Origin of the sequence: Paenibacillus gorillae (assembly GCF_000513275.1) — a bacterium.
In the GTDB taxonomy this organism is placed as follows: domain Bacteria; phylum Bacillota; class Bacilli; order Paenibacillales; family Paenibacillaceae; genus Pristimantibacillus; species Pristimantibacillus gorillae.
This window is the reverse complement of record NZ_CBVJ010000017.1, coordinates 57,672-115,342: the sequence shown is the minus strand read 5'-3', so window position 1 is coordinate 115,342 and position 57,671 is coordinate 57,672. Positions and strand designations below refer to the sequence as shown.

At 49.6% G+C, this 57,671-nt stretch carries 39 protein-coding genes, 1 pseudogene and 1 riboswitch (2 of these 41 cut by a window edge); of the genes and pseudogenes, 3 read left to right on the top strand and 37 right to left on the bottom strand.

Annotated features, from left to right (window positions below):
* The 8 genes from TY10_RS02605 to TY10_RS02570 form a co-directional block, all read right to left on the bottom strand.
* A protein-coding gene (locus TY10_RS02605) for a glycoside hydrolase family 31 protein (RefSeq protein ID WP_052350309.1) crosses the window boundary here: on the bottom strand, positions 1 to 2,278 show its 5' portion. It extends 71 nt beyond the left edge of the window; only the first 2,278 of its 2,349 coding nucleotides appear in the window; its start codon is at positions 2,276 to 2,278; its stop codon lies off the left edge, out of view.
* A gap of 9 nt (positions 2,279 to 2,287) precedes the next feature.
* Entirely contained in the window at positions 2,288 to 3,130 is an 843-nt protein-coding gene (locus tag TY10_RS02600) for a carbohydrate ABC transporter permease (RefSeq protein WP_155985661.1), read from the bottom strand.
* Positions 3,127 to 4,011, bottom strand: coding sequence for a carbohydrate ABC transporter permease (locus TY10_RS02595; RefSeq protein ID WP_042160255.1), 885 nt, complete (start codon positions 4,009 to 4,011; stop codon positions 3,127 to 3,129). Before TY10_RS02595 ends, TY10_RS02600 begins: the two co-directional genes overlap by 4 nt.
* 85 nt (positions 4,012 to 4,096) lie before the next feature.
* Positions 4,097 to 5,377 (bottom strand): sugar ABC transporter substrate-binding protein, encoded by a 1,281-nt coding sequence (locus tag TY10_RS02590; protein WP_202903135.1) that lies wholly within the window; start codon positions 5,375 to 5,377, stop codon positions 4,097 to 4,099.
* Positions 5,378 to 5,489: 112 nt separating this feature from the next.
* Positions 5,490 to 7,043 carry a response regulator gene (locus tag TY10_RS02585; protein ID WP_042160253.1) on the bottom strand — a complete coding sequence of 518 codons (1,554 nt, stop codon included), beginning with the start codon at positions 7,041 to 7,043 and terminating at the stop codon, positions 5,490 to 5,492.
* Positions 7,040 to 8,818 (bottom strand): sensor histidine kinase, encoded by a 1,779-nt coding sequence (locus TY10_RS28585; protein ID WP_052350308.1) that lies wholly within the window; start codon positions 8,816 to 8,818, stop codon positions 7,040 to 7,042. The genes TY10_RS02585 and TY10_RS28585 overlap by 4 nt, the downstream gene beginning before the upstream one ends.
* 231 nt (positions 8,819 to 9,049) lie before the next feature.
* Positions 9,050 to 10,006, bottom strand: a complete 957-nt coding sequence (locus TY10_RS02575; RefSeq protein WP_042160251.1) for a DMT family transporter — start codon at positions 10,004 to 10,006, stop codon at positions 9,050 to 9,052.
* Positions 10,007 to 10,168: 162 nt separating this feature from the next.
* Positions 10,169 to 10,318, bottom strand: a riboswitch (FMN riboswitch).
* Between the two features lie 1,113 nt (positions 10,319 to 11,431).
* Positions 11,432 to 15,343: a discoidin domain-containing protein gene (locus TY10_RS02570; protein ID WP_042160249.1), complete on the bottom strand. Its 3,912-nt coding sequence runs from the start codon at positions 15,341 to 15,343 to the stop codon at positions 11,432 to 11,434.
* Between the two features lie 903 nt (positions 15,344 to 16,246).
* On the opposite strand from TY10_RS02570, the gene TY10_RS02565 reads away from it, so the two are divergent.
* Positions 16,247 to 17,590 carry a lytic polysaccharide monooxygenase gene (locus tag TY10_RS02565; protein WP_042160247.1) on the top strand — a complete coding sequence of 448 codons (1,344 nt, stop codon included), beginning with the start codon at positions 16,247 to 16,249 and terminating at the stop codon, positions 17,588 to 17,590.
* A 68-nt stretch (positions 17,591 to 17,658) separates the two neighbouring features.
* Here the strand turns inward: TY10_RS02565 and TY10_RS02560 are convergent, their stop codons facing one another.
* From TY10_RS02560 to TY10_RS02515, 10 genes are all read right to left on the bottom strand, one after another.
* A complete protein-coding gene (locus tag TY10_RS02560; RefSeq protein WP_042160245.1) occupies positions 17,659 to 18,993 on the bottom strand; it encodes an ABC transporter substrate-binding protein in 1,335 nt (444 codons plus the stop codon).
* 243 nt (positions 18,994 to 19,236) lie between these two features.
* Positions 19,237 to 19,941: an HD domain-containing protein gene (locus TY10_RS02555; protein WP_052350307.1), complete on the bottom strand. Its 705-nt coding sequence runs from the start codon at positions 19,939 to 19,941 to the stop codon at positions 19,237 to 19,239.
* A 37-nt stretch (positions 19,942 to 19,978) separates the two neighbouring features.
* Positions 19,979 to 20,734: an MBL fold metallo-hydrolase gene (locus TY10_RS02550; protein ID WP_052350306.1), complete on the bottom strand. Its 756-nt coding sequence runs from the start codon at positions 20,732 to 20,734 to the stop codon at positions 19,979 to 19,981.
* The gene (locus TY10_RS02545) at positions 20,731 to 22,479 is read right to left on the bottom strand and encodes an ABC transporter ATP-binding protein (protein ID WP_042160244.1); all 1,749 of its coding nucleotides are present in this window, start codon (positions 22,477 to 22,479) and stop codon (positions 20,731 to 20,733) included. Before TY10_RS02545 ends, TY10_RS02550 begins: the two co-directional genes overlap by 4 nt.
* 17 nt (positions 22,480 to 22,496) lie before the next feature.
* A complete protein-coding gene (locus tag TY10_RS28580) occupies positions 22,497 to 23,276 on the bottom strand; it encodes an energy-coupling factor transporter transmembrane component T family protein (protein WP_052350305.1) in 780 nt (259 codons plus the stop codon).
* A 16-nt stretch (positions 23,277 to 23,292) separates the two neighbouring features.
* A complete protein-coding gene (locus tag TY10_RS02535) occupies positions 23,293 to 23,886 on the bottom strand; it encodes a hypothetical protein (RefSeq protein WP_042160242.1) in 594 nt (197 codons plus the stop codon).
* Between the two features lie 16 nt (positions 23,887 to 23,902).
* Positions 23,903 to 24,610 (bottom strand): Crp/Fnr family transcriptional regulator, encoded by a 708-nt coding sequence (locus tag TY10_RS02530; protein ID WP_042160240.1) that lies wholly within the window; start codon positions 24,608 to 24,610, stop codon positions 23,903 to 23,905.
* A gap of 69 nt (positions 24,611 to 24,679) precedes the next feature.
* A complete protein-coding gene (locus TY10_RS02525; RefSeq protein ID WP_052350304.1) occupies positions 24,680 to 25,156 on the bottom strand; it encodes an NUDIX hydrolase in 477 nt (158 codons plus the stop codon).
* Positions 25,157 to 25,353: 197 nt separating this feature from the next.
* A complete protein-coding gene (locus tag TY10_RS02520; protein ID WP_042160238.1) occupies positions 25,354 to 26,853 on the bottom strand; it encodes an IMP dehydrogenase in 1,500 nt (499 codons plus the stop codon).
* Between the two features lie 213 nt (positions 26,854 to 27,066).
* Positions 27,067 to 29,811 carry a glycoside hydrolase family 2 protein gene (locus tag TY10_RS02515; protein ID WP_238327413.1) on the bottom strand — a complete coding sequence of 915 codons (2,745 nt, stop codon included), beginning with the start codon at positions 29,809 to 29,811 and terminating at the stop codon, positions 27,067 to 27,069.
* A gap of 142 nt (positions 29,812 to 29,953) precedes the next feature.
* Here TY10_RS02515 and TY10_RS02510 point away from each other — a divergent pair, with 142 nt between their 5' ends.
* Positions 29,954 to 30,892, top strand: a complete 939-nt coding sequence (locus TY10_RS02510) for an ArsR/SmtB family transcription factor (RefSeq protein WP_042160234.1) — start codon at positions 29,954 to 29,956, stop codon at positions 30,890 to 30,892.
* Positions 30,893 to 30,969: 77 nt separating this feature from the next.
* Here TY10_RS02510 and TY10_RS02505 read toward each other — a convergent pair whose 3' ends face one another.
* From TY10_RS02505 to nagZ, 9 genes are all read right to left on the bottom strand, one after another.
* Positions 30,970 to 31,602, bottom strand: coding sequence for an SGNH/GDSL hydrolase family protein (locus TY10_RS02505; RefSeq protein ID WP_042160232.1), 633 nt, complete (start codon positions 31,600 to 31,602; stop codon positions 30,970 to 30,972).
* 220 nt (positions 31,603 to 31,822) lie between these two features.
* Positions 31,823 to 34,372 (bottom strand): carbohydrate-binding protein, encoded by a 2,550-nt coding sequence (locus TY10_RS31230; RefSeq protein ID WP_238327416.1) that lies wholly within the window; start codon positions 34,370 to 34,372, stop codon positions 31,823 to 31,825.
* Between the two features lie 179 nt (positions 34,373 to 34,551).
* Positions 34,552 to 35,628: a ribosome small subunit-dependent GTPase A gene (rsgA, locus tag TY10_RS02495; protein WP_042160230.1), complete on the bottom strand. Its 1,077-nt coding sequence runs from the start codon at positions 35,626 to 35,628 to the stop codon at positions 34,552 to 34,554.
* Between the two features lie 324 nt (positions 35,629 to 35,952).
* A complete protein-coding gene (locus TY10_RS02490) occupies positions 35,953 to 39,075 on the bottom strand; it encodes a carbohydrate-binding protein (RefSeq protein WP_042160229.1) in 3,123 nt (1,040 codons plus the stop codon).
* 617 nt (positions 39,076 to 39,692) lie between these two features.
* On the bottom strand, positions 39,693 to 40,511 hold the full coding sequence (locus tag TY10_RS02485) for an SDR family oxidoreductase (protein ID WP_042160227.1): 819 nt from the start codon (positions 40,509 to 40,511) through the stop codon (positions 39,693 to 39,695).
* Positions 40,512 to 40,750: 239 nt separating this feature from the next.
* Complete coding sequence (locus TY10_RS02480; protein ID WP_042160225.1) at positions 40,751 to 41,329, bottom strand: TetR/AcrR family transcriptional regulator; 579 nt, start codon at positions 41,327 to 41,329, stop codon at positions 40,751 to 40,753.
* A gap of 157 nt (positions 41,330 to 41,486) precedes the next feature.
* Positions 41,487 to 42,566, bottom strand: a complete 1,080-nt coding sequence (locus TY10_RS02475; protein WP_042160223.1) for an AI-2E family transporter — start codon at positions 42,564 to 42,566, stop codon at positions 41,487 to 41,489.
* 1,754 nt (positions 42,567 to 44,320) lie between these two features.
* Positions 44,321 to 45,709: an FAD-dependent oxidoreductase gene (locus tag TY10_RS02465; RefSeq protein ID WP_042160218.1), complete on the bottom strand. Its 1,389-nt coding sequence runs from the start codon at positions 45,707 to 45,709 to the stop codon at positions 44,321 to 44,323.
* 373 nt (positions 45,710 to 46,082) lie between these two features.
* Positions 46,083 to 47,330: a beta-N-acetylhexosaminidase gene (gene nagZ, locus TY10_RS02460; protein ID WP_155985660.1), complete on the bottom strand. Its 1,248-nt coding sequence runs from the start codon at positions 47,328 to 47,330 to the stop codon at positions 46,083 to 46,085.
* Positions 47,331 to 47,596: 266 nt separating this feature from the next.
* Between nagZ and TY10_RS02455 the strand changes: the two genes are divergently transcribed.
* Positions 47,597 to 48,532 carry an NAD(P)/FAD-dependent oxidoreductase gene (locus TY10_RS02455; protein ID WP_238327415.1) on the top strand — a complete coding sequence of 312 codons (936 nt, stop codon included), beginning with the start codon at positions 47,597 to 47,599 and terminating at the stop codon, positions 48,530 to 48,532.
* A 59-nt stretch (positions 48,533 to 48,591) separates the two neighbouring features.
* Here TY10_RS02455 and TY10_RS02450 read toward each other — a convergent pair whose 3' ends face one another.
* The 10 genes and pseudogenes from TY10_RS02450 to TY10_RS02405 form a co-directional block, all read right to left on the bottom strand.
* Positions 48,592 to 49,509 carry a DMT family transporter gene (locus tag TY10_RS02450; protein WP_042160214.1) on the bottom strand — a complete coding sequence of 306 codons (918 nt, stop codon included), beginning with the start codon at positions 49,507 to 49,509 and terminating at the stop codon, positions 48,592 to 48,594.
* A complete protein-coding gene (locus tag TY10_RS02445) occupies positions 49,503 to 51,035 on the bottom strand; it encodes an HAL/PAL/TAL family ammonia-lyase (protein WP_042160212.1) in 1,533 nt (510 codons plus the stop codon). Before TY10_RS02445 ends, TY10_RS02450 begins: the two co-directional genes overlap by 7 nt.
* Complete coding sequence (locus tag TY10_RS02440) at positions 51,028 to 52,146, bottom strand: DUF917 domain-containing protein (protein WP_202903134.1); 1,119 nt, start codon at positions 52,144 to 52,146, stop codon at positions 51,028 to 51,030. The genes TY10_RS02445 and TY10_RS02440 overlap by 8 nt, the downstream gene beginning before the upstream one ends.
* A 115-nt stretch (positions 52,147 to 52,261) precedes the next feature.
* The gene (locus TY10_RS02435) at positions 52,262 to 53,605 is read right to left on the bottom strand and encodes an LLM class flavin-dependent oxidoreductase (RefSeq protein ID WP_042160209.1); all 1,344 of its coding nucleotides are present in this window, start codon (positions 53,603 to 53,605) and stop codon (positions 52,262 to 52,264) included.
* Entirely contained in the window at positions 53,602 to 53,823 is a 222-nt protein-coding gene (locus tag TY10_RS02430) for a hypothetical protein (RefSeq protein WP_042160207.1), read from the bottom strand. The genes TY10_RS02435 and TY10_RS02430 overlap by 4 nt, the downstream gene beginning before the upstream one ends.
* A 13-nt stretch (positions 53,824 to 53,836) precedes the next feature.
* A complete protein-coding gene (locus TY10_RS02425; RefSeq protein WP_042160205.1) occupies positions 53,837 to 54,664 on the bottom strand; it encodes a DUF427 domain-containing protein in 828 nt (275 codons plus the stop codon).
* Positions 54,665 to 54,694: 30 nt separating this feature from the next.
* Complete coding sequence (locus tag TY10_RS02420; protein ID WP_042160203.1) at positions 54,695 to 55,624, bottom strand: ABC transporter substrate-binding protein; 930 nt, start codon at positions 55,622 to 55,624, stop codon at positions 54,695 to 54,697.
* Between the two features lie 30 nt (positions 55,625 to 55,654).
* A complete protein-coding gene (locus tag TY10_RS02415; protein WP_042160201.1) occupies positions 55,655 to 56,314 on the bottom strand; it encodes an ABC transporter permease in 660 nt (219 codons plus the stop codon).
* A 54-nt stretch (positions 56,315 to 56,368) separates the two neighbouring features.
* Positions 56,369 to 57,124, bottom strand: coding sequence for an ABC transporter ATP-binding protein (locus tag TY10_RS02410; protein WP_052350302.1), 756 nt, complete (start codon positions 57,122 to 57,124; stop codon positions 56,369 to 56,371).
* Between the two features lie 269 nt (positions 57,125 to 57,393).
* Positions 57,394 to 57,671 (bottom strand): annotated as a pseudogene (locus TY10_RS02405) (toxic anion resistance protein); it runs 863 nt beyond the window's last position.

Genomic DNA, 57,671 nt, shown 5'->3' with positions numbered 1-57,671 from the left:
CAGCACTTCCTTGTACTTCAACAGCATAAAGCTTCTGCTGGGATGGCTCGAACAGATAGCAGCGAAGCGGCTCCTGATTCGAACCATCTGATCCTGTATAAGCGTGAAACGCAACATGATCCCAATCCAGAAAAGCCGTCGACAACGCCGGCTCCAGCTGTGGAATGACCGAGCCTGCCCTGACCAGCAAAATAATCGGAATGCCGCCAGCCTCTATACGCTGCCAGCTGCCGCCAGTCCAACGCGCGCCAGTCTGAAAATCGATCCATTCACCCGGCGGCAAATAGACGCTGCGCCCCGTCTTCTCCTCAAAGATCGGAGCGATGAGCAAATCCGTACCAAACATATACTGATCTTCCACCAGCCAAGCTCCCGGATCACTAGGAAACTCAAAGAATAAGGCGCGAAGCAGCGGATGTCCGTTGTCAGCGCTTAGCTTGGCCTGAGTGTAAATGTAGGGCATTAGTGAATATTTCAGCTCGGTCACACGCCGGAAATAGGCGGTGAAATCCTCGCCGTACGCCCACGGCTCCGTAGGAGGCGCACCATGACAGCGGCTGTGAGAGGTCAACATGCCAAACGGAAGCCACCGGCGGTATAGCGCCTCGGGGCTGCTTTCGACGAAGCCGCCAATGTCATGACTCCAGAAGGTGAAGCCGCTCAATCCGAGTGATAAGCCGCCTCTCAGTGACGCGGCCATCGCGCTGTCGGTATTCTCGGCGTCACCGCCCCAGTGAATCGGATAGCGCTGGCTTCCCGCCCAAGCGCTGCGAGCCCAGATGATCGCTTCGCCATTCACTTCGCGGGTGATGTCCGCGACCGCGCGGTTATAGCGAAGCGGATATAAATTATGCTCCGCATATCCGTTTCTTCCGGAGGCATATGCGCCATTCAATGGAGCGGCCTCGCCGAAATCGACTTTAATGGCGCCTACGCCCAGCTTCAGCAAGCCGGCGATTTTCCCCTTGTACCATTGCTCGGCGTCCGGATTGCTAAAGTCGAGAATAGCATCGTCGGTTGGCAGATTGCCCTCGCCAGTCCATACCGCATAGCCCTTTTCAAGCAGCTCGCCATACAGCGGATTGGTTGGGGTGAAGTACGGCAGCTGCCACAGAGATACCCGCAGTCCCTGCTCTTTCAAATCGGCAATCATCCGAGCCGGATCGTCGAATCGCTCACTGGAAAACTCGTAGTTGCAGCGCCAGTCCTTATCGAACCATCCCGTATCCAAATGGATGACATCGGAGGGAATGCTATTGGCCCGAAGCTTTTCCGCAACCTCCCGCACTTCTTCTTCCGAGCTGTACGTAATCCGGCTCATCCATAGGCCAAACGACCAGAGCGGCGGCAGCGGACTTTTCCCCGTCAGATTCGTATACTCAGACAATACATCCTTCGGCTCACCGATGAACAGGAACAGATCCAGCTCCTCTTCCCCGGTATATAACGTTTGCGTATCATCATAAGCTGCGCCCAAATCAAAGGTCATCGGCGCCGTAGAGTGAACGAACAGGCCATAGCCCTGGCTGCTTAAGTAAAACGGAATCGGCTTGTACATACGCGGCGTTTGCGCGCTGAGCGCATCCGTCGTGAACAAATCGATTCGCTGACCGCGTTTATTCAGACGGGTGAACGATTCTCCCGTACCAAACAGCATTTCACCCGGCTGCAGAGAAAAGCTCGCCGCAAGCTGATTGCCCATATCGGCAGAGCTTCTGCGAAATGCAAACGGCAGCTGATTGGAATTGAGCAGCGATTTGGAATCCGACAGATGCCGCGTCTCGGTCAGAATATCGCCTTGCGAATTCCGAAGCGTTATTTTCCACGGATTAAAGCCAACCGTTATCGACCCGAAGCGGCTCTCGTAGACGACAGCCGAATCGCCTTCTCTCCGTGACTCCCACTGATGACGGTGATCCGCTGCTCCCTCCTCCAGCATGAGCGACGGCTCATTAGACGCTTTACGGCTGGAGACAGGACGCGTCTTAACCCGCAGCCGGACCGTCCTATCGCTCAAGAAAGCAAGCTGGAAATCTGTAACCGGCTGATCCGCATATTCATCGGGAAATTCCCAGCCACCGGATGCGGCGAACGGATAATCAATCTGGTTGAACGACAGGCGGGGCTTGCGCAAGTAGCGCTGCCACTGCATTTGGCCTTGATGCGCATCAGAATCGTAGGAAGCGACGGATGAAGCGAAGAAGTACGTATCTGAAGGCTCATCAAAGCCCGCTCCTACATCAAATGGACGATTTAATGGATATTTTATAGTTGTCATAGGATTCGATCATCCTTTCACTGCGCCGTTCGTCAGTCCGCTGACGATATACCGCTGTACGAAAATAAAGAGTAGCGCTACCGGAATAATGCTGACTGTACCGAAAGCCATCGTATTATTCCACGAGGTGCTCTGGAAGCCAAGGAAGTTATAAATGCCAGCTGTAATCGGCCTTAAGCCTTCCTTGCTGATGAACGTCATGCCGTAGATCAGGTCGCCCCAGGCAAACAGGAATGAGAACACAATCGCAACAACTACACCCGGAACTGCAATCGGAAGCATAATGCGGAAAAAGGTCGTCAGCGTATTGCAGCCGTCGATCTTCGCCGATTCCTCCAGCTCCTTCGGCAATGTCACGAAGTAAGTACGCAAAATAATGACGGCAAACGGAATGCCTGCTGTGGCATTCGCCAGTATCGTGCTCCAGTAAGAGGGGCCGATGAGACCTAACTGCTTGAATAGTAAGAACAGCGGAGTCAGAATAAGCGAAGCCGGCAGCATTTGCGTAACGAGAAACAATAAGACGAACAGATGGCGTCCCGGAAAACGGAAGCGGGCTACACCGTAAGAAGCTGGTATCGCCAATAAAGTCGAAATGATCAGCGCGCCGACCGAGATAGCGAGACTGTTGCGGAAGCCCGCAAATATATCGACGGAGGAGCCGGTAAGCTGCTCCGTATACGATTCGAACTGAAATTGATGCGGAAACCAGGTTTGCGGCGTCTGGAAGATTTCAGCTTCCGTCTTGAACGAAGTCGCCGCCAGCCAATATAACGGGAAGAGAAAGACTGCCGTAACGATAATTCCGAAAAGGGGCAGCAGCCACCTTGCATTTTTTTTCAACAATGTCATGACCGCTCCTCCCTATTCAGCAGACGCATGTAGATAAAGCCGACCACGAGCAATACGAGGAACATGACGTTGGCGACGGCTGCCCCTTGGCTGTATTGAAACTGATCAAAGCTCAGCTTGTAAGCGAACGTAGACATCATTTGCGTAGAGTTGACCGGTCCGCCGTTCGTAATGATCAGCACGATGTCGAATACTTTGAAGGTGTAGATAAAGCCTAACACCAGCAGCGATAAAATCGCCGCTTTGAGCTGTGGCAGCGTAATCCGGAAAAACCGCTGCAGCACGTTTGCGCCGTCGATCGCCGCGCTTTCGTAAATGTCTTTCGGAATCGTCGTCAAAGCTGTTGTCAGCAAAATCATATTGAACGGAATGCCAATCCATGTATTGGCAAGAATGACGGTAAACATCGCCGTATGCCGCTCCACAAGCCATTCGATTGGAGCTTGAATCAGATGAAGCCGCAGAAGCACATCGTTGATGATGCCCCCGGAGCCGAACATAAATTTGAACATCATCGCCGTAATCGTCGCCGGCAGCAGCCAGCTGATCATGACCAGCCCCCGAAGCCGCTGCGAGAACCGGAAGGAGAGCTGGAACAACAGGGCGAAAGCAAGGCCAACTACAAATTGCAGCGCAATACACATTACCGTAAAAACAAGCGTGTTCTGAAGCACCTTCACCAGCGTGCCCTCGCGGAACAGCTTCGTGTAATTGTCAAAACCGACAAAAGGCTGGTTGCCGTTCACCAGATTCATGACATTCACGTCCAATAAACTTAACCGTATGTTGTCAATGATGGGATAGCCTACGAAGAAGAGCATATATGCCAGCGCCGGAAGCGCGAACAGGTAGCCTGCTCTCCATTCTTTGAACTTACTCATGCTGTTCACCGCCCTTAAAAAAAGAGAGTACATGGAAGCTGCACATGTACTCCCTTTATCGATTTTTCAAAGCCGTAAAGGCTGCTTATTTTTGCAAAATGCCGTCAATTTTCGCTTGCGCTTCTGTTGCTGCTGCCTCCGGTTCGGAGTACAGCGTCAGCACTTTGCCCAGTGCTTCGGAGATCGCGTTAGAAATTTCAGGCCATTTCGGATGCGGGCCGCGAGGCTGCGCATACTCCATGTTTTGAGCAAACACTTTCAACTTGTCGTTTTCCGTCCAGTAAGGATCGCTTGCAACGTCTTTGCGGGCTGGGAAATAGCCGAATTTCTGCGCAAAGTCTTTGCTTACTTCTGGTGAAGCGACATATTTAATGAATTCAACCGCTTCCGGTATGTTTTTCCCGTTTACAACACCAAGGTTTTCTCCGCCAAGCACGGAGGCGAACTTCTTGTCTTTCGGAACGAGCGCCAAGCCGTATTTCAAGTCTGGAGCCGATTTCTCAATATCCGGGATTTGCCAAGGGCCGTTGATCATCATTGCCAGCTTGCCCGCAGCGAATTGCTTCATCACGTCGGATTGCGTCCAGTTGATCACTTCCTTGCTCATCGATCCGTCTTTAATAAGGTCGGACAGCAGCGAGAATGCTCTTACGCCGTCCGTCGAAATTTGATCAAAGGTTGCTCCAGTGGACAACAGCCACGGAAGGAACTGGAATGTTCCTTCTTCGTTTTGCGGAGCGCTGACGCCAAGTCCTTTGACGCCGTCTTTGGTCAGCTTTTTAGCGGCTTCTCTCAGCTCATCCCAGGTTTGCGGCGGCGTTACACCTGCATCCTGAAGCATTTGTTCGTTGTAATAGAGCGCCAAGTTGTTGCTGCCGAGCGGAATGCCGTACTGTTTGCCGTCATATGAGGCAGATTTCCACGGACCTTCGAAGAACTGATCCTTCTCCGGCCAATCCTTCAACTGCTCTGTAATGTCCGCGAACAGTCCCATTGCCGCGTAAGCTGCATGATCGGGATTATCGATAATGACGATGTCCGGAAGCTCGGATGCGGTCAGACCAACCGACAGCCGTTTTTTGAAATCCGCGAATGGGATATACACCGGATCAACTGTAATGTTCGGGTTTTTAGCCGTAAAGCCGTCCGTCAACGACTTCACAATGTCGAACTGCGCTTTGCCTTCAAAATAGAACCACAGTGTCAGCTTCTTCGGCTCGCTGGCACCTTTGCCTTCGGCCGTCTCATTAGAACCTTTGCTTTCCTTATTGCCGCTGCCGTTTCCGTTGCTTCCGCCGCAGGCAGCCAGCGTCAAGGACAATACGAGCAGCATAGCCAGCATCCATAAACCTGATCTTTTTTTCAACTTTATCCCCCCTGAAGTGACAATACTTTGTGATCACGTTTTCAGTTTATGGTTTTGAAAGCGTTTCATAAATACGAAATATTTAATAAAGGTGGACGATCTTAAACGAAAATCATCCCCTGTTCAGTTTTTGATATTCCGCCGGTGACAGACCGGTCATCTCTTTAAATACGCGCGAGAAATATTTCGGGTCAGGATAGCCTACCCGTTGTGCAATTTCGAACATTTTCAGACCGGATTCCAGCAACAGCTCCTTCGCTTTGCGAATACGATGCTCCTTCAGAAACGCCGTGAAGTTGCGGCCTGTTTCCCTTGTGAACAGACCACTCAAATATTCCGGCGTAATATGCAGCTCAGCCGCAATCTCCTCAAGTGTCACGCCGTCCGTGTACTTTTCCTGAAGAATGCGAACTGTTTTTTGGACGATCATGCTGTAAGGAACCGGATTGCTTGCCGGCCGGATTGCCGCTAACTGCCGGGCAATGACAGCGAAAGCGGATTGCAGCTCCTCTCTCGTCTGTGATGACAAGATCGGATGCAGCCATTCCTGCTGATAATCGAATGCGATACGTTCGCCATAAAGATCGCTGACGGTTTGCAGCATCGCCGTTACGAGTCTTACCGATGCGTCAATGATATGCTGGGGATCATATACGCCCGCTTGGCAAATATCGAGCCAGTGGTTGAGGCATTTTGCCGCTTCATCCGGTGCTTGTGCTGACACAGCCATTTTGAGCTTGTTCTCTATTGTTGACGGATACGAGAGCACTCGGCGTTCAAGCTGCAGCCGATCCACCAGCCGTTCATTCAGAATGGCAGTGTCATTTTCCACCGCGATAAACCATTTCCTCCACTCCGCCAGCTGGTCGAAAGAAGGCTTCAACCGGGAGATTTCGTCTAATTCGGAAAAACTGATGACCGCAGTTGAATCGATATTGCGGACAGCGGGCAGCAGCACCTCTTCGATATAACGCTGAAGCTCCCGATTTTCCTGGTCTGGTTGAACAAGCGCTGCCAGCGACTGGTCTTGCACGACCGAACAGACCGCTTGACGGCCAAATGGTTTCAGCAAGCTGCTGATAAGCGGCAGCATGGTTTCAACGGCAACATCGTTAAATTGCTTACCTAAATAAACCGTCACCAAATAGAGCGGCAAATTCTCCTTCAAGCTCATTCCCTGACCGATATAGGTTGATAGCAGCGGCCTGTCGATGTCATCCCTGGCGAGCAGCAGCTGCAGCAGCTGCTCAGCTTGTGCCGCCGCATTTCCTGCCGGCATACCCGCCGCTGACTGAAAGCTGAGCTCCTCCTGCACTTTTTCCAACGTCGTTCTTAAATCCTCTGCTGTAATCGGCTTCTCCAGAAATTCGAACACGCCAAGCTGCAAAGCTTTGCGTGCGTACTCATATTCGGAAAATCCGGTAAGAATAACGGTTTTATGGCGATGCCCCCGCTCTTTGAGCTGCTGAAGCATTTCGATACCGGTTGCCTGCGGCATTTTAATATCCGCAATGACCAGATCCGGCCGAAGCTCCTCAATGAGGCTGATGCCCGATATGCCATTATCCGCCTCACCAATAACCTCATACGCGGAGCCAAGCTTGCCTATTAATTTAATAATGCCGCTTCGTGTATTGTCCTCATCCTCGATTACGACGATTTTCATCCTGCCAGTTCCTCCTTTGATGGCATTGCGGGCAGCAGCAGCTTGACAGATGTGCCCTCTCCGAGGCTGCTCGTTACTGTGAATTTCGCTTGCTCCCCATAATGCATTCGCATTCTCTCTATGACATTGCGGATACCGATGGAGCTGCCGCCGCTTTCCGTAATCACAGCGCTCTCATGCTGAAGTTCCGCTAGCGAAGCTTCATCCATGCCAACGCCGTTGTCTTGAATGGTAATTTCCAAACGGTCATCCGTTATGAACCGGAAACCAATAGACAACACGCCTCCTTGCTTCACACCTGAGAAACCGTGAATGATCGCATTTTCGATAATCGGCTGAAGCAGCAATTTCGGAATATAGAAATCTAATGCCGCTTCGTCCTTCTCAACGACACATTCGAACGAGGAGCGGAAACGGTACTGCTGCAAAAACATATAACGGTCCATCCACATGAGCTCTTCCCTTACGGTGACCGGCTTGTTGCTGTCTTTGATGCTGTAGCGCAGTATTTGCGCCAGTCCCTTCAGCATCTGGCTAATCTGATGCTCGTCCTTTTCAATGGCAAGCCAGTTGATCGAATCCAGTGTATTGTACAGAAAATGAGGGTTAATTTGCGCTTCCAAGGCCCGTATTTCCGCCTCCTTCCGCTTTTCGCCCGTGTCTCTTATTTCCTGCATTAAGTCGTTAATCGTCACCATCATCCGGTTAAAATGAAGCGCGATCGAAGAAATTTCGTCCTGCGAGCGATCATCCACCTGCACCGTAAATCCTCCATGCCTGGCAATGCGCATCGCGCCAACGATTTTGCGAATGGAAGCTGTTAATCGTCCTGAAAAATAGAAAATAAGCACTCCTGCCAATATAAGTGCCGCAACACCGACCAGTACGCTGATACGCTGCATCGCGTACATTTCGTTGAACAGTTCCTTCTGATCGATCAAGTTATATAGCGTAAAACCCGTTTTTGAATTGTAATAGGTGTTGCTGATCGTCGCAGCTGTCGTCACATCGCCAATCGTTTTGCCGATGCTGCTCTGATCGGGAGAGGATACGATGGTGCCATCCGTGTCCGCCAGAAAATTACGGCTTTCGAACGGCTGTTTGACATCGCTTTCAGGATCGGTCAAATTAATCGCGCTTGCCAATACCGATTCATAGACGGTAACGACAACGACCCCGATTCCCTCCAAGTTTACGCCGTTCAAATCGCTTAGCTTCCGTACTAGATGAAAGCCGTATTGCTCATCGCGGTTAATGGAGCTGATCTTCTCGGGAGCTGTCATAATTCCGTTTGTTTTATGAATGGCCGAGACGTACAACGGATGCTGCTGCAGATTGGAGGTGTTCGACCATAAGTTATCATATGGGGAGCCCGTTTGCTGGTCGTAGCAGATCAATGAGCCATTGCTCGTAAAGATGGCGACGCTGCGAATGCCGTATTTTGCATAGGAATAGGAGGACAGAAGATTGATCAGCTTGCGTTTGCTTAGCTCAACATCCTCGTTGGGTACGTTGATCGCCTTCACAAGCCGGATTACATCGTCATTTGTAATGATTTGGAACAATAAGTCCTGATACGCCAGCAGCGAGATGTCCAGGTTCTTTGACGTTTGCAGCAAATTCGCTTGTACGAGGGCGTTAGTCTTCGTCTTCATTGCATCGGTGGACACGTAATACGAGATCATTTGGACGATCAATACCGGCAGCAAACTAACCAGCATGAACGATACGATAAGCTTGTTGCGGTAGCTGAAACGCCATTTTCTGGCTGCCAATCTGGACTCCCCCTTCGATTCGACACCTTTCTTTCATTATCATCTAACCTCAACAAGCGGCTGAATTGCAATCGTTTTCTTTTTTATTTAGGCAGGACCTTTGTCATGCAAATGCCATACTATCAGCCTAGAAGCTGTGTTCTATAGTACGATCCTGTTAAAAAATCGGCATAAAAAAAACGCCGTGCTGACGCAACGGCGAGGACTTGACGATATCGAATTAGCATCCTTCTATGTCTGGAGCGGCTGCTCCTTGTCCTGCTGTCTGGAGATGAAGAACAAGGTGATCCAAATGAGCAGAAAACCTGCCAATTGCGCTGGTGTAATAATCGATTTGAACGCGATCCAGTTCAGCAGCACGCCGACCATCGGGAAGCTAAGCTCCGCCAATGTGGCGTAAGATGCTTTGATTTTGCTCAACCCTTTGTAATACAGCAGCAGGCTTAGCAGACCCGGCAATAGCGCCTGGAGCAGCAAATTGATCAGTACGGCAAATTGCTCGCCCGTGCCTGCTGGAAACTTCCAAATTGCGCCTTCGGATGCTGTGATGACGAGCAGCAATGGCAGAGCCAATACGAAACGCAGTGAGGTGACGGTCTCATACTTCATCGTCCCAAGCAAGTAACGGCCCATTACAGTTGAGCCGCCCCATAACAGTGCTGCACCAAGCGACAGCAGGCTGCCGATTTGCATCAAATCATTGACATGGCTAAACGGCAGTGAGAAACCGAATGTGAGCAGATAGGTGCCGGCGACTGCTGCAAGGAACAGCGGGCCGATAAACCGCGGCAGCACTTCCTTCAGCAGCACTCTAGCCAATACGATTGCGAATAGCGGTTGGAGTTTTTGAAGCAGCAGCACCGCATTGGGATTGCCATGCGCCAGACCCAACGTGAAGAGAATGGTCGCTAGTGCCGAGCCGCCCCATGAAATAAAGAGCAGCGCTCCCACTTGGCGAAGCGATGTACCGCGCAGATCGGCGCGATTTTTCCACAGTACAGGTGCCGCAGCCGCAAATAGAATTAAATGCTCCAGCAATACGATTTGCGTGGAAGTCAGCGACTTCAACAGCAGGATGCGGAACACAGGGTCGATGCCCCACAGGGCAGCTCCAATAACGACTAGCCAAAACTCCATACGAACGGGTTTGGTCCGGACAAGCGGTGGTGCAGGAAATGAATGACTCATAATAATTGACCTTTCCGAATCAAGGACCGGGCACAACATACAGTGGCTGCATGTTCGCCAAAAAAGCCCCGATTCACGCGAATACGCGAATCGGGGCTGCCCAAATAAAGCTGCGAAAACAGAAGCTGCGTCAAATTGAACGCACCTGTCCGCATCAGTACTTGTGATCTTCTTCCATCCGGACTATACCGTCGGCCTTGGATTTGCACCAAGTCAGTCCCCTTGCCGTAGTCGGCTCAGAGAGTCGCGGGCTTCGTTCAACGAGGAACGTTTACCGCCGGTCAGGAGTTTCACCCTGCCCCGAAGATCCTTATTCATTTAATGGTGTTGTAGTCATTTTGTACCGTTTACGAACGGAACGTTTGTAAAGCATAGTATCACAGTCGGAAATGAAAAAGCAAGCACAATTTTCATTCCCGTGATCTCGCAGCACGGCGTAAGACACTCTTCTGGCGCTTCTCTAACTGTTGCATAAAGTAATTTACGTGCCGCCAAAGCTCTGGTGCTGCATCTTTTGTGACCAACTAAAAAACGCATAATTGCTGTTGAAACCCTCTGATCCAAGAAGAGGACTCTTGGAGCTTCTTGAAATCCCATCGTATCATCGTATTCACGACTGATTTGAGCATCACATGCATCCGCAAATGATCATTTTTAGCCGAACGAGAATCAAAATGCAAATGTGCATTTTGATAAGGCCAAAATGACCCAAAATCGCTATCAAAATGCAAAAATACATTTTAAATCGCTCAATTTCGGCTTATGTGAGCTTTTCGGCCCAATCAACCTGCACTTTTACATTTTGACGCCATAAATCGCCGAAAAACCCGCTAACAACCTGCACTTTTACATTTTGATTCATCATTTCTATGACAAACCCGGCTCAGTTAAGCAGAATGAACTTTATTGTACTAAAAATGGTGCTATTTGAGGCTCTGTTAAACTAACTTTTCACTACTGGAGATTACGGCTACTTTACTGCTATAACGAAACCTTCGCGTTCCCTATGTACTGTCTAATTCCTAATGTGTGCTGCCTTATAGCGGCTACCTCTGTATATTTACCTTTATTCATTACTTGGTGCGTACACTTGAGAGCATCTCTCCTTGTTGGTTACCTGCTGTTTACTGCCTTTACGTACACTTTGTGTGTGCACATTTGAGAGCATCCCTCCTTGCTGATTACCTGATGCTTACTGCCTTTAACTCACACTTTGTGTGCATTACCTTAAGCGCATCAGTGTAAGCGGAGCGTTTTGAGTTCAGGCTGACATTTCGAAGGTTCGATCCATTTAACATCGTATAAGCGATGGGACAATGGAAACAAAAACGGCAGAATGAACCAAAACGCGCAGCGAGCACCTCTCTCCTAAAACACCAAAAAGGCGTTCCGAAAGAACGCCTCCCTGATTCTGCCATATGCCGCTTAGTTGATGGTCACAGTAAATCCATTCTGAATGTAATTCACATTCGGATTAGCAATATTGCTCGTCGTCAAATTATTAAACGTCGCTGAGCCATTGCCGGTATAAGTGTAGATGGCTGCGCCTTTATGCGGCGATGTGAAGCGAGACGTTTCAATACCGTCTAAGCCCGTGCCGTTGATGTTAATGTTGTTGAACACGATATTTTCAAACCCTCCGCCATAACCGAATTGAATCGCGCTGCGCTGAGTGTTGATAATATCAATGTTCGAGAACGTAACATTTTTAATAGAGTCGTTAGAAGCCTCTAAGTCAATCGCTCCACGTTCGCCATTGTACAAATCCTTACTCGTGCCGCTGTTGATAATTGTCGTATCCGAGAACAAAATACCCGTATTATTCTGGAAATGATGTCCCGGGAAAACGGTGTTCATACGGATGCCGGAGCCTCCAACCGTATCGACAATCAGGTTGTTAGTCGCTTTGTGACCGCCGCCGCCAAAGAATGCGATAGCTGCCGCACGCCAATTGTTCTCAATCGTGTTGAAAGAGAACGTATTGTTCACGCCCGCAGGTGTACCGTTGACGTTACTCGTCCATACGGCAAGTCCGTCATCGCCATTATTGCGGATGCTGCTGTTGCGTACAGTTGAATTGCTTGTTCCTTGCGCAAAGTTGATACCATCTGCAAGGTTATTCCGTACGCGGCTGTTTTCAATCACAAGATTATCCGCATAAATCGCTGGAGTGTGGGCGTAATCGCCGACCCAGAAGCCGCATTCAAAATGCTCCACCCAAACGTTATGCACTTTGGAGTCTTTACCGAAATTGTCCATAAACGCTTTGTAGATGGCCTCTTGGTTGTAGCGGGATCTCAAGTTGGAGTTCATATAGATATGGCTGAAATCCAGCTTCCCTTTAACCCGGAACGATATGCCGCCTGACGCCGCATTTGCATTCGTAAATTGAATGTTTGTATGCCAGATACCGGCGCCAACAATCGTAATGTCATCGATCATATTGCTGACCGAGCCAATTTTCCACATGTTGCCCAGATGGAATGTTCCTGCCGGAATATACAACGTTTTTCCAGTGGCAACCGCTGCCGTTACAGCAGCTTCGAAAGCGGCAAGATCATCATTGCCGTCATTAGCGATTGCACCGTAATCCGTTACAGATACGGAATTGGCCGGACGTGGAACCACGACAGGCACAGGCTCGATTTCAAGGAAATCGACGCCATATTCCAGACTGTCTCCATTCCCCTTCTGGATGCGGATCGTGTCACCGCTTTGGAGCGGAGTATCCAGCTTCCAGTGGACTTCATCAAAGCGGAACAGCGGACGGCCGCCTCCAGGAGCGTCGGCAGGATGATCACTGTTGAAATATTGCCAGCTATAGTAGGAAGTCAGCGATACCGTCTTCACTTTGACGCCATTGACATAGACATCAAGGGAGCCGTTCAATCCCATGCCGTTAGCCGAATCAGGCATCGTAAATCTCATCGTGACTCCGGCTCCGCCCTCGCCTTGACGAACGGTCCATTGCGCATAAGAGCCGTTAGACGGAAGCGCAATATAACGCTGACCGGAAGCTTCCGAGGCTGTTAGCGCTTGGTCAAAAGTTGGTGCCGACTGCAGGGTAGCACCGCCTCCGCGTGTAGCGTCGTCCGTATCATATCGGCTGTAAGGCATGCTGGCACCGCGTGCCGAATAGACAACCAGACCTGTCGTACTTACGTTATTCGTCTGTTTAATTGGAAGCTCGTTGGCATCTGTAGCGACCGTTACTGTTACGGAATAGTTGCCAGTTGCCGCTGTCCATGTTCCCATGCTGACATTAACGGAGGCCCCTGCGGCTAAGGTGCCGGTAAACGATCCATTGTACGTCTGTATCGTTGCCCCTGCCCCATTTTTCAGTACGACCGTAACACCATGAGAACCGCCTGCAGATGCAAGGTTTCCTTGATTTTTAACATTTACCGTAAAGGCCACCGCGCTGTTAGCCGTTGGTGTATTAGGCGTCCAAGAAACCGTCCCTACCAGATCAGAGCTTGCGACTGGCGCAACTGTTAATGGCGCAGAATGGGTATAGCTATTGTTTGCCTTATTTTGCTCAATAATGGCATTGTTCTCATCAACCCTGGCATTGACTGTATAATTCGCAGCTGTCTTCTCTCCGGCATTGAGTGATACCGTTGCCTCGGCACCGGCCGCAAGCGCACCTACCGGAGCAGAGCCTGCTAATGTATTATTCAGATAAAAATTAACCGTCGTTGCCGGAGCACCGGCATTGCCGATATTTTTCACAACAGCGTTCAGCGTAATAGCATTCGTCTCAATCGGCGCAGACGGCGTCCATGAAATATTGGTTACTGTCAGATCCGGATTTGGAGATGGCGTGCCGAACACTTGGAACTCCGCCACTTGTCCCCCCGGAGCACCGGAATTGGACGTAATGCTCAATTGGAGCCTTTTCACTGTAGCTGCAACCGGAATCGTCACTGTATTGCCAGTTGCCGGATTAAACGTATAGGATTGCGAAGTTACCAAATTACTGAAGCTCGTCGTGTTCTGATTATGTCCCAGCACTTGAATCGTCTGTGTACGTGTTGACCATGCCGCGGACGGGTTAAGCTTCAGTACAATTGACGTTACGTCATGATTCGCTCCAAGATCAAGAGTTAGCGTGCTTGAGCTGCCTCCGCCTTCCCAGTAAGTATCCGTGCTGTTATCGATCGCATTGGCTGCTGCAAAGGATTGCGTGCTTGAAGAAGCCGAAATCGCTTTGCCGATGGCAATGTTGCCGCCTGGGCCAGCCGTAGGCGTCACGGTCGGCGTCGGTGTTGGCGTCACGGTTGCCGTCGGGGTTGGTGTTGGTGTTGGTGTTGGTGTCGGTGTTGGTGTCGGTGTTGGTGTCGGTGTTGGTGTTGGTGTTGGTGTTGGTATCGGTGTCGGTGTCGGCGTCGGCGTCGACGATGCCGTCACTATAATCTGATCCAAATTAACGTTGCCGGTATCGCCGGCATCATATTTGTAAGCAATCGTGTTATTGCCGGCATTTAAAGCGACCGTCTCTGCCTTGGTCCCCCAAGTGTCCCAATTGGCCAAGCTGGACAATGAGGTTTGACGGAGTTTCGTACCGTTGGCATAAAGACTGAGCGTCTTCGCACTTCCGCTGCCGTTGGCGTATTTCAGAGCCACATCATAGTTGCCTGCCGAAGGTACATTGACTGTAAAAGTCGTCGCAGCGCCTTGCGTCCAGTAACCGTCAACAAAACCCGTACCCGAGTAACCGGTATGGTCAGTATTCACTTTCGCTCCTCCGGATAGCGCCGCAGACTCCGCTTGGTACGTGCCCGGTGCAGACGGCGTAGGACTAGGCGTAGGTGTCGTACCGCCGCTGCCGTAAATTTCAAATTCCGACAGCTGCGCCGCCGGCCATTCCGTATTGGCCGTTACATTCAAACGAACGTAGCGTGTACTAGCTGCAGTAAAGTTAATGGTGACCGAATTCCCCGAAGCAGCGTTGAATGTATAACCCGCCGAACCGACAATATCTGTAAAAGATGAACCGTTCGTACTTCCTTGAACAGCCAGCGTTTGCGTTCTGGAGCCCCAGCTTGCAGGCAGCTTCAGGACAACCTGGTCAATGCTTGTATTAGCTCCTAAATCGACTTGAATCCACTGCGGGAACGCATTGTTTGTACTTTCCCAATACGTGTTCTGATCGCTGTCCTTCACATTGTTCGGGCTATACGATTGAGATTGGCCGCTTGCCGTTACCGTCTTGCCCAGAGCGAGATTAGCACCGCCAGCTGCATGCACTGGGGCCGACGGGCCTGCTGACAGCAGCAGGCTTGAAATCAGCATCGTCACTGCCAGCGACCATGCCACATACTTCTTGTTGCGCATTATATTCCTCCTCAATAAAAATGGGATGCGAGAACATGCGTAAACCTTCCAAATCAAATAATGATAGCGGTTACAATCCATGATGTCTCACTTCGACTTTTTCCGTCTTTCTTCTTCCGCTGCCTCACCTGCCTTTATCAGATTAATTGACGGCGATCCCCCTTTCCATGTCATACATTCCCATTATAGAGACAGAGCTGACCAAGCTATAAGATGCAATACTACGAAAAATGTATGCGCTTCCACTTTGTTTGGAAAATACCCCCATCCCTTACGGCAGCACCCTTTCACTACCTTCATTGTTAATGTCGCCGACCGTATCCCTACAGCCGCTTTTTTTCGACATACCCAACACTTTTCCATCTTCTGTTAGTTATTTGTACCTATAAAAAGTTTATAAAAAGCCTATCCGCTTGCTTGTCCTCTTCCTGCACAATCCTCGAATCGATAAAATCATGACTGCTTGAACTGCAACTAGAACGCCGGAAAAACAAGATTTTCTGCGCATTAGAGACTTATAATTGCAAAAACCAATCATTTTTTTGATTATCCACTCCAAAAGACTCAAGTCTAATTTACAAATTTACCATATAATGAAATCGAACGAAGCAATGATCCTCTCGATAGTCATGAGTAAGCAGCACCCTAGTTTGCCAAATCTCAGCATACTCCCTCCCTCTCTTTCTTCTAATGTTCCTTCTAATTTGAACACTTTATCTTGCATTCCACAGCCTGCCGCAAATGAATTCAGTTGACCTTGAGATTCGATATGAACTCTCTTCTTGAGTTTATATATTAATCTTTTGGAAAGGAGCTTGCCTATGAACTGACATAAGCTTGGTCCGATTTATTGCGCTGCCGTCCAGCCAAAGTGATTCAAAAAAATTTGAAGGAGGTTCATTTATGACGTCATTTCGAATTTATAACGTATCTGTGTCCAAATTGATCGGTATCCTGCTTATTGCCGTAATTTCCATGCTTATGCTTACAGAAAAGGCTGCTTTTTCCCACGGTTATGTGGAAGGGCCAGCAAGCCGAGCCGCACTATGCAAATCGGGGCAGAACACCGATTGCGGCTCCATCATCTACGAACCGCAGAGCTTGGAAGCGCCAAAGGGCTTCCCTGCCGCCGGACCTGCTGACGGTAAAATAGCGAGTGCTAACGGTGCGTTTCCTAAGCTCGATGAGCAGTCGGCAACCCGCTGGTCCAAAGTCAATATCTCCTCCGGCAATAACACTTTCACTTGGAAGCTGACCGCCGCACACGCTACGGCAAGCTGGAAATATTACATCACGAAGCAAAACTGGAATCCCAATGCGGCCCTTACCCGCGATTCCTTTGATTTAACACCGTTTTGTTCCGTCAGCTACGGCGGAGTACAACCGCCATTCACTTACTCCAATACATGTAACGTGCCAGCACGCACAGGCTATCAAGTCATTCTGGCTGTGTGGGAAATCGCTGATACTGCAAACGCTTTCTATAATGTTATCGATGTGAACTTCAGCGGCACAAATCCGGTTGACACCACTGCACCTTCAGCTCCAGGAACGCTGACATCTCCATCGAAAACAACGACCAGCGTCTCGTTATCATGGGGGGCCGCCACCGACAATGTCGGTGTAACGGGCTATCGGATATTTAACGGAGCCAACCAGATCGCTCAAGTTTCCGGCTCTACCCTTACTTACACAGCAACTGGACTTACGGCTAATACTCCTTATACATTCAGCGTTAGAGCGATAGACGCAGCTGGCAACGTGTCAGCTTCCGGCAATGCGTTAACGGTAACGACGAACCCGATCGTCGGTAATGATACGCAACCGCCTACGGCACCAGGAGGATTACATGTCATGGGTGCTCCGACCTCTTCCAGTCTGCAGCTCATGTGGAGCCCATCAACTGATAATGTTGGGGTTACCGGCTACCGAATCTACAACGGCTCGACTCTCGTAACGACAACGTCCGGCACGGCAACCTCTTATACCGTAACTGGACTTAGCGCAAGTACGACTTATACATTCAGCGTTAGAGCGATAGATGCAGCTGGCAATCAATCGGCTGCCAGCACAGTAAATGGCACGACCGCAGCCACTTCGACTGCGCCTGCTTGGGCACCGAATACCGCTTATTCGGTAGGTACTCTCGTTTCCTATGGAGGCTCTGTCTATGAGTGTAGACAGTCCCATACGTCTCTCGTTGGCTGGGAACCGTCGAACGTTCCTGCACTGTGGTTGTTGAAATAAAGTCTGGTCTATTGAACGACAAAAAGGATGCGCAGCTTAATTCATTCGCTGCGCATCCTTTTCTACGGTTATGGCTTCTGTTTATGCTCCAGCAGGCTGGCATCGAGCAGCATTTGCCCTTCCTCCTGAATTGTGCCTAAGGCTTCATGAATGGATTTCTGCTTATCCAACACCTCTTTCAATTGCTGCTCTCGAAGCTGATTATAATTCTGCAGAAATTGTAAAGGCAGCTCCTTCGGTATAGCGGATACTGGCGCAAATTTATGTTTATAAAAGGGCTCCAGACTATGCCCGTCCATCTCCTTCATCGCTACTGTCCGGGACAGCAGCTCAAAAGTGCTATTCGATTTGATCTTTGCCAGTTCCTCACTGCCAGCGAACTTCAAGAACGTCCATGCAGCTTGCCGGTTGGGAGAATTGATATTTATTGCGAAGATATTGCCGAGTGCAAGAGTAGACGATTGTTCGGGATATTGGGGATTAACTGGTTCCGTGACCAGATCCCAGTTCATCGTGGAATTCGATGATTTCAATTCAGCGGTTATACTTTTGAACAAGGTGAAATCTCCAAGATACATGGCGGATCTTCCCTTCACGAAGGGCATCTCTTTATAGAAATTCATATCGATGACTTGATTTTTAATATCAATATAGGGAATGATTTCTTTTTGAAAAGCAGCAACTGCTTTCTCCGCGTTCTGCTGATGCGCTGCCGTATCCGCCGCAAGCTTCATCCTTACCGGGTCCAGCCATTTCAAGCCTGCGGTTTCGTCGAGCTTGCTTAGCAGTCCATTAGGCGTCGACTCCCATGGCAGAAGCGATAAGCCGTATATCCGATCATTGCCTTCTCCCTCCCCAGCAAAACGCTCGGCGATTTGAAGCACCTCATCCCAAGTCATTCCATCGGTTGGATATTCGACGTGATAGCGGTCAAATAAATCCTTGTTATAAAACAAAGCCGTAGAACTAAACGTTGGAGACAACCCGTAAAGCTCTCCGTCTCCCATACTCTTTAACGTATCCAGTACCCCCGGCGTTATAGAGTCTAATGAATATTTCGATTGCTTGACTAAGTCGTCCAGAGTGAGCAGCTTTCCCTCTCTGGCCATTTCCTTATACTGACGCGCACTTAACAGCAGAATATCTGGCTGCTCCCGCTCCAGCCATTGCTGCAGATCAGCATCATTGTTCGGATCCATACGTTCCATCGTGAGCTCCGCCAGCTCAAGCTCAATATTGGGATTCGATGATTGAAATAAGTTAGCGTAATCCGCGCCAAACGAATATTCATTGAAATACATCACTTTAATTTTTCCAGAGACAGGTTGTTTGGACGAAGAACAGGCTGTGAATAGAATCGCCGCTGTCATGCATATGGTAAGCATACGAACATAAACGCTCATCTGATCTCCCCTTTATCCGCTCACAGGCAATTGGTATATCTTTATTATATAGGCTGCGTACAAACGGATATAATAGGCGATTTTACGCAGAAAGTAGTGTATTCCAAGATGATGCATCATCTTGCTTTCAATGAAAGGCGGTTTCATGTACCCCTACAAAAAAACGCCATTAAAGCTTCCACTGTCTGATGACCGTGTAAACTTTGATGGCGTTTTAGCATCTATGCAATCCTTGTCAATGAATCAGCGGTGATCCAGCTTCAGCTCATGCTCGAGCTGCCTAACGAAATGGACTAGAAATTGATGCCGTTCGGCTGCCATGCGCTGGCCCGGTACGGTATGCATCCCGTCGGATAAATTCAGCAGTTTCTCATAAAAGTGGCGGTATACGGAACCAGACGGTTTTTGATCAGGGTCAAATACACCGCCTGACCATTCTTCATCGTCTGCCAATGATAATCCGTGTGCACCGCCAAACATAAAGGTACGTCCAATGCCAATCGCTCCAATGGCATCGATCCGGTCCGCATCTTGCAAAATTTGTTCATCAATGGACAAAGGCGCCCTGTCATCGCCGCCGGTAAACGGATACTCCTCATGCCGCGATATCGCTTGCAGCACTCGTTCAAACCGCACTTCATCCAAAAATGGTTCTAGCAATGACTCAAATTCGCGACGCAATTCATCTATCGCTTCGTGCCCATAATGAAGCCGTCCTGTCTGCTTTTCCTCCTTGCGGTAATAATCATGCAGCAGACCAGCTGTCATCGCAATTTCCTTATCCGCCTGAAGCTCGGCTGCAAGATCTGCAGCCAGCTCCATGACACGAACAGCATGTAAAAAATCATGCCCGGTAGAGTCGTCGTTCATTTTTAGCCAAACCTTTTCCATAACAGGTTCAAACCATGCCGGAAACGCCAACCGGACAAAAGGAAATTTGCTACTCATATCAGTATAACCCCTCCCTTATCTTCCAAATTGCCCGCTACCAAGCGAGCCATTCATGCTGCCGCAGCAGCTTCATGCCTTGGAGCTCATGTTCCGGCTTATCTGCCGGCACCTCTCCATAATGCATTAAATACAATCGGTTGCGTATTTCTTCCGGGTACCTGCACAGCTCCTCAAAGCCCGCATGAACAGGATTATAGGTGAAGCTTGAATCGTGATAAAACGTATCTATACCCTGATCGAGCAAGGAACAAAGCAGTCCTGTATCCGCCTGCATATCGGAGCTATAAAAGAAGCGGTTATCCATAATAAGCGAGCAGCTAAATTTGGCGGGCACATGAAGTGTCTGCAGCCAGCGGGCCGTCAGTCCGGCTGAAGAACCGGCCGAGAATGAAAAACTTTCTCCTTCCTCGACCCAATGCACGTCAAAATAGTCTTCCAGTGATACTCTGCCTTCCACTTTGTTTTCCAGCGTCCCGCTAAGATACTTTTCCCATATAACCCCGTTTAAAGGTGAGGGCAGCCACAGCTTCAGCTTCCTCCCAGCAGCGTATGCGCCATATAGAGCCGCCTCATCCAAGCCTCCGCAATGATCATAATGAAGATGAGTAATAAAGATGCCCTCAATATCCTCAAAGCCCAGACCGATTTCATGCAGGCTTTGCCACGCCATCGCTCCGCAATCAATGAGAAACAATCGTCCCTGTGCGTCAATTAAAGCATTGTTATGATAAGTCGATTTGCAGAACCCGTTGCCGACACCCAGCATCATCATAAGAAATGGCTGCGTCATCCCAGCACTCCTTCCGCAGCCGTCTCCATGACTCCTTCTACGCTATGAATATGAGTGATAAACTCATCTGAAGACAACGCCGGTTCAGACCATCCCAACGCATAGGAAAGCTCGACTACTGGAGGAAGCGTAATCTGATGGCGGTGAAGCTTTTCTTTTTTAGCGAAAATATCACGGGTTGGCGCATCCCATTGTATGTGGCCGCCTGACATCACGATGGTTCTCGGTACATAGTCAGCCACCACTCGCATGTCATGGGTAAGCAAAATGATGGTATGGCCCTTCTGCCACAGCTTCCGGATGTAGCTCATCATCTCTTGACACCGCAAGGAATCCAGTCCCGTTGTTGGCTCGTCCAGTATAATGACTTCCGGTTCCAGCGCCAGAATGGACGCGATCGCCACTCTGCGCCGTTCTCCCCTGCTTAGAAAATGCGGATGTTCATGTAAATAGCTGTCGATATTCAATAGCTTCGTTACCTGTCTTACCCGCGCATCAATTTCCTCCGCCTTCAACCGCTGAATATGCAAGCCGTAGGCCACTTCATCATAAACCGTTCGACGGACAAACTGAAAGTCAGGGTTTTGGAAAACGAAGCCGACATGCCGGACTCTCTGCTCGGCCCCATAGGAATTCGCCAGCTTGCCATGAATGAGCACTTCGCCGCTGGAAGGCTTCAATAGCCCGGTTATCAGCTTGCACAAGGTAGACTTACCCGCTCCGTTATGACCGATGATCGCGGTAAACTCACCTTGCATGATTCGCAAATCGACCGGCTTGATCGTCAAATCCGTATCATGCTTCTTATACTTAAATCGAACCTGCTTAAGCTCAATGATCGGTTGTGCGTCGGCGGCAATACGCCCATAACGATACGACTGTCCGCTGCCTTCCCAATCAAGCTGCGCCTTGTTTTCACGCCGTTTCCCCAATTCCTCTTCAAGCTCCGCCACAGTTAACGGGTCACCTCCGTCCGATCTGCGTACACCAAGCTGCCTCGAGAGATCTACAATCTGAGGCATAGGAAGCAGCTCACGAACAGCCTGCTGATCAAATACTCGCGCAGGAGGGGTATCGGCAATGATTCTCCCGTTCGCAACGACGATAACCCGATCAGCATGCGGGAGTGTCACATCCAGATTATGATCTACAAATACGACCGTATAGCCCCATTGGCGGTGCAGCTCGCATATCGTCTCCATGACCATCTCTTTTCCCATCGGGTCCAGCTCCGCGGTTGGTTCGTCAAGCACGATTACTTTCGGCTGCATCATTAGGCAAGCCGCAATGGCTACCCGCTGCTTTTGCCCGCCGGACAGCTCTAGAGAGGATCGCAGCAGCAACGGTTTAATCTGAACCTGTTCGGCTACTTGGGCTAGACGGCGATCGATTTCCTCTACGGAAACGCCCATATTTTCCAAAGCAAAGGTCAGTTCTTCCTTCACTGTTCCTCGAACGAGCTGCCATTCCGGATCTTGCAGCACCGTTCCGACCACCGATACAAGGTCATACGGGAACGTCTGCTGAACGTTAATGCCGTCCACCGTCACGCTCCCTTCATACAGAGAGCCTTCCATTTCGTTCGGGATCAGCCCATTTATGGAGAAGCATAACGTCGATTTTCCGCCGCCGCTTGGCCCTGTTACAAAGACGAATTCGCCTGGATTAATTTGCAGATTTAACGTATGCAACAGGGGCTCTTTGGACGATTCATAACGGCAGGAGTAATTGTCAAAACGGATCATAGCTGCTGCCCCCTTGTCTAAAGTTTATAAAACCATTGCAGCGTCAGCCACACTGCAGTCAATAATACCGCCGACGATATGGCCCAGTTATCAATGGCCGATAAGCGGGGATTATAGTAGTACGTTCTTTTATTTTTCCTGCCTACACCTTTTAAAGTAAGGGCAAAGCTAGTCGTACGGAATCGTTTCAAGAATACAAACAAGACCGGGATAAGCAAGCTGGCGAATCGCTTGGTTCGCGTCAGTATGCCTCCAGAGCGGAAATCAACTCCGCGGCAATATTGAGCATCCATGACCGTCTTCACATCGAAGATCATCAAGCTCCAGTAACGCAGCGCAAGCGACACCGCCAGGGTTAGAAACTCAGGCAAACCGAAGCGTTTCAAACCGATGACCAAATCTTCCGGAGATGTGGTGAACAGCAGAATAAAAAATAATAGCGACCAAATCATCATTCTCAAAATAAACGTTATCGCGAATAAAACATTTCCCGAAGAAATTTGAAACATCCAATAGCCCCATTCGGCATGTACATATACCTGTCCGCCCATATCCGCAAAGAAATAAGTCAAGCTCATCATAACAGCCAGCATTCCAACAGGAATCAGCAGCAGCAAATGGGTTTTGGGCGGCCGGATATAGATGAACAAACCAGAGCATGCCAGCAACAGAACCAATAGACTCACTGGCTGCTCCATGAACAAAGGAACTAGTGTTAATAGAATTCCAAAGATCATAATTTTTGTGAAGCCATGCATGTAATGAATGATGGAGTTCGAAGGATAATACAGCTGCATTTCATATCTCCCCTTATTAGCCCCAGAACCGTTTGAAAAACAACCCTGACTTATTCATATAATCTGACATCCATGTGAACAATAGCGGACTAAGAATCGCGGCCGTAAGCGTATTGCTGACCTGCATCCAAGCCCAGACGGTACTCCACACCACGTTGGCCGGAACCTTTTGAAATAGAATGAGATTAAGCGCTACAAGTACGGTTCCCGCCACCATGCCTAATATGACAACCAATATAAAATGAACGCGGTCCTTCATACTTTCCAGCTTTACTTTGCGGAACATGACACCGGGTATAAAGCCCATCGCAAATTGCGCCAATAGGGCGAGCGGATAAACGGCAGGGTTCATGCCGACTACCAGCATGGAGAGGACATTGCCGACAACTAATCCGGCCGAACCCCATAGACCAAACCAAATTCCGAACAGAGGGGCGAAAACAGCAGCCGGATAAATCGCTTGCACCGTACCGATTTTAATAGGAAAGTACCGGGAGATATAAATCGTCGCTCCATAAATTAATGCGCTAATAACGATGGCAACGATATGGCGGGCCGAAATGTTTTTTTGCGCCATACCGCGCTGCATCGGATTCGATAATTGCGTCATAAATGAATCACTCCTATTATGATTTGCTTTCAAGCTCTTGCAGCTCTTTCTCTATTAAGTAGCGGCTCCATTCATTGCATATAATCTGATTTTTTTGGACGAAAATCATTCTGCGATCCTTCAGATCCTTTAGCACCCGGTTAATGCTGCGCACCGAGACTCCCCATTCTAACGCGATATTTTCCCGTGAGAAGGCAATCATGCAGGCGACATGCTCGTTAAAGTCAAAATGCTCAAGCTGCTTGTACAGGTAGCGGGCCAGCCGGTGACGAAGCGACATGGACATGTGATCAATCGACTTCTGTCCGGCTTCATAGAGCTTTTTAGACAGCTGTCTGTTCAATATGAATACAAAGTGGGGATCCGCCTCGATCCATCGGCTGTATATAGCTGTTTTCAGAGCGAGTATGGAGCCTTTTGTTGATGCAACAACCGAGCATACGTAAGGCCGATCGAGAGCGATCTCAATATCGCTGATTAATTCCCCGGGATAGAGATAGGCCAGTATGACTAAATGTCCGTCGTCCAACGTATGCTGAACTTTAAATTCGCCTTCTATGACGATATAGAAGTAATCCGCCATTCTTCCCTGCTCGCAAACCATCTCATGAGGCTGCACATTGGCAGTACTCCAATGTCCCAACAAGTCGGCTGGCATATGGGCAAGCATATCGTTTAACCAGCCATGCTTCTGTCTGAGCTTGTCTATGATTCCGTCCTTCATCCTTATCCCTCGTATCCGTGCATGATTTCCCTCATTATGCCCTGGAAATGAACGAAGAGATACAAGGCGTCAATAATCGAGCAACACTTCGGCAATTATTCTTTTGGCCGCCACTCGAACCGCTTCAGGCATTGGCTGCATATCCAGCTGTTCAGCGGACAACCATACACCCCCCTCTTCTTTCTCATCCACCTCAACCTGCTCTCCGGATACTTGTCCCAAGTAGATCAAGTCAATATGATCATGCTCCTCATCAATCGGTTCCAGTTGAATCGCGATGGGCGCAGCCAGCATCGTCACTCCATCCTCCAGCGGCTCATGGCGGGCAGAGGATAAGAGCTTGATCGGATAACCGGTCTCCTCCAAAACTTCCCGCAGCGCTGCCTCATCAGGCGTTTCATTCTCCTCCAGATGGCCGCCTGGCGGCAAATAACTGCCGACAAATGGCGGTTTCGTCCTCCGGACAAACAGCAAGCGGTCCCTGCTCTCATTCAGCACATATACGGTTGCACTAAACTCCCGGCGCCGTCTCTTTAAGGGCTCCATACCTTCCCGTCACTCTCCTGTTGCTGTATTTGTTATGCAACTTCATTAAACAATGAATACCCTATTAGCAGTAAGGACATTTGTCCCAATTAACAATACTTTAATAGTCGAGAAACGCCCGACTGCTTCGGCAACGCAAAAAAAAGCTGAATCCCTATCAAATAGAGATTCAGCTTCCTTATAGTTGATATTATCTTTTATTCAGCAGACAATCCGTTTTCCTTCATAATGACGTCATGGGCTCCGCCTTCAACAAGACTCGTTGCAGAGACGAGTGTAATGCGGGCGTTCTGCTGCAGTTCTTCAATGGAAGTCGAGCCGCAGTTGCACATCGTCGATTTCATCTTATGAATCGTTTTGTCGAGGTTTTCCTTCAGCGTACCTGCATAAGGAACGTAAGAATCCACGCCCTCTTCGAAAATAAGTCCTTGCTTGCCGCCTGTATCATAGCGCTGCCAGTTGCGGGCGCGATTCGAGCCCTCGCCCCAGAACTCTTTCACGAAATTGTTGCCGACCTTAAGCTTCTTGGTTGGGCTCTCATCAAAGCGGGCGAAATAGCGGCCCATCATGACGAAATCCGCGCCCATCGCGAGTGCCAGCGTAATGTGGTAATCATGAACGATACCGCCGTCGGAGCAGATCGGCACATAAATGCCAGTCTCTTTGTAATATTGCTCTCTCGCTTCAGCGACCTCCATCAGCGCCGAGGCTTGTCCGCGCCCGATACCTTTTTGCTCACGCGTAATACAGATGGACCCGCCGCCGATGCCAACCTTCACGAAATCCGCACCGGACTCCACCAGGTATAGGAAGCCTTCACGGTCAACTACGTTGCCTGCGCCGATCTTCACGTCAAAGTTTTCCTTCACATATTTGACTGTCTCGTATTGCCATTCGCTATAGCCGTCCGAGGAGTCGATGACAAGAATGTCTACGCCCGCTTCGACAAGCGCTGGCACTCTCTCTTTGTAATCCTTCGTGTTAATGCCAGCACCTACGATATAGGATTTATTCGTATCCAGCAATCCATGCGGATTTTCCTTGTCTGCATCATAGTCTTTGCGGAATACGAGATGCTGCAGATGCTGATTCTCGTCTACAATAGGCAGGCAGTTCAGTTTCTTCTCCCAGATCAGATCGTTTGCTTCAGGAAGCGTAATACCGGATTGTCCATAGATCAGGGACGAGAATGGCGTCATGAATTGGCTGATTGGCTTGTCCAGGGAATCGCGGCTTAATCTGTAGTCCCGGCTTGTTACGATACCGAGCAGCTTGCCGCTGGAAGTACCGTCTTCCGTAATTGCTACTGTGGAGTGGCCATTCTCTTCTTTCAAGTTCAGCACGTCCTGCAGAGATTGATCAGGCTTGAGATTGGAGCGGCTTACGACGAAGCCAGCCTTATATTCCTTAACCTTGCGGACCATCGATGCCTGGTCTTCAATGGACTGCGAGCCGAAGATAAAAGAAATACCGCCGCATCGAGCCAATGCAGTCGCCATATTATGGTCGGAGACAGACTGCATGACCGCTGATGAGAACGGTATATTCAAAGAAATTGCTGGCTCTTCGCCCTTTTTAAACTTCGTGATCGGTGTTTTCAGATCGACGTTGTTCGGCGTACAGTCCTTTGTTGTCAAGTTGGGAATCAACAGAAATTCGCTAAATGTACGGGATGGTTCCAAATAATAGGTTGCCAATACGCTCACTCCTCAACTTTTTTGTAATAGTAAATACGGTAAAGCTGACCTTATAAATTCTAAATAATATAGCAGATTACTTTTTGTTAGTCAAGAGCCTGTTCAAAACCTCTACTCTCATTATACCCTACTTTCATCCCGATAGAGATAGGAAAAAGCTTCAAGCGTGATGCTTGAAGCCTGTGAAATCATCTATTGCTCTATGTTAATGGATTAACGGTATCGGATCAGCAGATCGATTGGATATCGCCCTGCATTGCGTCCATATAGAGCCAAGCCTCCGTCTCCAGCTTGCAGCTCCAACGTAAAGCGCCTGCTTTCATTAATCTTCGCCGCGAGCCTTGAAGGTACGATCACCTTGCATAAGTAACCGTAGGAACCGCCCTCCTCCAGCTTCCTGTCCGTCGCTTGATAGTGCCAGGACAGCATACCCCGGCTGTCGGCCGGGTCGTCCTGCAAATGGAACGAGGCTGCCGTTACTCCGTTAATGACAACGGAGACGTCCGAGCTATGAACCTCTTCGCCTGTCATGTAATACGTATTCGGATTGTACTCGACGTTAGCATTAGCACCATGCATGAATTCGATTCCATGCTGATGAATTTTCGCTCCTTCGCGATTGCGCGCCAGCATCCGCTTCGCACTCGCCTCGAAGAAGATTTCGATCTCGCTCAGCAACGGCACCTGTTCAAACTCCGGCAGCACAACCTCATAGACGAATTTACCTGCTTCGCCGCCGTTCACTTTATGTTCCCTGAGAGCCTTCCATTCATAGTTGAAGTTGTGCTCCGAATAGCCGGCGACAGGAATGCTCAGCCATTCACCCTCCAAGCTGTAATTTCCTTCCTTCTCTCCGCTGCGAACATCAAACGTTGTGAAATTTCGCGATATAATCCTGCCATCTTCGTCAACAAGCTGCAGCGCCAAGACGGCTGCAGCGTCTTCCATAGGCATCCATAGGCAAAGATCCGGCAGCGCAGATACGCCGTAGTCCTGCCAATCGATAACGAACGAGCCGCGGCTGTCGGTAATTCTCGTTCCCAGTCTGTCATGCCACAGCTCCCATACGATACGCAACGGCTGTCCATGATACTGGTCACTGTAGCTGGAACGAAGCAGCTTAAGCGATACGGTGTCTCCGGTGTTTACCGTCTGGCATGGCGGCGCATCAATGACAACAAAATCAGCCGTATGCAAATCTCGCAGTGTCATATCCGGTACATAAGCTTCGTACCCAAACTGCTTATCAGTCCCGTCCAGCCGGTAATAGCCGTTGAATTCATTCGTCACATCACGGAATTCGGTGAACACAAATCCGCATAGCTTATCATGCCGCCGGAATTCATTAAGCATGTAGCGATAATGCCACGCCAAATCGCTGTCGCCGGCGCCGCCGTCATCGATTCCCCATACATTGCCGCATTCGCTGTTCATGAGCGGGGCATCCGTCTGCGTATTCCCCCCGATATAATTGTAGGATGAACCTGCGAACGACTGACTAACAACTTCATTCAAATGAGTGCGAACCTGTTCGTAACCGTTCATATAAAAATGCCAAGTATTAATGTCGGTCTCAACATGATCATTGTTACAAGGCGAGTGATCCTCTACGATCCTAGTCGGATCGAGCTGTTTCGCCCAGCGATATTGCTGCCTGACCCACTCCTGCGTCTCCGGCAAGAAGCTGCTTGGCTGTGAGCTGCCTGTCAGTCCAGTCTCGCTGCTTCCTGTCTTTAATCCCCAGGTTTCATTGAACATGACCCAAGCAATAATACTTGGATGATTATAATCCCGGTGAATCGTCTCTGCTGCTTCGCTTTCATATGCAGCTCTAGCCGTTTCATCCGGGTTGCCCCAGAAGCAAGGCATATCCTCCATAACCAGCAGCCCAAGACGGTCTGCCCAATACAGCTTACGCGGCTCCTCCGGCTTAATGTGGATACGGACGAAGTTCAGCCCCAGCCGCTTTATCAAATAGATATCCTCCCGCATCTCTTCATCGGTCGGATATGTGAAATAGCCTGTGCGATGGTAGGACTGATCCAGCGTTCCGTTTAAATAAACCGGCTTGCCGTTCAAGGTAATCCACTTGTAATCCCGCTCTCCGAATTTGGCGGTGCCAATCTCGCGAATGCCGAAGTAAGTGCCGATCACATCGGTTCCGAAATCTCCTGCCAGCTGCAGTTCTCCCTCATACAAGTTAGGATGCTCGGGACACCAGAGCCGGGGCTCCGTTACGATAAAGCTTGTCTCTATCTCATTGCGTCCGGCTTGGAGCAGCAGCTGCAGCTCATGCTGGACGTCCCCGAACTGAAAACGAAGATGAGCTGCATCATTGTCCAGTGTGGATTCAATTACAGCCGTAACCTTTACATTGCCGTCTATAGACGTAATGAATTTTGCACTGGCCACATAAGCTTGAGGCCGGGCCTCCAGCCATACCGGCTGCCAAATCCCGCGCATTTCGCCATATCCTTGCTTGCCGCGCGTCTGATCATCCCGATCGAAATCCTCCACACGGACAACGATGACGTTTTCTTTTCCGCAGTTCCAGACGTCAGTGATGTCAAATTCAAAGGTGCCGTAGCCGCCTCGATGGGAGCCGGCAGCTACCCCGTTAATCCAAACTTCACATGCGTAATCGACAGCCCCAAACCGGAGGAAAAGTCTGCTGTTTGCCGCAGCAGGACTCCAGCTCAACGAGCGCCGGTACCAGCCAATTCCTTTATCATTCCTTCCTATTCCTGATAGAGGACTTGCCCATGAGAACGGTACAGTAATTGTCTCCTCGAAATCTGCCCTATGCTGCCAATTGTCCTTCAGCCCTTCATTACCGGTATCGAATTGAAATTGCCAAGCGCCATTCAAATTAAGCCAATCAGCGCGCTGCCAGTCTGGACGCGGGTATTCCGGGCGGGGAATTGTATGGTCAATCGCTTTCAACAATGGAGATGCCAAGCTAACACAACCTTTCATTCTTGGAATTAACGCCATCATATCAGCAATATAACAAAAAACAATGTATATTATAAATTTACAATACTCGAAAATCGTTGTACACTAGAGCTATTAAGATTCATAGGGAAGCGGGCTGTTATTAATGAATGAAAACAAACAAGAAATGCTTCGATTTCCGTCCTCGCGTATTGTTGAGATCGCCAAAGCATTGTCCGGCGACGTCCGGGTACGTATTCTGGAGGCGCTCGGCGACAAGCCGATGAGCGTCGGCCAATTAGCGGATGCGCTGGGAGTTGCTCAGCCGACCATCTCCATCAATGTGCAAATGCTGGAGCAAGCCGATCTTGTCCTCTCCTGGCAAGGCGCCAACCGGGAGAAAATATGCTCCGTCACCTGCCGCTCCATCGTATTGGAGCTGCCAGCTAAGCCGGGTGACGGGCTGCACCGGATTGAAGAAATACATATGCCGATCGGCATGTATGCCACTTGCTCCGTACAGCCGACTTGCGGCATGGCGAATCGCGATGGAGCCATTATCGGCTCATCGGATGATCCGCGCGTGTTCTACATGGCGGAGCGCACGGATGCCGCGCTGTTATGGTTTTCAGGTGCTGGCTTCGTCGAATACTATTTCGCCAACCCGATGCCGCCCGGCGTCCAACTGGACGAGATCGTATTACGGGCTGAGCTCTGCTCGGAGGCGGCCGGATCTTGTGAAGAATGGCCCTCCGATATTTCACTTACAATTAATGACCTGCCTATCGGCACCTGGACGAGCCCCGGCGATTTCGGCGACCGTAAAGGCAAGCTGACCCCAGAGCGATGGAGAAGCGGGACCGAATACGGCATGCTTACCGAATGGCGCGTTAATCGACAAGGCAGCAGCATCAACGGCTCCGGCTCTTCCCGATCGACAATCGATGAGCTTGCCTTATCCTTCAACCAGCCGATCCGTGTCCGGCTGGAGGTTAAGACGGATGCTGTCAACCGCAATGGCATGAATCTGTTCGGCTCGGCCTTTGGCGATCATCCTCAGGATATCGTCCTCTCGTTTATCCGTTCTGCCGAGACATCCGGCTAGCGCTAGGAACAACGTATGACACCAAAGAACCGACCCCTTTGTGTAAAGGAGTCGGTTCTTTGGTGTGAAGCAATAAATTATCTGTTCGCTTGAACAGCATTCAGCCAAGCATCTGCAATCAATTCTTGTCCGAGACGTGCCGGATGAACGCCATCGGGCGCCAGCTCGCTAATTGGCGATTGCGCGCTTGCAGCAGCAAAGAGGCCGTCGATTGGCACATACAGCGTACGGAATTCTCTCGCCAATTCGCGAACGGCATAGATTTTCGGATCCAGATCCTCACGCCATGCATGGCGGTCTTCGACGTTCGGCAATACGAATGGCTCGATAAGGACGAGCGACGCGTCGCTATTCTCCTTCGTGCGCAAGATCAGCTTACGATAGCCTTCGTAAAATTTCTCCGTCGAGGTCGGATCATTATTGTCGTATTTACGCCAAGTGTCGTTAATGCCGACGTAAATAGACAGCCAGTCCGGCTTTAAGTCGAGGCAATCCACATCCCATCTGCTTGTCAGATCTGGAATACGATCACCGCTAATGCCGCGGTTCAGAAAGGTAACGTTATGACTGGGATAAAGCCGGGCGAACTTCTCTGCAATAATGCGCACATAACCGTCGCCCAAATGAGAAGCGTTGTCTCTGTCTCTTCCTGCATCGGTAATGCTGTCCCCTTGAAAAAGCACTGTTGCATTTTGTTGAATCAGCGTCATCGTCAAAATCGCTCCTTCGCTAGCTGTAGGAATATATTGCTAATGTCTATTATGAACGCTGGAAAGCTTCGTGAATAGTTCAATATTTAATGATTTAGGCCGGAAACTGATTGTTTTCGGTACCAAAAAAAGCGGTTTCCATTCCTTATCGAAAGGAGAACCGCTTTTTTCAAGCTATGTTACTTGCCGATCGTATCTGGACACCTTTCTTGCAGACCTGTTATTGACTAACTTGAATTTGATCGAGATTAATGAGCCCGTTATCACCGGCATCGAATTTATACGTAATCGTATTGTTGCCCGCTGGCAGATTCAAGCTCTCCGACTTCGTTCCCCAGCTGTCCCAGTTAGCTAAAGCAGTCAGCGAGGTTTGTTTGATTTTGACACCGTTGACGTAGATACTTACCGTCCTTGTAATACCCGAGCCATTCGCGTAGCGAAGGACGGTATTATAGTTTCCGGCAGCCGATACATTCACCGTAAATACGGTAGATGCCCCTGACGATTCATAGCCGGCAACAAAACCGCTGCCATAGTAGCCAGCATGGTCATTCATTACTCTAGCCCCGCCAGCCAAGGTCGCATATTCCGCTTGATAAATGAAGGATACCGGCCCAGATGAAGCCGCGAATTCCATCCAGTTGAAGTTAAAGCCGCCAGTTGGCGCTTGAACCCGGAGAACCTGATAACCGGCTTGCAGGCTGACCGTCTGCGTGATCGTCTGGTAGGTTTGCCAGCCGCCCGTATTCGGAACCGCAACTGTCGCAAGCACCGAGCCGGCACCGTCAAGCAGCCGGATTTGACCTGTGCTGTTCGGACTCGCTACTCGCAGCGATACAGTATATGCGCTGCTGTTCTGCACTTGTACGCCGTAATCCAGCCAATCGTTATTATCAATCCATCCCGCATTCAAGCCGCCGCCAGCATCACCTGTCGGCTCCGTCTGAATGCCGAACATGCCGATATAGCTCTCGGCTTCGATTTTGCCTGGAATGGTTGCTCCGCTGGCCGATGGAGCGCTCACATGAATCCGATCCAGATTAACCGGGCCGCTGTCTCCAGCATCGAATACATAGGCAATCGTGTTGCTGCCGGCCTGAAGCTTCAATGTCTCGGCTTTCGTCCCCCAGCTGTTCCAATTCGACAAAGCCGCTAGCGCTGTCTGTTTGATTTTAACCCCGTTCACATAGACGCTTAACGACTTGGACGCCCCGGAACCATTGGCATAACGCAGCGTTACATCGTAATTGGCAAGTGCCGGAGCTTGTACAGTAAACCTCGTTGATGCGCCTTGAAATTCATAGCCTGCTACAAAGCCAGTGCCGGTGTAGCCGGTATGATCATTCATTACCTTCGCTCCCCCTGACAGGACTGCTAGCTCGGCTTCATATTCATTGCTTTGCTCTCCTGTAGCAGTCGAAGGGGATAGAGTAATTGAATATGCATCCATCGCATAAAGCCATGGAATCGTAATTTGAATGGACTGGTTCGTTACTGCAGCATCGAATACTTGCACAACATCAGGCGCAGTGACAGGATCAACATTATGAATACGGGATACGGTTACCCGTACCTTGCCATTCGCGCCAACCAGATAGGATGCCGTGTTTAATTGATTGATGCTGACATCCACATTGCCAATATAGCCGCCTTTGTTGCCCAGCAAAATTCGGGCGGATTGCTGAGACGCATCCTTGCTGGCTACCCCGTCAATTTTCGCCGAAGGTACAGTAGCAACGAGTGTTCCTGTCATATCCGCGTAGCTTTTATACGTCCACCACTGCCCCTTCTTTTGCGAATCCGGTGTAAGTATATCGTCGAGCAGCCCTTGGTCGCAGCAATGATCCCAGATGGCATGATTAGCACCGAGAACGCCGGATTTCTCTAAGCGCGCCAAATACCATGCGGTGTAGCCTGCATTTTGCTCCCCTGGCCAGATGTATTCACCGATGGTAAAGCCATCGATAGACGTAATGTTTTTAGTGTTCAGCAAGTTTTGCGCGGTTTGAACATCAGCGACAGGGTCGACGCTGAAATGCCAGTCTAGTATATCTGGCAGCACGTTGTTGTTTTTCGCATAGTCCAGCCAATTGCTCAACTGGGTCGCGTTAAAGCCGCCGTATCCGGGGCCAACGATGACTGCGTTGGGATCAAGGGAGCGAATAAGCTGGACGCTCCGCTTCCACATCTCGAAATATTGCGCTTCCGATCTTGGCCAGAAATAGGCGCCATCGGGCTCATTCCAGATGTCGTATCTGGCATTCGTCATATTATTGGCGATTTTATCATTCACAAGCTGAGTGATGAATTGGTTCCAGGATGTCCAGCTGCCATTATCGCCTGGAAATATCGGATCATTATTGTTCGGAATCGTCCTGCCATCTGAGCCCCAAATATCGCTGATGAGAATCTGATAGGTCGCTCCAAGCGCATTCACCCGGTTGTACTGATTTTTGACAGAATTAAATCTCGGCAAATAGCCATTATAGCCGCCTACTGCCCATGCGCCGCCGCTCAGTCCCGCTCCGCCTCCACGGAATAGCTGTGGCTTAAGATCAGAGAGCAGCGATCCGTTGGGAGCGCTTCCATTTTCACTCAGGCCATAGAGAAATCCTGTCCCCCGGTAGGTAGGCGCTCCTAATGTCTGGCTCATGTCGATCGATACCGACTCTGCTGCCGCCTGTACAGGCGGGGCAACAAACAACGATGGAACAAGCATTCCGATCGTGAGAACTGCCGCCACCGCCTTCTTCGTTTTGTTGCGAATCATTGCTTTCAAACTCGATCACTCCTCATCATTTGATTGTAGACAATTTCAGTGTATCGAAATGAAAGCGCTTTATATATTCTAATTATTTAAAAAAGGTGGACGAAATTAAGCTCGTTTTATTATAAATATCAACCTAAGAAAGCTCCCGCATCGCGGGAGCCTCATAACGGTGCGGAATCTTACCGCTCTTTTTTCCGCTTTTTCATTTGCTTGGAGAACGCTTTGGAAGCTTGCCATTTCTCATACAAATGACGGTTTTTGACTTTGTTAAAGGCAGACTCTTTCAACAGCTTTCTATATTTGGCCAGCCGATCAGGTGTCAACTTGCCTTCCTCCAGTGCGAGCTGGACGGCGCAGCCCGTCTCCTGTTCATGCCGGCAGTCCTTAAATTTGCATTGCAGCTGCAGCTCTTCCAGGTCGGCAAATTGCTCCGATACGGATCCTGCCGCATCCGCAATCCCAACCTCCCGCAGCCCTGGCGTATCCAAATACAAGCCGCCGCCTGGAAGGACGATCATTTGACGGTGTACGGTTGTATGACGCCCCTTGTCATCGCCAGCCCGGACTTCTGAGGTCTCCATCACCGCTTCACCGAACAATGCATTCACCAGACTTGATTTCCCTACACCAGATGAGCCAAGAGCGATGACTGTTTTCCCCTTTCCGAAGTACGGATGCAATTGCTCCATCCCTGTCATTTCTTGAGCACTAACGGTGTAGATCGGAATACCGGGACACACCGCTTCGCAAATGATCGCTTGGCTGTCTGGATCAGCGCATAAATCCGCCTTCGTCAGTACAATGGCAATAGCTGCTCCGCTTTCCCTTGCCATAATGACATACCGCTCTAAGCGGGTAAGATTGAAGTCCCGATTGAGCGCCATGCAAATAAATACGGTATCGAAGTTAGCCGCTAATACCTGCAATTCGCTTTTGTCAAAGTTATTCCTGCGGTAAAACATCGTCTTGCGGGGCAGCAGCTCGTGAATAACCGCTCGATCCTTCTCTTCAGACACTTTCACCCGCACGTAGTCGCCTACTACAGGAAAGCCTCCCGCTGCACCATTAGCAAAAAGATACCTGCCAGACAGATGCGAAATGATTTCGCCGTGAACCGTGGCTGCTTGATAGTAGTTTTTATGCTGGGCAATGATTCTTGCCGGCTCCAAATGCGTCTGCACCTCCGGCAAATCTTTGAGGGCGCTGTTACCTTCATTTTCCGTATATCCGTATTGCACCAATAAGTTTTCCTTCACTGTTTCGATCAAGCTCCTTCGCCTGTTTGTTTGATGAGTACGACAAAAATGAGCCCGGGACATTCCGCATGCCCAGACTCTACGCGCTGTTAAAACAGACATAGAAAAGCCCGGACTATGCTGCCCGGGCTCATCGTCGCTCGAAAATTACGTTCAAAAATCCGATCGATGGAATGAGAGGCAGCTGTCAACGTTATCTAACAATCCAAGTTTAAAGTTTGTCATTGTGACCAGCTCCCTTCATTCATTAGTGAAGTCATCATAGCATTTAATTCCTTATCTGTCTACTCGTTGTTTATCTGGTCGACTAACAATGCGTCTTCCTTAACTAATTTCAATATAATCAATGTTACAGCATGAATGCGAACCGTTTACCGTCTTATCCGCACTGTCAATTTGGAATTTCACACTGCCGCTGACAGGTACATTTACCGTTAATGTACGATAGTTAGTCCAGCTCGCTGTAGCAGGAAAGACAACGGTCTGAGTTTTGCTGCCATTGACGTACAGACTGGCTTGTTTGGCCGATGAATTGCCATTCGAATAACGGATCGATAATATGCTTCCTGAGATGACAGGTGTAACATTTACGTAATCGCCAATATTGTCAAAGTAGCCGATGTTGTGCCCGTTAGATGCAGAACCGAGATTTTCAATCACAACGCCGTTTAATGCCGCATTTTCTGCCTCGTACCTGGTTGCTTTTTTAAAGGTGAACCAGTCTATGCTGCCAAAGCCGATCCCGCTGCCCTTGGCGACAAGGAATAAATGATGAACACCAGAAGCACCCGATACGTCTGTTGTTTGAGTTTGAAACGAAGTCCAGCCGCCTGTATCACTAAAGGTGAAAGTACCGATCAGCGGCCCCGTCTTGCTGTCCAATCTCAACTCGATTTGTTTGCCGGCATAACCCGGATCAACAGCTGCACTAGCTTGAAATTGATTCAGCTCTCCGTTACCAAAATCAATATTGTTATAACTAATCCAGTCTCCCTCATCAATCCAGCCTAGATAGGCTCCTGTACCGCCGTTGCCGGCCTGAACACCTTGTGAGGTGCTGTAATATTCAGCTTGGATTGTGGAGTTCGCGGTTGTTGAGAATGTAAACCAATCCACATTGGCAACCCCGCTGTCTTTCGGAACCAGGAACAGATCATGCACACCGCTTGCCCCCGATATGGACGCCGTCTGCGTCGTAAACGTATTCCAGCCTCCCGTATTGCTAATCGTAATTGTACCGATTAATGTTCCTGTTATGCTGTCCAGCCGCAATTCAAGCTGTTTGCCGGCATTGGCAGGGTCTACAGCGGCACTTACATGGAACCCATTAAGTGCATTGCCCGTGCCGAAGTCGATATTGTCGTATCGGAGCCAATCTCCGCTATCGAGCGACCCCACATAGGAGCCAGTACCCCCGCTATCGGTTTGAGTTCCTTGTTCTGCACTGTGACCTTCAGCTTGGATAATCGATGTTGCTGACGTTGGGATGACTACTGGTGTCAAATTTGCACCTAACCACCCGCCAGCAGCATTCCCCGCATTAATGATCGTATTGCGCAGCAAGTCATAGCCGGCTGGCTTATTCGTCGCACTAATCGAATTGTTAATAGAAGTATTCGTTGAATTGCCCGATATATCCAAGAGCAAATCGCCAGGGCTCCAAAAAATGTTATTCGTTGCAGTAAGATAGGCCGTCGCCAAATCGAAATAGAGTGAAACCCCTTTGTTTAAAGGACTCGTCCCTACATTCTGATCCCATAAATTGTCCGCTCCTGCTGCCCAAGTATAGAGAGCACCCCCATCATGCATGGATTCCATATAATTGTCGAGGATATTGTATTGAATTAGATTATCACCGGAATGCAAATAAGGAATATTTGAAAATTCATCATATGGCCTGTGTACAGCCACCTCTGTCCATCTGGCTTGATAGATCGCCTGATTGTTCCCATACGAGTCGGTAGTGTCTATCACAGAAGGATTATTCATTTGAAAATGCGGCATGCCGACAATCGAGACGCTGGCATACGGGCTGTCATGAAAATAATTGTACCTCACTGTATTATGATTGCTGCCGTATATCGATAAAGGTCCGGAATGCATGTAGTCTAGCCCCATATCATGGATATGATTGCGTTCGATGATATGATTTTTATTTACATCTACGTCCCCGGGGCCGTATCCCGTGATCTGGATGCCTCCCGAAGAGGAATACGCGATCTCATTGCCGGTTAACGTGACATTTTGTGCATAGTGATCAAGTGCAATGCCTTGCGAACCGGAGTACGCAATAAGATTGCTGTCCATGACAATATGGCTTACGCCCTGCATATAGATCATGGCATCCGGGTTCTCGGCGTTCCGTACCAGCCAATCCGGATTATATTGATCCTCCGGTGTACGATCTGAATACATGAAGTGAAGATTCCGGAATTCCACATACTCAACTTGGTGAGCCCAGTTCTGCGCTTCCTCATCCCCTTGCAAGCGTACAATTTCGTTTAACTTGGACGCAAAGACAGTCTTCCCGCTCATTGTGCCATCCGTTGGCCAGTAGTACACTTTTCCGGCAGCGGAGTCGACCACCCATTCCCCTGCTTGATCAAGAACCGGAAGCGCATTGCGCAAATTATAGTAGCCGCCATCCAGCGAGAGCATATCGGCATATTGCACCGGAGCCTTGCTTTGAAGCTTGGCCGTATTGTTAGCCGGATTAACAGAATCGATCGGCGCTACAATATTCCACCACCATGCTGTTGTCATGGCAATCTCAGCATCTCTGTTGCCCGGTACATGGTTAAGAACTCCTGACGGAAAAGTAATGGATCTGCCGGACGGACTTGGGCTGCCGGCTGCCGTAAGACGCGGCCACGCCGTCCAGTCCGGACTTTGTACCGTCTTCGCCACAGGCTGGCTAACCTTATTAACAAACATGGAGTGAAACCTCCAGCCCGGCGAAATATCGGCCACAAATACATGACCGCGAGCCGAAGCGGGGAGACCCGCTGGATAAGGGCTGCCCAGCAAGCTCCACCCTGTTATTTCCTGTTTGCCTGTAATGACTGCAGTTTCCCCTGGATATGACTGATAGACAATTGGCGAGCCTGCGCTGCCCGAATCTTCGGGCGTTAACGTAAATGTCGCAGACTGATTATACTCTCCGCCTCTTAAATAGACGGTAACCCCTCCAGCCGGAAGACCGCTGGCCGTTTTCAAAGCTCGAATCGCAGATTGTGCTCCAGTAAGGGTAGCAAAAGGCTGAGACAATGTGCCTGGATTCGAATCATTCCCATCTGCCGCCACATAGTATGTGGTGCCAGAGCTTGCCTGCACTTGCCCTGCATAGGAAGCTAATGAGCCTGTAACTGTGAAAACAATTAATAATAATGCGAGTGACAACCTCTTGATTGGGTGTGCCAATCCCTGATGAAAGAAGCTTGCTGTCATTTCGATTCCTCCTATATTTTATTTTCTATTTCCCCTGCCTGGAAACAAATACGGAATACTTCGATATTCCACCCCCTAATTGAAAGCGCATTCAAAAATATTGAAATGAAACGTTCGAAGCTCACCCCCTTCACCGGTTTGCAAGAACTTCAAAGCGGAGCAGCTCTTAAACCAAGCAAGATAACCTGATAGAAAAGCTGCCTGAAATAGCATTAAAGAGCACTTATATTCACAAAAATATAAGCCTTAATCAGTTTTGGTCTGTTAGAGTTGAACGAAAAATAGGAAGGTTGGCATTCATTTGCAGCAAGAATCGTACAAGCATTGGTTAAGATGCTATCCCGCCGGAAACCAGTTGAGGTAAACTCATGATGTAGGAGTGTTGGGAGAGGTAATTTCATATTTAAATGCTACACAATGAGGATTGGAAAATACATGAACAGAACAATAAAAACATGATCTATTCTTCATCATGATGGCAATATTAAATTACGGCGTCAGAGAGAAATGAACAAAGTTTAGACAAGATGATTTATTCTACACGACTATTCCAAAGAAATTGCAACTGCAAAAACCTCCCTTCCGCAATCGGAAAGGAGGTAGGTATTGTTAAAGCCTTAGTTGTAATTAGCCGCTATTGTCTCCAAGTAATCTTCGATCGGCATCGAATTGCGCAGCGCTACCAGCCCGTTGCTTGCCTCGCCAACAAGCGTCCTGAATTTCTGGCTTTCTCCCGTGGCTAGGGACGCGATCGCATCTACAATGATCTGAGGATCATCCTGCGGTTTGTTCAGCGATTGGCTGAAGCTTTCCTTCACCTTATCAGTAATCGTATCGTAATCCGTAATTTCTCCGTCCTTGCTCCATACGATGCTGCTGTTGAAGCTGTTGCCGGAAGAACCGCCTTGTTCCACCAGTCGAAGCTCAATGTTCAACGGCTTCAGTTCATAATACAGCCCTTCGATTAAGCCTTCCAGCGCAAACTTCGACATGTTGTACAACGAGCCGATCGGCACCGCTGTCGTCAGTCCCATTAACGAGCTAATATTTATAAACATGCCGCCTTGCCGCGAACGAAAATGAGGCAGGAACGATCGGATAACATTAATGGGCCCTCTAACATTAACCGCGAACTGCCAATCAATCGCTGCCTCTTCCGCCAGCTCTAGCGCTCCATATGCGCCCATTCCAGCATTGTTAACGACTACATCAATCTGGCCAAAAGCTTGAATCGCATCAGCAACGGCTGTTTTTACTTGAGCTGTATCCGTCACATCCAGCTTGAATAGTTTAATGTTATCGTACTCCAGCAGTTCCTCTTCCTTCTCGGGGGATCGCATCGTTGCTGCTACATTCCACCCTTGTTTTGCAAAATGGATTGCTGTCAATTTGCCCAGTCCGCTGCTTGTGCCTGTAATAAAAATCGTTTTGTTCATTTTCTTTTCCTCCTCGTATGATTGCATAATGGATGATTGAATAATTAAAGGATTAGACGGAATTGAATGACTGAAATGCATCGGATAGTTAAATCCGCCCTCACACCCAACTTAGATCGAATGTTCATTCTAATTTAATAAAAGAAAAAATCCGCATTCTATTGCAGTCCTTTCGTTAGTGCGAGCGAATGCAGCAGCGGAGCCGCAGAAGGCGGCAGAGCAGGTACATGCGAAGCACATTATCGGCTTACTGCTTTCCAGCTGGAATCAATCACGCTCTGAATCGTTTTTTCATTTAAGTTGAAATGGCCCTCGAGATGCCCCTTCACCAAATAAACAATTGAACCATAATTCATCTGAACCATCTGTTCCGGCTCCATATCCATCATCAGCCCTTGACCGATTGCTTCAGCGTACAGCTTAGCTAACGGTCCGCACCAGCCCCCTTCATATGCTTCTTGTTTAGAAGAATCATAAATATAGGGCGAGAACGAATATTGCTCAATAAATTGGAAGCCTAGCGGATAGGTCATGCACAGCTCGAATACTTTTTTCCACGCACGCTCAAAACGAATCCGTATCGGTTCGTCCGTATCGAGTCCGCTCGTAACAAACTCCCCGTTAAACTTTACGATTCCCTTGTACAGCTCGTTTATAATATCTTCCTTGCTGGAAAAATAATGATAAATGCTGCCCGTCGACACGCCGGATTGTTTGGCGATAAGCGCCATTGACGTAGCCTGAAGCTCTTTCTCATTGATGATTTGCAGCGTGGTCTGCAGTACCGCTTGCTGCACTTTATTGTATTTTTCAAACATGGGTGCACCTCCTTGCCTTAGATTCAACAAAAACAAAGTTTGTATCGAACGTTCATTCTAATCATAATGATCACATCGCCTGTTGTCAAGGCTATGTGTGTAGCGCAGTGAATACTGCGTTGGAAATCTGTCTGCGCTTCCATTTCCCATGCTGCTTTTAAATGGTTTGCCAGCGCCATTTGATATACAGGCGATATATTTTTCCAGCGATGATCTTAATGATCATATAGACGGGAATAATGAGTAAAATGCCAAGCATACCTGCCAGATCGCCGCCGACAAGTACGAGTATGATCGTCGTCAGCGGATGAATGTCCAACTGCTTCCGGTAAACATAAGGTGCAATCAGATTATCTTGAATTTGCTGTGCCACGAAAATAACGACAAGCGACCAGATTGCGATGGATGGCGACTCGATAAAACCAATAATAACGATCGGAATCATCGAAAGAAACGAGCCGATAAACGGGATAAAGTTTAAAATAACGGCCACGGCAGTAAGCAGCAGCGCATACGGTAATCCGATTAGCAGAAATCCGGGATACATGAGCACGCCAAGCGCTAAGTTGATGAGCACTTTCCCCACGATAAAACCGCTCAGCGAATGGTCGATTTCCATCACGACCTCCGCCGTATCTTGCTGAAATCGGGTCGGCATAAGAGCGATGATACGGTCGCTGAACTTCCCGCTGTCTTTTAGCATATAGAACAAAATGATCGGGAAAATCGCAATAACAATGGCAATACTCGAAATGACGGTGACTGCGTTGGATATATAATTGGTGACAAAGGTAAAGCCCTTGTTCAAATAATCTGTCAGTTGCGAAAGCGGATTTCCCCCTTCAGGAAACCATCTGGCCCATACACCATTTTGCTCGATTTCCTGCAGCTGTTTGCTCAAGGCAGCGAATAAATCAGGTGCATCTTCGACCAAAGTAAGCAATTGACTGCGCAGCGATGGCCATATAATGATAGCAAAACCAACGAAAATTAACGCAATCATTGCATAAATTATAATAACGGCAAGCGTTCGCTTCAGCTTTCTCCGCTCCATCCAATTGACCAGCGGCCGGAGCAAATAATAAAAGAATACCGACAGCATTAAAGGCACGGTCATAATCGTTATAAATGACGCAATCGGCTTGAACAGAAAATCTACTAATGATCCCACATAAATGATAGCCAGTACGAGCAGAACGGCAACGCTTATTTTAATAAAAGCATTCAGCTTTTCCATATGCTTTCCCCTTTGTCCGGCAATTTGTTTAGCATATGTACCCTCTTTCTCCTGGTCTGAATCAGGGGGAAGATCGGTAAGTGCAGAGCTGCTGCCGCCAACCTCAACCCTTAACTAAGTAATTTCGTCGCTAGACGAAACTACTTCATCGAAATGTTACTGGTCGTGGCGCAAACTGGTGCGATTTATGGGCGGCAAGTAAGAGGTAACCCGTCACTTTTTGCTGCAACGAAGCTGATTCGCTATTTTGCGAAGCAATATTCGCTGTAATGGCCTCGAACGCTAAGTAATTTGCCAATAGCGAAGCAAATTTCGCTACTCGTGAACCTTGATTCTCCAACTGCGAAATTTGCTTCGCTCAGCAGCTGAGGCCAGTCTCGACTTACTGCTCCAGCGAAGTTAGGTTCGCTAATTTGCGAACCTGCTTCGCTGAGCACTGCAACTAACCTCTCCTCACTGCTACAGCGAACTTTGCTTCGCTAATTTGCGAACCTGCTTCGCTCGGCACTGCAACTCCCCCTCCCCTCCGTGCTCCAGCGAAGTTAGGTTCGCTAATTTGCGAACTTGCTTCGCTAAGCACTGCAACTAACCTCTCCTCACTGCTCCGGCGAACTTTACTTCGCTAAATTGCGAAGCTGCTTCGCTCTACGCTGAAGCAAACCTTCATTTTGTTGCTTTTGCAGAGAACACTGCTAAAAATTGCTAAAAACTTAACCGTAGCCCCATGTATTTCGCTACTCAGCGAAACTGTTTCAACATAAAGGTTACTGGTCGAGGTGCAAACTGATGCGGTATAAGAGGTAAGTCGAGGTAACAGTCACTTTTTGCTGCAACGAAGCTGCTTCGCTATTTTGCGAAGCAATATTCGCTGGAACGGCCAGGCAGGCCTGTCAATATCCGAATAGCGAAGTGTTTTTCGCTACTCGTGAACCTAGGTTCTCCAACTGCGAAATTTGCTTCGCTCGGCTGATAAGGCCAATCCCAACCTACTTCTACAGCGAACTTGCTTCGCTAAGCACTGCAACTAACCTTTCCTCACTGTTACAGCGAACTTAGCTTCGCAATTTACGAACTTTGCTTCGCTCGGCACTGCAACTAACCTCCCCTCCGTAATCCGGCGAACTTTGCTTCGCTAATTTACGAACCTGCTTCGCTAAGCACTGCAACTAACCTGTCATCGTGCTCCGGCGAACTTTACTTCGCTAAATTGCGAAGCTGCTTCGCTCTACGCTGAAGCAAACCTTCATTTTGTTGCTTTTGCAGAGAACACTGCTCAAATATTGCTAATAAATTCAACCGTAGCCCCATGTATTTCGCTACACAGCGAAACTGCTTCAACATAAATGTTACTGGTGGAGGCGCAAACTGATGCGGTATAAGAGGTAAGTCGAGGTAACAGGTCACTTTTTGCTGCAACGAAGCTGCTTCGCTATTTTGCGAAGCAATATTCGCTGGAACGGCCAGGCAGACCTGTTAATATCCGAATAGCGAAGTGTTTTTCGCTACTCGTGAACCTAGGTTCTCCAACTGCGAAATTTGCTTCGCTCGGCTGCTGAGACCAATCTCAACTTACTTCTCCAGCGAAGTTAGGTTCGCTAAATTACGAACCTGCTTCGCTCTACACTGTAACCCCCCCTACCTGCCCGCAACCACTGTTACCTTCAATAAAAAGGAAGGCCCTCTATTGAACCAGAGAGCCTTCCTGAGCCTTCCTTCCTTTCAACCAAGCCTTCCGTAAGACTTACTCATTTTCCTCAAGCAACCTCTACCTTAGCAGGTTGAACCGGCTGAGCTTGTTGCACCTGCAGATGAGCCATTGCCGCAAGGCCTGCCGTATTGAGCAGATTCCACGGTTTGTTGTAATGCGGCTGGAAGAAAAAGTCGACGAAAGCAAGCTCCTGAACGGTCATCCGGTTATGGATACAGACCGACAACGTATTGGCCGCCTGAGTCATGTCCGCTCGCGACATAATTTGTGCTCCGACAATTCTGCCATCATTTTCAAAAACAAGTTTAACCATGACGTCTTCATATGTTGGCATAAATTCAGGACGGTTGTTTTCATGGATTGTGATTGTTTTCACATTCAAACCTGCAGCAAGTGCAGCAGCCTCGGTCATGCCCGTCGAAGCGATATTCCAGTCAAACAGCTTAATTGCCGACGTGCCTTGCGTACCTTGGTATCGAACGGTCGGAGTCAACAAATTCATACCAACGAGTGTACCCATTCGTACTGCATTGGTTGCTAGCGGAATGTAAGCTGCTTTTCCTGTCGGGTTGTATCGAACAGCACAGCTGTCGCCTGCCGCCATAACATCGGGATTGCTTGTGCGCATGTAGTCGTCAACCAAAATTGCGCCTCCGGGAAGCATATCGACCTGACCTTTCAGCAAATCTGTTCCTGGACGGAAGCCGATGCACAATACTACCATATCCGTATCGAAGGTGCCGTTTGTCGTCAATACTTTAGTAACTTTTCCCTCTTCGCCCTCAAACCCCTTCACCGTTCTGCCAAGCGCCAGCTGCACTCCGCGCTCCTGCAGCTCTTGGCCTGCCAGATCCGTAAATTCGCGGTCCAGATACTTCGCCATCACGCTTTCCATATTATCGATCAGCGTCACTTCCTTGCCTTGATCGCGGAACGCTTCTACGAGCTCAATGCCGATATAACCGGCTCCAATGACGGTAATACGCTGAGCATCATTCGCCCGGGCAATAATGTCACGAGCATGCCCGTAGTTTTTGCAAAGCTGTATGTTGCCAAGGTCCATGCCTTCCATCTGCGGAATTATCGGCCACGAGCCTGTTGTCATAACGAGTTTGTCATAATTGTCTTCAACCAGTTCACCCGTCTCCAGGTTGCGTGCTTTCAGTGTCTTGGCTTCTACATCTATAGCGAGCACATCATGGCGCATCCGGGTAAGAACACCCAGCTCAGCCAATTCTTCCGGGTTGCTATAGAACAATCCCCCAGCATCCTTGACGACTCCGCCTACATGAAGCGCAATGCCGCACGACAGAAACGAAATATTGTCATTGCGTTCGTAAACAGTAATTTGTGCTTGCGGATATTGTACGGCGATATTTTTGACAGCGGCGGTTCCTGCGTGTGTGCATCCAATTACAGCAATTTTCAATGTCATGATAATAGCCTCCTATTATGTGAAATAAATCACAATCTAGTTTGAAAAAAATGTCCGCGCCCGCTTCCAAGTTAACGTATGCCTTGCTTGCACTATCACTTAGGACAACGTATATCGGTACCTGCCCTACCGTTGCTTGCTACATAAAGCCAATCAACCGGACGTTCCTTCTTGCGGGTGGGAACACTGCTTCAAATGTTATGTGAATTTAATCACAATGTTTTGATGTCTTTATCTTACACGGTACGAGTGTTTCTTGCAAGATGTCCGGCAAACAATTTCGCAATTGTCTGACTATTTGTGAATAAATGGTGACGCAGCGGGATGCAAGCTATGAGAAACGCCCGCCTAGAGCTACGCATTCGCTCCAAGCTTACAGCCGCTTGATCCACGCCTCGATCTGCGCATTCAGATCCTTCAAATCCGGAACGGGAACGGTCTCATCATTCAGCTTATAACGCTGCTTCAGTGATAAAATGCGGCGAACGCTTTTATCGATTCGCTCCATAGAGACCTTGTTCTCCTGTATGCTTTTCAGAATCGAATCACGTACCTGAAGCGCATTATCGTAGCCATGAGCAATCAGCACGATATCACTCCCCGCTTGGACGGAATCGAGCGCGGCTTCAGCGAGTCCATAGTTTTTCGTAATAGCACCCATCGTCAGATCATCGGTCATGACGACGCCGTCATACCCCATCTTCCCTCTGAGCACATCCCCAATAATGGCGGCGGAAATGGAAGCCGGCTTGTCGGGGTCCAGATGCGGATACAAAATATGCGCCACCATAATAGCATCCGTCTTCTGCTCAATTGCCGCTTCGAAAGGCAGCCATTCCAGCTTGGCAAGCTCCTCCCTTGTCTTGTTGACGATCGGCAGCTCCAGATGAGAGTCTACAGACGTATCACCATGGCCTGGAAAATGCTTAACGACCGGTATAATCCCGTTCTCGCGAATGCCCTTCATTTCCGCTACACCCATTCGGCTTACGAGATCAGCTGTAGATCCAAACGACCGGGTACCGATAATCGGATTCGCAGGATTGCTGTTCACGTCCAGTACGGGGGCAAAATTCATATTAAAGCCCGTCAGCTTCAGCTCCTCAGCGAGCAGCTTGCCCATCTCCTCAGCCAAAGCAGGATTATTCGTTGCGCCTACCTTTTTATTGGAGGGAATTGCGGTGAACGACTTCGGCATCCGGCTAACTTTGCCGCCCTCCTGATCCACGCTGATCAGCAAAGGGATGGCGTTTCCGGCATTGGCCTGCTTTAGCGCATTAACCAAAGCTACCATGCCTTGCAAATCCGCAATATTCGAGCCGTATAAAATAATGCCGCCGATCCGCTCTTCTTTAATCATCCGGCTCGCTTCTGAATCGATTTCTTTGCCGTCAACTCCGGCAATAATCATCTGGCCAACCTTATCTTCCAGCGACATGGCAGCGATCTGCTGATCTAACGGATCCGGCTCGGCTGCCGTTGCCGTCGGGCTCGGCTGCGCTTCATTAGCCTGCGGGCGAGAGCAGCTTTGCATAAGCAGCATACATGCTCCTATCAGCAAAATAACGCCAAGCTTGCCCATCCGGCGAAGCGAATGTCTGTAAAACCGTAATTGATTCATGAGCCTATCTCCTCATCTCTATAGATTGTACTAGTATGATTATTGAAAGGCCCATTCATACCCGTTCGGTCTATTAAGATGGTATTCGATACGGATCCTCGAAACCCTATCGCAGCGACGCAAACATTGACAGCTATCTATCGATAGGGTAACTTTATATACATAAATATATAAAATATGTACTTATTGAAGGAGAATGTTGCGTGACCACTGAACAACCAGATACATTCAAAGATATTACTATTATCGGCGGGGGCCCGGCGGGCATGTTTGCCGCTTTTTACGGAGGCATGCGTCAAGCAAGTGTTAAAATTATAGACAGTATGCCAGAGCTTGGCGGCCAATTAACTGCACTTTATCCGGAAAAGAACATTTATGACGTTGCCGGCTTTCCTCAAGTGACTGCCCAGCAGCTGGTGGATCAATTAAAGCAGCAAATGAACTATTTTCCGGTACAAGTATGTTTAGATGAGAAGGTGCTGCAAGTTATTAAGAAGGACGAGCGCCATTTCGAGATTGTTACGGATAAAGAGACTCATTACAGCCGGTCTGTTATCATTACCGGAGGTGTCGGGGCATTCGAGCCGCGCCGTCTGGATCTGCCTAATGTGAAGCAATATGAGCGTACGAACCTGTATTATTTCGTCAACAACCTTGAATCTTTCACAGGTAAAAGCGTAGTCATTAACGGCGGCGGAGATTCGGCTGTCGATTGGGCGCTCATGCTGGAACCTGTAGCGAAGGAAGTGACGCTGATCCATAGAAGGGACAAGTTCCGCGCTCATGAGCATAGCGTAGAGAAGCTTTTCAATTCGAAGGTCAATATCGTAACGCCAGCTGAGATTACAGCGCTTCATGGTGACGAGGGGATCGAGAGCCTGACCGTTACATTCAATCAAACGAACGAAACAAGGGAAATTAATTGCGACGCGCTAATCGTCAATTTTGGATTCATCTCTTCACTTGGTCCTATTCTGGAATGGGGACTGGACATTCAGAACGGCTCGATCGTTGTCGATACGCGGATGGAGACGAGCATACCGGGGATTTTTGCAGCTGGCGACATTACGACTTATCCTGGAAAATTGAAGCTGATTGCCGTCGGATTCGGCGAGGCGCCAACGGCTATCAACAATGCCAAAGTATACTTGGATCCTAGCGCGAAGCTCTCACCTGGACATAGCAGCAATATGAAACGCTAATAGATGAACAACAAAAAAACAGTGAGATACACCTTCTATCTCACTGTTCCTCTCTTCATTCACTCTTCTGCAAGTGCCGCCCCCTGCTCTATCGGCTGTCTGCGCAGTATTGATCGGCTGGATATATAGACGCCTGCAAGTACGAGCAACCCTCCCGCCAACTGAACACCGCGAATCGGCTCACCCAAAATATAATGTCCGGCCACAAGCGAGATGATCGGCGGAATATTCATAAACATGGCAGCAGTCCCTGGACCTGTCGATGCCACGCCCCTCGTCCATAACAGACCAGAATACATCGTAATCGCCCCTAACAGCAGCAGCAGTCCCGCCGTAACCCCATTAAACGTCATATCATTTCGTCCCAGAACTGCTTCTCCCGCAGCTAAAGGTGCCATCAGCATAATGCCAATTGGACTTGCATACAGATTCATCGCCCGATTCGTCATCGTGCGGGCAAGCAGCGGCGTGAACAGCATGCCGACGGTCATCCCTAACATAGCGAGGAGCAGAAGGAGATCACCCAGCGACACTTGGAAGGAAGAAGTATCGTGCAAGCCGATAATAACGACAACCCCCGCAATGCCAAGCACGCCGCCAGCGATTTTCCCTCCAGTCATCCGCACACCCAGAAACACTCTCTCCAGCACGACAGCCACAAGCGGTGCAGCCGCATAAATTAATGATGCATTGGCAACTGAAGACAACTGCAGGCCTAAATAGTACAGAGGCTGTTGAATGAACAAACCGAATAGTGAGGAGACAAGCAGCAGCAGCCACTCCTTGCGAGTCGGCCAACGCAATCCTCCATTCCCGAATAACAGTGTAAGCGTGAATAGAGATGTAATAATCATCCGGCAAAAGGATAAAAAAACCGGTGAAAACGACTGCAGCAAATAGCCGCTGATCACATAGCTGAAGCCCCAGAATATCGCAACACCGCAAAGTCCGATCATGACCCGATCAGGCTTTACCATGCTTCGGCCCCCTCCAGAAGGCGTCCCTCCTTAACTACATGGTAGGCGCGGTCGATGTCCACCGATATATCCCGGTCTGCACCGAGAAACGGAATTTCGTCCCGGATCGCCCGGTAAACGGCCTTCGTCCTCCTTCCGAGCCTCAAATCTCCGTGCAGATCAATCGCTTGCGCAGCATGTAGTGCTTCAATCGCGATAATATACCGCAGCCGGTCAATAATTTCTCTTGTCTTCATCACGACGAATGGCGCATTCACGGCATGATCTTCGATATCGCCAGCCAACGCGTAATAGTCGGTCGATGCCGGGTTGATCAGATGACGGATTTCCGCATCCAGCGAGGTGATAGTTTTCTGAGCCGTGCAATAACCGATTGAGCGCTCCTCATCCGCAGTCAAAAACCGCGACAACCCGGTAAACGCCGGTGTTCCCAGCTTGATCGTCCGATAGCAGGCGCTTTTCGACAGGTGATGCAGCGCACTGCCCAGCATTTCGAAGCCAAGTATCCAGGTAATGGAATCAAAGTTTGCACAGGAGACAATTTTCCGCTCCTCCAGCAGCACGCAAGGATTATCCTCCGAGCTATTCAAGTGAAGCTCCAACTGCCCCTTCGTATAGCCCAACGCATCATAGGCGGCCCCATGAATCTGGCAAGCATCACGGAAGCTGAGCGGGTCTTGAAGACTCTCGGTACTTGCATTCTCCCACAAGCTGCTGCCAAGAAGCGCCGCTCTGACACGACTGGCGCTCCGCAGCTGTCCCGGATAGGGACGTGCCCGATGAACAGCTTCCTCCAGCGGACTTACATTTCCGCGGATCGCTTCCAGCGAAAGTGCGTATACCCGATCGGCCGTTTCGAGCAGCGCTTCGCACTCCTGCAGCGCAAGCGCGCCAAGCCCGGCAGACAAAGCATTGGAGGAGACGATCGCCAGGCCGTCCTTGGGACCGAGAGCAAGCGGCGCAAGTCCAGCCTGCCGGAGCGCTTCACCTGCTGCCATCCTTTTGCCGGACCACTCTACTTCTCCCTCCCCGATCATCGCTAGCCCAATATGGGAGATGGTCGTAATGTCAGCAGCACCAACTGATCCGCGCAGCGGCAGCTTCGGATGAATTCCCTGATTCAGAAATTCCGCATACCGCTCCGCGACAGCTGGCTCAATACCGGAATGGCCGGGGAGCAGCGTGTTCAGTCTGGCCAGCATGACAGCCCTCGTCTCCGCAACGGAAGCGTAAGGCCCTACTCCTGCGCTATGGGATAGAATCAAATTTCGATTAAAGCGCTCAAAAAACGTCTTTCCGATTACCTTATCCTTGTTCCAGCCGACTCCACGGTTTAGCCCATAGATCGGAATATCCTGCTCCGCAAGCTCGAACACCAGCTTGCGGGAGGCCTCAAGCCGGTACCGCGCCGTCTCATCGATCCGCACGGCACGCCCCTTAACGGCTACCTCATACAACTGCTCCACAGTCAGCGATCCGCCGTCCAGCACGAGCGGATCGCTCAGCACCTCCACACGTTCAAGCATGGGCAGATGCAACTGCCGCCGGCTCTTCCTCCAGCGCATACTTCAACAATTCAATGCCAAGCGCTTTCTCTACTTCCGGGTATACCGACGGGTCCTTTACGCTGGAGCTAAGCGGTAAAAGCGATTTGTCGATGACAAAAACACCGATCCGCTGTCCCTTCTCGATATGGCCAACGCTGACGGGAAGGCCAGTGTCGAGATTGAAGGTTGTAATGACGTCAGGAAAGGTACTCACCCTCGTTCCCTCATGGTCTTCTACCGCCATATATTCATTCATGATGTGCAGCTTCAGCTTCTTCTTGCCTGTCCCTATCTCAATGGTGCCGATGTCGAATGCTCCGGAATAGCTTACGTTCTTCTTGACCATCTTGCCTTTGCCAACGAACCTTCCGCCTGTCTTGCGGCGAATCGTCTTCAGCACCTGTTCCGGCCCTTCCGGCTCCGCTGCGATAATAGCCCTGCCAAGCTCTATCGCAATGGAGACACCGCCAAGAGCCGCATGCTCCTTCACATATTTTGCAGGCAGCGGATGACGTGCAGCAGCAATAAAACCGCCTGCCATATCGGATGCCGTACGAAGGATGTTCGATGTGCGCGCCGGCGTTCCTTTTACAGTAAGCTCAATGTAGGAACCAAGCTCCGGCTTGCCCCCGGCAACCGCCTGAATCGTCTCGAAGTCTGTGCGGGAAGCAAGCCCAAGCGAGCCCATCTTTCCGGTCGGATGTGCCCGGATATCTCCCGTCGCATCCACGACAACCAATCCTAGTGCAGCAGCCGGAAGCCATCCGTTGATCGAGCTCGACATGCCGTTTTGCGGCGTCATGACGCCAGCTATTTTACCGTCATATTGTTCAATCAGCAGTTGGACCGCCCGCACATAATCCTTGCCAAGCATCTGCCAATCTGTACCTGCAGGCGCGCCAATCGCTGTACAAGTGACGATAATTGCATCGTCCGGCAGCTCATCCGCTGACACCAGCTTGGGCCTTCCCAGCGCTACCGCCGCATGGCCGATCTCTAAGCCGTGCTCTACCCATCCGCCGCCTCCGGATGCAAAAACCGAGCCGCCCTTAACGGCAGCAATCACATCTTCTTTCGTTAATTCACGCATCATAAGCCTCCTGTGTGTATGAATGGGAATATGAAAAATAGTGCAAACACGGGACAAAAAGCACGCTGGAGCTGGGAAGCCCCGGCGTGCTCTTCTTTGCTGCTGTTCTGCCTGCTTAACCGACTGGCGCTGAGGCAAAGCTGTTCTGCGGACGCTTGAATCCAAGCGTATCGCGCAGCGTTCCCTCCGGGTATTCCGTACGGAACAGACCCCGGCGCTGCAGCTCCGGCACGACCAGATTGACAAAGTCATCAATTCCTGCCGGCAGATGCGGGAAGCCGATGATGAATCCGTCAGCAGCTCCGTTCGTAAACCACTGCTCCAATTCATCGGCAATCTGTTCCGGCGTGCCTGCAATCGCGCGGTTGTTGATTCGCTTATACAGCTGGCGGATCGTCAGCTGCGGCTCTGCCTCCAAAACATCAATGATCCGCTTCAGCCCGCTTTTGCTTTGATTAAAGCCTTCCAGCTCCGGAGTGAAAGGCAGCGGCTCATCCAGCGGGAAGCCGGAAATATCCCGGCCCAAATAGTGCGACAACAGATCCAGCCCAAGCCGTTCGGGCGTCAGCTCCTCGACCTCTGCCAGCAGCGCCTTCGCCTCTTCTTCCGTCGAGGCGATGACCGGCATGAAGAACGGCAATATTTTCAGCTCATCCGGCTTGCGTCCGTATTTGGCCAATCGGCCTTTCAGGTCACTGTACAACGCCTGACCATCCTCCAACGTCCCCTTCGGGGCAAACACCACTTCGGCTGTTGCAGCCGCTACTTCCTTCCCAGCTTCCGAAGCGCCTGCTTGAATGAGCACCGGATAGCCTTGCGGAGGACGACTGACGTTCAATGGGCCGCGAATGTTGAAGAACTTCCCTTTGAAGTCCACATTATGCAGCTTATCCTTATCGGCAAACACACCGCTTTCCTTGTCGAGCGTCAAGGCATCGTCTTCCCAGCTGTCCCACAGCCCTTGCGTTGCGTCGACGAATTCACGGGCCCGTTCATAACGGGTCTCATGCTGCAGATGCTTCTCCTGACTAAAGTTGCGGGCCTCCTCATCCGTCTGGGATGTAACGATATTCCAAGCCGCGCGGCCGCCGCTCAAATGATCAAGCGAAGCCAGCTTGCGGGCAATATGATATGGTTCGTTGTAAGTGGTAGAAATTGTCGCTGCCAAGCCAATATGCTTCGTAGCGGCAGCGAGCGCTGACAGCAGCGTAAACGGCTCGGGACGAATGCTGTTGGCCTGAGCGATGCCGGACTCGAAACGGTCCCAGACATACAGCTCATCGGCGTAGAAGAACATATCGAATTTTCCGCGCTCCGCCGTCTGCACAATCTCTTTGTAATGGTCAAAATTCAGCGATCCTGCTGCATTTGACTTCGGATGCCTCCAACTGGAGATATGCTCTCCCGTTGGAAAAAACATCATCGCTCCCAGCGACAGCTGGCGTTTCGTTTGGCTCATTGGACTGGCTCCTCCTCTTCCTTACTTCTGTTATTGTAGATCGACAGCAGCCGATCCCCGATGGGTTGTTCATTGTGAAGCCATTCGTCCACTCGAAGCTTTATAACGCTGCGTTCGCTGCCGGTATCTAGTACTTGTGAGCTAGAGTTAGAAATAGAGGCAGCGGCAGGCGATGTTTGTTGAATATTCAGTCGTCCCGCTTCTGATGGAATGGACATTCCTCAGCCTCCTTTACGCGATGTGAAGCCGGATGCTGTCCAGCACCGAGCGTTCCGCTTTTGCCGCAACTTCAAGCTCGCCATCTACGTAAATCTGCACACGTTCGTTATAGAAGGAAAGCCGTCCTTCAATCGCCTTCGCTGCCGCAATCGGTTCGTTATAGCGCCAAATCAAATCTTTATGCTCAATACCTGCAACTTGTACAGAATGATAGGCAGCTATTCCTTTATACGGGCAGCGTGTCTCCGTATCGGACGGAAGCAGATATTCACTGACTACATCGGATTCCGGCAAGTAGTAGCGGACAGGCTGGCCGGTTTCGAATGAGATGACCGGACTGCGGCTCTCCGCAACCGTGACACCGTCCAGTTCTACCCGGATATGACGGGTCGAAGGCAGAAAGTCTATCCGTTTATACGGATCACGCGGGTGGACGAATACCTCTTCCTCTTCCTCGAACCATTGATCGACTCTATCCCAATAGAAAGCGATGTAGCCTTCCAGCCCTTTGCTCTCCGGGATCGCTTCCGGATAGCTCCAAGCGGCATTCTCCGAGATGCGCCCTCCGGCTTGAATTGTCCAATAGGAAGCGTCGCCCTTCAACGGGCAATGAGTGCTATGATCAGTCTGTTCTAGTAAATCAAATCGGACATCTTCCCTCGGAAAATAATAGACAGGAAGATGGCCGCGCTCATGCACGATAAGCGCCTTCACGCTTTCAGCCACCGTCTCGCCGCCAAAGCGGACGCGAATTTTGCGCGGGGTAGATTGAATAAGTACGCGTACAGTACGGATTGCTGGTTCTGCCGCCGGTTTGTTTTCCAATACTTGATCACTCATGAGAAACACTCCTCTTCGATTTGGAATTTCTTATTTTTTGGCAATAAGTCCTTTTTCCTCGAGCCAGGCTCTCGCTACGTCCACCGGTTTTTTCTTCCCGCTTTCGACCTCATCGTTGAGCTTCTGCATCGTACTCTCCGAGATTTGCCCGCTTAACTTATTCAACACCTCCTTTAGCTCCGGATGAGCCTTCAGCACCTCGCTCCGGATAAGCGGCGCAGCGTAGTACGGTACGAAAACCCGCTTGTCATCATTCAGAACAACCAGATCATTTGCCGCGATGCTTCCATCCGTGGAGTAGACAAGAATCGCGTCCGCTTCTTTTCGCTTGATCGTCTGCACTTGAAGCGAACGGTCCGTGATGCCTTTTAGCTGCTTAAACTTAATGCCGTAAGCCTTCTTCGCCTGTACGTATCCGTCCGGACGGGTCTCGCTTTCAACAAGCGGAACTGCGGTGAAGATAAGCTCGCCTGCATGTTCAGCAAGCTGCGTAATGTTGGTGATGCCGTACTGCTCCGATACTTCGCGGCGCACTGCGAGCGCGTATGTATTATTGAAGCCAAGCGGCTCAAGCAGCGACAAATTTTCTTTTTCTTGCAATTGCTGCTTCACTTTGTCATAGACGACCTGCGGATCGTATTCCGGCTGCTGCTTCAGTATGTTGATAAGAGCCGTTCCGGTGTACTCCACGAACAGATCTACATCGCCCTTCTTCGTGGCCTCCCAGAGCAGGTTGTTGTCCAGCTTGATCGTCTCGACCTTCAGGTCCGTATCGTTCTCAACGATCAGCTTCAGCACCTGCTGCAAAATGTCAGATTCCGTAAAGCCCTTCGTTGCGATTACAATTTTGTTGGAGCTGGAGCCTGAGCCTGAACTGGAGCAGGCGGCAGTCACCGTCATTAAGGCAATTAGCAAAGCCAGCAATGTCGTTTTATTTAATAAACGATTGAGTTTTTTCATAGTACAGCTCTCCTCTTTTTGGTATTGGCGTTAATGCTGACCGCTGGTTTTTTCATCGCTTAAACCTTTGGGAGTCAGCCAGCGATTCAACTGCAGCAGCAATATATTGATTAGAATGACGAGCAGCGATACTGGGATTGCGCCTAGCAAGATCGTCGGTGTGTCCATCATACTCATCCCGTTTGTAATGATGTCGCCAAGGCCGCCTGCCGCGATATAGGTGGCGATGGTCGCCATACTGATCGTCTGTACCGCAACGAGCCGGACACCGGCCATAATAACGACTCTGGCAATCGGAAGCTGGACGATCCATAACAGCTGCCAGCGCGTCATGCCAAGACCTTTGCCCGCCTCGATCAACGCCGGGTTCACGCCATTAATGCCTACATACGTGTTCTGTAAAATCGGCATGAGCGCGTACAGCGTTAATGCGAAAATCGCAGGCTTTGGACCGATGCCCAGCAGCGGGATCATAAAGCCGAACAGCGCAAGGCTCGGTATCGTCTGGATAACCGATACGGTTGTAATGACGGAGTTTGCGAGCCGCCGGTGAGTCGAGAGGTAAATGCCGAGCGGGATGGCGATCAGGCAAGCCAATACGACGGACACAAGTGATAAGTAAATGTGCTCCTGAGTTTTTTCCAATAAAACTTCCCAGCTCGCCTGAAAGGTCGTCCATAATTGATGCATGCATTTCTCTCCTTCAATGGGATTAATTGCGGCGCGTCTCTGCTAATGCCCGTTCTAAATGCTGTAGGCGAGTTGGAACCTTTCCTGCCCCAGAAACTCTCTGACGAATTCATGCGCCGGCCTCTCCAGCAGCTCCTTCGGCGAGCCTTGTTGAATCACTTGCCCCCCCTTCAACAGGACCACGATATCTGCGATTTTCAGCGCCTCGTCAATATCGTGAGTGACGAATACGATCGTCTTCCGCACTTGCTCATTAAGCTTGATCAGCTCTTTCTGGAGCTGAACGCGGCTAATGGGATCGAGAGCGCTGAATGGTTCGTCCATCAAAATGATCGATGGATTGGCGGCAAGCGCACGCGCTACGCCGATCCTTTGCTGCTGCCCGCCGCTCAGTTCATGGGGGTAACGGCCCCGGTATTGCTCAGGCTCCAGTCCGATCAGCTGCAGCAGCTCTGCCGTTCTCGCCACAAGATGCTCCTTCTTCTCTCCCTTCAGCCGGGGAACGATTGAGATGTTCTGCTCCACGGTCATATGGGGAAACAATCCAATCTGTTGAATGACGTAGCCGATGCTTCTTCTCAGCTCCACCGGATTAAGCTCGCCAATGTCTTGCTGGCCTAGCAGCACGCTTCCTGCCTCTGGCTCGATCAGCCGGTTAATCATCTTCAGCAGCGTTGTTTTGCCGCAGCCGGACGGGCCGATAATCGTTACAATCTTTTCCTTCGGAATAACCAGATTGAAATTTTCAAGCACGTTGCCCGAACCATAGTTTTTCGTTACCTGTTGAAACTCGACTGCTGCTTGGCTCATTGACCACACTGCCTTTCGTTGTCAAATACAACTATACACATGCGTATAGTTGGTATATTGATAAAATAAAAAGGCCTTATTCTCCCAAGCGGGAAAATAAGACCTCTTTTTGTCAAGTGAGTCTTAATATTTATTATATTGTGATAATCAATTCCTGTAACGCAATATTATATCGGATTGTTTGCTTTGTCAACAGCAATTTTCAACTATTTCTATCGGAATTAAACAAATGAAAAAAAGCCGCGCTAGACGCGGCTTCCCTTCTTCGATTACAGCCCGAGCCGATGTCCCCGCTCGAGGCGTACAATTTGCTTCTCGCCTTTATCCGCCAGTTCCCGGAACTGGTCGATCGTATCCCGCATTTTCGGCAAAGCTTCTTGCTTATAGGCACTTATGGAATCCAGCGCGGACAGCACATCCGTGAAGGCTTGCTTCAACGTATCGACGGAGATGCTGGCTTCCAGCGATTGCTTATGAATGGCAGCCCCTTGCGAGCTGAGCATTTTGGATGTATTCGCTATGAGTTCATTTGTCGTTTGATTCAGCA

What these genes read in the sequence shown, in the direction of transcription:
- TY10_RS02600 (WP_155985661.1), bottom strand. Translation starts at nt 3,130, where the DNA reads ATGACATTGTTGAAAAAAAATGCAAGGTGGCTGCTGCCCCTTTTCGGA.
- TY10_RS02595 (WP_042160255.1), bottom strand. Translation starts at nt 4,011, where the DNA reads ATGAGTAAGTTCAAAGAATGGAGAGCAGGCTACCTGTTCGCGCTTCCG.
- TY10_RS02585 (WP_042160253.1), bottom strand. Translation starts at nt 7,043, where the DNA reads ATGAAAATCGTCGTAATCGAGGATGAGGACAATACACGAAGCGGCATT.
- TY10_RS02575 (WP_042160251.1), bottom strand. Translation starts at nt 10,006, where the DNA reads ATGAGTCATTCATTTCCTGCACCACCGCTTGTCCGGACCAAACCCGTT.
- TY10_RS02570 (WP_042160249.1), bottom strand. Translation starts at nt 15,343, where the DNA reads ATGCGCAACAAGAAGTATGTGGCATGGTCGCTGGCAGTGACGATGCTG.
- TY10_RS02565 (WP_042160247.1), top strand. Translation starts at nt 16,247, where the DNA reads ATGACGTCATTTCGAATTTATAACGTATCTGTGTCCAAATTGATCGGT.
- TY10_RS02560 (WP_042160245.1), bottom strand. Translation starts at nt 18,993, where the DNA reads ATGAGCGTTTATGTTCGTATGCTTACCATATGCATGACAGCGGCGATT.
- TY10_RS02555 (WP_052350307.1), bottom strand. Translation starts at nt 19,941, where the DNA reads ATGAGTAGCAAATTTCCTTTTGTCCGGTTGGCGTTTCCGGCATGGTTT.
- TY10_RS02550 (WP_052350306.1), bottom strand. Translation starts at nt 20,734, where the DNA reads ATGACGCAGCCATTTCTTATGATGATGCTGGGTGTCGGCAACGGGTTC.
- TY10_RS02545 (WP_042160244.1), bottom strand. Translation starts at nt 22,479, where the DNA reads ATGATCCGTTTTGACAATTACTCCTGCCGTTATGAATCGTCCAAAGAG.
- TY10_RS28580 (WP_052350305.1), bottom strand. Translation starts at nt 23,276, where the DNA reads ATGCAGCTGTATTATCCTTCGAACTCCATCATTCATTACATGCATGGC.
- TY10_RS02535 (WP_042160242.1), bottom strand. Translation starts at nt 23,886, where the DNA reads ATGACGCAATTATCGAATCCGATGCAGCGCGGTATGGCGCAAAAAAAC.
- TY10_RS02530 (WP_042160240.1), bottom strand. Translation starts at nt 24,610, where the DNA reads ATGAAGGACGGAATCATAGACAAGCTCAGACAGAAGCATGGCTGGTTA.
- TY10_RS02525 (WP_052350304.1), bottom strand. Translation starts at nt 25,156, where the DNA reads ATGGAGCCCTTAAAGAGACGGCGCCGGGAGTTTAGTGCAACCGTATAT.
- TY10_RS02510 (WP_042160234.1), top strand. Translation starts at nt 29,954, where the DNA reads ATGAATGAAAACAAACAAGAAATGCTTCGATTTCCGTCCTCGCGTATT.
- TY10_RS02505 (WP_042160232.1), bottom strand. Translation starts at nt 31,602, where the DNA reads ATGACGCTGATTCAACAAAATGCAACAGTGCTTTTTCAAGGGGACAGC.
- TY10_RS31230 (WP_238327416.1), bottom strand. Translation starts at nt 34,372, where the DNA reads ATGATTCGCAACAAAACGAAGAAGGCGGTGGCGGCAGTTCTCACGATC.
- TY10_RS02490 (WP_042160229.1), bottom strand. Translation starts at nt 39,075, where the DNA reads ATGACAGCAAGCTTCTTTCATCAGGGATTGGCACACCCAATCAAGAGG.
- TY10_RS02485 (WP_042160227.1), bottom strand. Translation starts at nt 40,511, where the DNA reads ATGAACAAAACGATTTTTATTACAGGCACAAGCAGCGGACTGGGCAAA.
- TY10_RS02480 (WP_042160225.1), bottom strand. Translation starts at nt 41,329, where the DNA reads ATGTTTGAAAAATACAATAAAGTGCAGCAAGCGGTACTGCAGACCACG.
- TY10_RS02475 (WP_042160223.1), bottom strand. Translation starts at nt 42,566, where the DNA reads ATGGAAAAGCTGAATGCTTTTATTAAAATAAGCGTTGCCGTTCTGCTC.
- TY10_RS02465 (WP_042160218.1), bottom strand. Translation starts at nt 45,709, where the DNA reads ATGACATTGAAAATTGCTGTAATTGGATGCACACACGCAGGAACCGCC.
- nagZ (WP_155985660.1), bottom strand. Translation starts at nt 47,330, where the DNA reads ATGAATCAATTACGGTTTTACAGACATTCGCTTCGCCGGATGGGCAAG.
- TY10_RS02455 (WP_238327415.1), top strand. Translation starts at nt 47,597, where the DNA reads ATGTTTGCCGCTTTTTACGGAGGCATGCGTCAAGCAAGTGTTAAAATT.
- TY10_RS02450 (WP_042160214.1), bottom strand. Translation starts at nt 49,509, where the DNA reads ATGGTAAAGCCTGATCGGGTCATGATCGGACTTTGCGGTGTTGCGATA.
- TY10_RS02445 (WP_042160212.1), bottom strand. Translation starts at nt 51,035, where the DNA reads ATGCTTGAACGTGTGGAGGTGCTGAGCGATCCGCTCGTGCTGGACGGC.
- TY10_RS02440 (WP_202903134.1), bottom strand. Translation starts at nt 52,146, where the DNA reads ATGCGTGAATTAACGAAAGAAGATGTGATTGCTGCCGTTAAGGGCGGC.
- TY10_RS02435 (WP_042160209.1), bottom strand. Translation starts at nt 53,605, where the DNA reads ATGAGCCAAACGAAACGCCAGCTGTCGCTGGGAGCGATGATGTTTTTT.
- TY10_RS02430 (WP_042160207.1), bottom strand. Translation starts at nt 53,823, where the DNA reads ATGTCCATTCCATCAGAAGCGGGACGACTGAATATTCAACAAACATCG.
- TY10_RS02425 (WP_042160205.1), bottom strand. Translation starts at nt 54,664, where the DNA reads ATGAGTGATCAAGTATTGGAAAACAAACCGGCGGCAGAACCAGCAATC.
- TY10_RS02420 (WP_042160203.1), bottom strand. Translation starts at nt 55,624, where the DNA reads ATGAAAAAACTCAATCGTTTATTAAATAAAACGACATTGCTGGCTTTG.
- TY10_RS02415 (WP_042160201.1), bottom strand. Translation starts at nt 56,314, where the DNA reads ATGCATCAATTATGGACGACCTTTCAGGCGAGCTGGGAAGTTTTATTG.
- TY10_RS02410 (WP_052350302.1), bottom strand. Translation starts at nt 57,124, where the DNA reads ATGAGCCAAGCAGCAGTCGAGTTTCAACAGGTAACGAAAAACTATGGT.